Source organism: Mycobacterium sp. NGS45, assembly GCF_059812645.1.
Map to the genome: position 1 here is coordinate 1 of NZ_JCALDB010000025.1, position 55411 is coordinate 55411.

Sequence of the window (55411 nt, forward strand, 5' to 3'; positions counted from 1 at the left end):
CCCTTTCTGCAACCGTGTTCAAAGTCGAACTTGGCGTCTCCGATGTCGACCACGGTTACTACGCCGATCACACCCTGACTGTGGCCCGTCATCCCAGTGAGACCGATGAGCGGATGGTGGTGCGGTTGTTGGCGTTTGGGCTGCGCGCACACCGACTCAGCCAAGTCGACGGTGAGTTGGCGTTCGGGGCGGGCCTGTCCACTCCCGGCGTACCGGACTTGCGGCTGGCCGACTACACCGGCCGGACCCTGGAGTGGATCAACGTCGGACAGCCCGACGAACGTGTCTTGGGCAAGGCTGCCAGCCAGGCCGACCAGGTGCTGCTGTTCCCGTTCGCCGCCGGCGTGGCCACCTGGTGGCGCACCGTCGGCCCCAAAGTGGCTGGGCTGGCGAACCTATCGGTCGTGCAGATCCCGCACGCACCGGTGCAGCAACTGGCCCAGACGGTCGATCGACGGGTCTCGGCGCAGGTGATGGTGATCGAAGCTCAGGTGACAATGACCGTGGGCGGCGTCGATGTCACCTTCACCCCCGAGCCATTGCAGTGAACGTTTGAGCCCGAGGGCCCGACGACGGCGTTAGCGCCATGGATGCCGACGTCAGCATTGACGCGGTGGCCAAGCGAGCGAACATTCAAGCGCTGTCACAAATATGGCCCCCGTCGACCATCAGTGTCTGGCCCTGCAACATTGCGGATCGGCAGTCGTGTTTGTGGGGTATCGATACACTGACCGTCCAGTGTTTTGGACCCTGCCGGGCACTCGGATGCCGATAGTTCGGGAGACAGTGACGTGAAACTTTCTGTAGGCCAATACGATTAGAGGCAGAGGGAAGGTGAGCGCTATGGCAGATTCAGCAGAGGATCCCGAGATCGGACGCGCAGTCCGTCTCGACGATGCGACGGTCAACGTTCTCGAGGCGGGCTCGGGCCCTCCGGTGCTCCTGATCCACGGCTCGGGTCCCGGCGTGACGGCGTTCGCCAACTGGCGCCTCATTATCCCGCGTTTGCAGGAGCACTATCGTGTGGTCGCTCCGGACATGCCACGGCCGGCTCCATCGCCGCCAATTTCCGAATCGATTCTCGGGTGAGCGCGGTGTCAAAGTTGAACGCACAGTGCGGCACTCGGGGCGGACCCTTGCGGCCCGTCTGCGTGTCCATGGTGTAAAAGCAGTCGCTGACCGAGGCCAGCCGGTCGGACTCCCGCCACAGACCGATGAGACCAGGCGTATGCCCAGGCAGGTGAACGACCTCGAATCCGGCGATCGTGTCGCCTTCACGGAGAGTTTCCGCTATTCGCACGGGCCCGCCGTCGAACAACGCCACCAGCGGCTTGGCCATCATGCGCATCCGGGCGTCGAGCAGATGCCGATGGACATTGTGCCCGCCGCCGTCACCTTCGGCGTCAGCGACCTCGGCGGGATGGCACAACACCGGGACTGCCAAGCTCGGCGCCGCCCCCCGATGATCGAAATGCGCGTGGCCCAACGCGATCCGCGTCAGCCCGCCCAGTGAGGCGGCCGCTGCGGCAATCCCCTTGGCCATCGGCCGAATACCGGCATCGTAAGCCAGCACCCCCTGGCCGTCCCGAACGAAGTACACGTTCATGATCTTGGACGGCAGTCCCCCGCCCTAACAGCCACACGCCCTCGGCAACTTCTTCCAACTCCGAGACCCAACGCGGGCTCTTGAACCTGCGGTTCCGACGGGCAGTCATGACGTGATCCTAGATCGCGTTCTGCTCGCAGCGCCACCGACCGGGGCCAGATCCATCCGTTCCCGCCGTAGGCTCACGGCGTGCACAATGTGACTCTGGTCAGCACCGCGGAAACGGCGACGCTGACGGCGGGACTGGCGGCCTATTCAGCGTTGGTGCTCGCCGGCATCGCGCTGGCGATCCACGGCGCTCGTCGGCACCGACGACGCCAGGCAATCGCCGCCGCGGTGATGGTTGGCGTACTGACCCTGGGCGGGCTGGTGGTGGCAATTGCCAGCAGCGTCGCATGAACCATGACGCGACGCGTCGTCGAGTAAGCGAACACCGAAATCACGAATCGTCATCGTCGCCATGCCCGTCACCGGGCGTGATCGGGTCAAGCACTCCTCGCGTCTGTAGTTCCGGTGCCCAGCGTCCGACGGCAGTGCTGATTTCGCGGTTGAAGAACGACCAACGGTCTTGGCCCCCGAAGTGCTCGTGCAGGGTGGTGACGTATTCCGTCAGCGTGTCGATGTCATCGATTGCGGCCAGGTACCGGCAGGTCTTGTCGTATTCGATCAGCAGGTTGTTGTCGACTGCGTGTCGCACCAATTCCTTTGTGGTTCTTATCTGTTCCATCTCGGCTAGCACCAGTTCGAATCCGTCGCAGAGCGCGGCGGCGAACTGCCGCATGTCGGTGCGATGGTCGAACCGCACCTCGTAGGGCAGTTCGGGTACCAAGTCCTCCCAACGACTGTGCAGTAGCGAACCTTTGAGAGGGTGCCCGGAACGCTCGTATTCGGGGCACGCGAAGTCGACCTCTGTCGAACCGATCCCGACGTTGACGAAGAATCCATGCCACGACCTCGTGCCGTTGTGCCAGTCGGGCTGAAGACCGATCACGTCGTACAGCGACCCGCGCCCCCGCACGAACGTGGAGTCGGATGTGATGGCGGAGCGGGAGGTGTCGAAACCTCGTGCGCGCAGGTAGGGACCGACATCGTCGGAGACCACAGCCTGGTAGATCCGTTGCAATGAACCGTTGATTGTTCGCTCGTCCATCGGCAAAGGTTAAGGGGCGACGCCTCCTTGCGTGTACCACCATCCACAGGACCGAGGTGCTCGCCGTGAAGGCGTGTAACACACTGCCGCGCAACGGTGTTACCGCACTTGTGCACTGCAGCCCGCGGATTACTTCTCGATAAGCGGCAATGCGGCGTTGGTCTGTGTCGTGCGTTTACAGCCCGGATGGAACGACCTTGCCGTTGACCGTCACCTCGACCTGGCCGGTCTTCGTGTCATAGGCAATCTGGCCGTGGTCGAAGGTCTGCACCAGCAGATCGCCGTCGGCTTCCTCGTCGCTGGTCGGGGCGCCCAGCGGCCCCACCGAACCGTTCTCACCGAGAACCTCGGGTACACCGCTCGGATCGCGCTCGACGTTCCATGCCTCCCGGATCTTGCCCCAGGTGATGAATGCCGGCGTGCCCGCCTCGCCGTTCTTGGCGGTGATCACGCCGCCCTGGAACTGCTGGAACAACACGCCACTTTCCCGCGCTCCCGCGTTGTAGTCCCCCGTCAAGGGCTTGCCGAGCGCCCGCTTCTGCTCCTCGGTCGCGGATGCGTACTTCTCAGCGATCGGACCGGTGAGCGTCACTTCGACATCTCGCTCACCGGTGAGGGTGACTTCGGCCGGCGGCTCCGGGGCTTCGACGGTCGAGGTGGAGACCAACCCGATCTGCGGGGGCGACACCTCAGCGCTTTCGCCGTTGCTGCAGCTTGCGGTGATCAGCGCGGCAGCCGCCAAGCCGGCGACTGCGGTGCGGCGGTATGCGGTCGTCCTCATGGGTTTCCTCGCGCCTCCTGTGTTTTGGCAAGTTGCGGCTGACTACCCCACCCAGCCGGGACTATAACTGAACGACCAAGGGTGTTGCGTGCCGGAGCGGCCTTGGTAATGGGTGGGCGCGCCCACCTGCGGAGCCCGAGTATCAGGAGGATCCCCGCCGCCATGAGCCCCGCCGTCGAGTTCGACTTCGTCATCGTGGGAGCAGGCAGTGCCGGGTGTCTGCTCGCCAATCGTCTCAGCGCCAACCCCGATCACCGTGTACTTTTGGTCGAGGCCGGCGGCACGGACAACTGGTTCTGGATCAAGGTGCCGGTGGGTTATCTGTACACCATCGCCAACCCCCGCACCGACTGGTGCTTCACGACCGAGCCCGATCCGGGTCTGGCCGGCCGCAGCATCCACTACGCGCGCGGCCGGGTGATCGGCGGCTGCTCGTCGATCAACGCGATGATCCACATGCGCGGGCAGGCAAGCGATTACGACCTGTGGGCGCAAGCCACCGGGGATGACCGCTGGCTGTGGGGTGGTCCGGACAGTCCCGGCCAGACCCTGGCCCTTTACAAGGAGTTGGAAGACTACTTCGGCGGAGCCGACGAGTGGCACGGCGCCGGCGGTGAGATCCGGGTCGAGCGCCCGCGGGTGCGCTGGAAGATCTTGGACGCCTGGCAGGCCGCCGCAGCCGAGCTGGGCATCGCCCCGATCGACGAGTTCAACCGGGGCGACAACTCCGGCAGCGCCTACTTCCACGTCAACCAGAAGCGCGGCCGACGCTGGTCGATGGCCGATGCGTTCCTGCATCCGGTCGCCCACCGGCCCAATCTCACCGTCTACACCCAGACCCAGGCGTTGCGGCTGCTGATGGACGACCAGGTCCACTCGGATCAGCGCAACGGTGCCTGGACGACGGCACAGCACCGCGCCACCGGCGTACGCCTGCTCAAAGACGGACACATCGTCGACGTGGGTGCCCGTCGGGAGGTGATTCTGACCGCCGGAGCCATCGGCTCGCCGCATCTGATGCAGGTTTCCGGCCTGGGTCCGGCCGAGCTACTGACCCAGCATCAGGTGCCGATCACCGTCGACCTGCCGGGCGTAGGGGAAAACCTGCAGGACCACCTGCAGCTTCGAACGGTCTACCGGGTGCGCGGCGCCCGCACCGTCAACACGCTGTACCGCAATTGGATCACCCGGGGCGGCATGGGACTTCAGTACATGGCGCTGCGCTCAGGACCCCTGACCATGCCGCCGTCGACGCTGGGCGCCTTCGCCAAGAGCGACCCCGCCCTGCCCAGCCCCGACCTGGAATGGCATGTACAGCCCTTGTCCTTGCCCAAGTTCGGCGAACCGCTGCACCGGTTCGCCGCCATCACTCCCTCGGTTTGCAATCTGAGGCCGACTTCCCGTGGCCATGTGCGGATGGCCAGTGCAGATCCGCTGACCTACCCGAAGATCTCCTGCAATTACCTGTCCACCGACGCCGATCGCCGGATCGCGGTGCGCGGTTTGCGGATGACCCGGCAGATCATGGCCGCCCCGGCCCTGGCCCGGTACCGGCCGGCCGAGTTGCTGCCCGGCCCACAGCTGGAAAGCGACGAAGACTTGCAGCACGCGGCCGGCGAACTCGGTACCACCATCTTCCACCCGGTCGGCACCTGCGCGATGGGAGCCTTTGATACCCAAGGTCTTCCACGGTCACCGGGCGCGGTTCTCGACACCGACTGTCGCGTGTACCGCGTCGCGGGTCTTCGAGTCGCCGATGCTTCGGCGATGCCGACCATCACGTCCGGCAACACCAACGCGCCAGTCATGCTCATCGCCGAACGCGCGGCGCGGGCGATCCTAGCATGAGCGGATTCGACGCCCTGCATCAACGCCGCACGTACGCGGAGTCTGGGTCCGTTTCCCCGCGAAATCGCCTCGGTACAGTGGGAGTTTGATGCCGAAGTAAGGAGAATGATGCTTGCCCTGACTTTTTGGACCGGAGGACTTCTCGTCGCGACAGGTGTGATCGCCTATGTCGTGAGCGGCGCGGTCAGCATCACCGCTTTGATCCCCGCCTTCGTCGGTATCCTCCTGCTCATCGCAGCTCTCATCGGCCGTCGCTCCGACAACGCTCGCAAACCCGCAATGCATGCCGCCCTGGTGATTGCGTTGCTGGCCGCGTTGGGTGCGCTACGCAACGTGATCGGTCTCGGCGAGGTGTTCGCGGGGACTGCCGAGCGACCTGCCGCCGTCATCACCAGCACGATCATGTTCGTTCTGCTGGTGGTGTATCTCGTTGCCGGTGTGCGCTCATTCGTGAAAGCGCGTAGCGCGCGTGCGTAGCCCCGGAACATGACCAACCGGAAGATCCAGCAGCGGATCATCCGCGACCTGGAGGTGGTGGTCGACTTCGACGCCGCCCGCGAGACCGAACGCCGGATCCGCTTTCTCGCGGAGTATCTCCAGCACACCCGCACCCAGGGCTTGGTGCTCGGCATCTCCGGCGGCGTCGACTCCACGGTGGCGGGTCGGTTGTGCCAGTTGGCGTGCGAACGGGTGCGCGCCGACGGTGGCGACGCCGCATTCGTAGCCATCCGGTTGCCGTACGGGGTCCAGAAGGACGAGGCCGACGCGAACCAGGCCGTGGCGGCGATCGCGCCCGACGAGACATACACGGTCAACGTCAAAGCCGCGGTCGACGGCATCTGGGATGCCTGCCTGGCGGCCGGCGTCTCGATCGCCGACGACCGCGCCGACTTCGTCAAGGGCAACGTCAAGGCGCGTGAGCGGATGATCGCGCAGTACACCGTGGCCGGAGCCCGCAACATGCTCGTCGTCGGTACCGACCAGGCCGCCGAGGCCGTCGTCGGGTTCTTCACCAAGTTCGGCGACGGCGCCGCCGACCTGATGCCTCTCTACGGCCTGCCGAAGCGTCGGGTTCGTGAGATCGGCGGTCACCTCGGCCTTCCGGGGAATCTCATCGACAAGGTGCCCACCGCCGATCTCGAAGAGGACAAGCCCCTGGTGCCCGACGAGGTCGCCCTCGGTGTGCGCTACGACGTCGTCGACGACTACCTGCAAGGTGACGACGTCGATCCCGCGGACGAGGCGACGATCCTCGGCTGGTACCGGCGCACCGGACACAAGCGTGAATTGCCGGTGACCCCGTCCGGCTGGGAGGCCGTGCGCGACACGTGACGGGCAGCGCGGGCAATGCTGGGCTGAGTCCGCCGAGCCTGCGTCAGAGGGCGCGCAGTCCGCGCAGGGTTCGCTCGATCAGTTCGCGTCGTTCGTCGATCGACGTCGAACGGGCCGATGGGGCAAGCACGCGTAGCTGCCCCGCGGTCACCAGCTCGCCGACCAGAAACTTGGTCGCTCCGGTCGGCAAGGACAACTGGGCGGCGAGTTCGGCGATCGTGGGACGGGAGGCGCAACACGTCAAGATCTGGCCGCGCACGTCATTGCGCGGCCAGCGGGGCGAATTCGGACTGTCCTCGCGCACTTCGAGGGTCGCCTCGAGCGGCAGGTCGGCGCCGACGTCGGTGCCCCCAACGGTGGTTGGCGATTCGGTGAACTCGGCCGTGGCCGGCACGGCCTCGTGCGGCGGGCGCTGTTGGGCATGCTCGTGCACCTTGCGGTGCTGCAGAAACCACAGCGCCTGTGCGGCATGCACCGATGCGCGCAACTCGCTCGACACGACCTTGAGCACGGTGCGGTCGGTGTCGATGACGAATGTGGTCCGTCGGACCGGCAGCAGCCGGGCCAGCAGACCGCGGCGCCGAGCGCGCCGTCGGTGCCTGACCCTCCCCCGCCGCAGATCGGTGCGGCGCAGCCTGGCCAGCCGGCCGCGGCGCACCCCGAACAACTCGCACACCACGCCGTCGGGGTCAGAAAGCAGCGGGTAATCGAACGAGCGTTGCTGCGCGAAGTGGGCCTGCCGGTCGACCGCGTCGGTGCTGATGCCCACCCGCTGGGCGCCGACCATCGCGAACTCGTTGCTCAGGTCCCGGAAATGACACGCCTGTGCCGTACAGATCGGCGAGGACGCCAACGGGAAGAAGAACAGCACCACCGGGCCATTGGAGAGCAGCATTGACAGCGTCTGCGGCCGACCGGTGTGATCCCACAGCGTGAAATCAGGCGCCTTGTCGCCTGCGAGCATCGTCGAAGACTAACGCCGAGCGGCGCCGAGCGGTACCCATCTCGAAAGATTGCCCGGCAACTGCTCGCGTTGGCCGCGACACGGTCATCACGCCATCGCGAAGTAGAAACCCAGCAGCAGTCCGAACAGCACGATGACCCAGCCGTTTGTGAACAGCTTCAGCCACCGAGGCGCATGCCGCACCTCCATGAAGTGCCAGATCACCAGTTGGGTCTTGACTGCCGAGATGACCAGCACCACAACGGTGACAGTCGCGCTGACGTGGTGGACGTCGCCGCCGTCGCGCGCGGTCAGCCACGACACGATCGTCACCGCGGTCAGCACCGCCCACACGATGGTCAGCGGATGGCGTAGATAAGTGGTCACGACTTCACCTCATCAGGTAGAGCAGCGCGAATAACACGATCCACAGCAAGTCGACCATGTGCCAGTAGGTGGCGCCGGTCTCTACCAACTTGATCCGCGGCTGTGCGCTGCGCAGATTGCGGATCACGAAGTACAGAATCGCCAGGCCGAGGAAGACGTGGCACAGGTGCATGCCCGTCATGACGAAGTAGAACATGAAGAACAGGTTGGTGCCCGGGGTCATACCGGCCATGACTTCGGGGATGTACTCGAACGCCTTGAGTACCGGGAAGATCGCACCACAGGCCAGCGCCAGACCGAACAGCCGATAGCCGTCGCCGATCTTGCCGGAGCGGACGGCCCAGGTACCCAATGCCACGAACAGCGAACTGGTCAGCAGCACAACGGTGTTGATTGCACCGATGTCGCTGTTCAGCTTGGCCTGGCTGTCCATGAACAGCTGGTGGTTCTCGCCGCGGTAGAACATGTAGACCACGAAGTAGAACGCGAAGATCAGCAGGTCGCCGACGACGAAGAACCACATGCTCGATTCGCCGGGCAAGTGCCCCTGTTTGGGCGCCTCTTGCGTGGTGTCCAGGCCATCCACGTCGGTTGAGACCGCGGTCATGCACTCACTCCCGTCCGGCGCGCATTCAACAAGTCGATGTTGTCGAGTTCGGCCTCAGGCTGGTTCTTGATCGCGCGGTAGATGCACACGTAGACGATGAACTGCCATGGCACGTACAGCGCCATCGCGAACCAGAACGTCATCAACCCGTTCCAGGCGAACGGGCCCGATTTGGCGATCCAGACCGGGGCGGCCATCAGCTCGGTCACGTACTGCCAGACCGTGTAGTAGCCAAGCCATTTCGGCAGAATGTTGTTCTGGTCCAGGATGATGGCCATACCGAACGCCATCCACATGATGCAAAAGCAGCCCAGCGAGCCGATGAAGGCCAGGTAGCCGAAGTCGTAGAGCATCGCCAGGATCGCCGGGTCGTAGCCCGTCCGGAATGCGCCGATACCGAAGCAGAACATCGCGAAGAGCATCCCGACGATCGTTCCCGTCGTCGCCCCGGCCATCAGGCTGAAGCGCAGCACCGGACTGACCGACATCCGCCGGATCTGGTTGAGGTAACACGCATTCGAGATCGGCGCCATGCCGAACGCCAAAGTCAGGATGACGCACGCGACAAGCAGGTTGGGCGACTGCATGAACTCGACCATCTCGGCCTGCGATGCACTCGGGGAACGCGGCGGCATCATCCAACTCAGCGGGACGAAGACCAGACCGAACAGAGTGAAGAACACCGGGACCGACCAGAACGCGATCCACTGATCCAGCTTCTTGGAGTCACGCCAACGTCGTCGCGCCGGCTGCGCGGGGCCGGCGACCTCGGCCAGAGCGTCGGTCATACCAAGGCCTCCTGCTCCTGGCCTTGCCGGTTGACCACACCCAGCAGGACGACGAACATCACCACGACGTAGCAAGCAAACACGCTGAGCCGCAAGGTGAACGACAGCGCACCGTCCCAGGCCAACGGGCCGGTCTTGTTGAGGAACGAGAATGCACTCGGAATCAGCAGGACGGCCGTCACGACGTTGAAGTGCGCCACCCAGCGCGGAAAGATCGGATCCGGGCGGGCATCCAGATAGATACTGATCGCCAGGCAGAGATTGCCCACGATGATGGTGCCGACAGGGGCGATGAAGAAGAACCACGCCATGTCATTGAGCAGACTGATCAACTGCGGATCTCGCTCAGGACGGAAAGCCGCCATCCCCCAGCAATAGTCGGCCAGGATGAACGCCGTCAGGCCGACCCCGACACACAACATGTAGGCATACGTGAAGACGTTGCTCGATGTCCCGATCCGCGATATCTGCACCGCGGTCACCGCGAACAGTGGCACCAGTGAGCACGCGATCAGGTTGCACAGGATGGCTACACCCAGGATGCCGGTGGTGTTGTTGGCGAAGAATGCCGCGACTTCGTCGGGCGTCATCGTCGGCGACATCGGCGCCGAGAACGGAGGGAAAAGGAAGTAGGCCAATAGGAACAGCCCGGCCGCCGGCAGCACCGTCCACAGCATGATGCGCTGGCCTCGGGTGTTGTTCGCCGTTGTCGTCGTCATGTGGATTCTGCCTGTCTGGTCTGCTGCCACGGGCCGGGCTCTCACTGTCCCGGTGCAGTGTCAGGTCTAGCACGTTCACTGACAGATGACAACGAAATCTGATGTTGTTGGAGCCGACGCGGGCGGTTAAATAGGTTTGCCCTGCCTTTATGCAGATTCGTCGGGAGCGCGCCGAAATCCCGATCGCACCTATTTTGGCGACAATCGTCAGCGAATCGTTCTCATGCGGCACAATGGGCGTGTGTCAGAGGTGGCTACTACTCGGCGCGACGCACAGCGCGAACACACTCGTGCCCGACTGCTCGACGCCGCGATCGTGGAGTTTCAGCGTTCCGGTTCCCAGGCCGCCGACATCAACGCCATCGTCAAGGCCGCCGGGGTCGCGCGCAGCACCTTCTACTTCCATTTCCCCACCAAGGAACACGTCCTGCTCGAGCTGATCCGCCGCGACGAGGCGCAACTCGCCAACGAACTCGGCCGGTTCCTCGACACCCGCCACGACCTGCCGGCGGTGCTGACGACGATCATCGAGTTGGTGCTCGATCTGGAAAGTCGCTGGGGCTCAGCGCTGTTCCACGACGTCATCAGCCTCTACTTCTCGCCGACCCGGCCCGAGCGAGAACAGTGGGCCAACCACCCGATCTTCGTGCTGCTGGCCGCCGAGATCGAACGCGCGCGGATCCGCGGCGAACTCTACGACGACGTCGACGCCTATCACAGCGCCGCGTTCTTCCTGCTCGGTGTCTATGCGCTGCTCACCAGTTCCGGCGAGGCCACCGCGGAACGTGATGTGGCGCTGCAGAAATTCGTCACCAGCACGTTGCGGAGCTTGCAGCCCGTCGGGTAAGCCGGGCAGCACCGGGTCTTTGATCGCAGTCGGCATCACACGGCTTCGACCGTGTTCGCGGTCCAGTGGACCGCCGGGGTCTCGGCGCGGTTTTTTGTCGGTGGCTGCTGTCATGCTGGGGTCATGTCCACCGACGTCGTCGATGAAGCCCCTCGGGTGGGACCGAATGAGCGCCTCGAGGTGCTCTTCGATGAGTTGGCCGAACTCAACGGACAACGCAACGCCATCGACGCCCGCGTCGTAGAGATCATCGCCGAAATCCACCGCGACGCCATCTGGGGCAACACCGGCGTGCGCTCCCTGCCCGCTCTGGTCGCCTGGAAAACCGGCTGCTCACCGTCCAACGCGCGCACCATCACCGCCATCGCGCAACGCCTCGACGAATTCCCCCGCTGCGCCCAAGGCATGAAAGAAGGCCGCTTCTCCCTCGACCAGGTCGGTGTCATCGCCGAACGCGCCGGCACCGGATCCGACGCCCACTACGAACCGTTGGTCGGCGTCGCCACCGTCACCCAACTGCGCCACGCGGTCAAACTCGAACCCCGACCCGACCCGGACAAGCGCCCCGCCCCCGAACACGGCATCACCAAGACCACCCGCAACGACGTCGATTACTGGCGCATCACCATGAGCCACACCGACTCCGCCGCACTCGACGCCGCCCTGCACTCCCACCTCGACGCCTTGATCACCGACTGGAAACACGACCACGGCGACAGCGAAGAGGACGACGAGCCGGACGAATCCCCGGATCAGCGCCCGCCGATGCCCACCACCTTCGACGCCTTCCTACGCCTGGTCGAGACCAGCTGGGACAGCGAAACCCAACGCCGCCCACACACCCAACGCACCACCGTCATCATCCACCTCGACATCAAAGACCGCATCGCCGCACTACACCTGGGCCCGGTGCTGCCCGAATCCGAACGCCAATACCTGACCTGCGATGCCACCTGCGAAGTCTGGTTCGAACGCGACGGGGTCCCGATCGGCTCCGGCCGCACCACCCGCACCATCAGCCGCCGCCTGCGCCGCGCCCTCGAACACCGCCACCGGACCTGCGCAGTACCGGGCTGCGGCGCCACCCGCGGACTACACGCCCACCACATCACCCACTGGGAAAACGGCGGCACCACCGAACTGGACAACCTGGTCTTGGTCTGCCCCTATCACCACCGCCTGCACCACAAAGGCATCATCACCATCACCGGCCCCGCCCACCGCCTCGTCGTCACCGACAGCGAAGGCAAACGATTACACCCAGGTTCGCTGGCCCGACCACCCACCACCGGATTCCCCGACGTCCCACCATGTCCCGGACCCACCGGCGAACGCGCCATGTGGTGGTTCTACGACCCCTACCGACCACCACCACCCATCACCCTCTGACCTGCACCAGAATTTGATCGGTATCCCGGCACGCCTGAGGCGACACAGCCTCTTGAAAGTATTGCGGCCAGCTGGTTTTCAGCACAGCCAACAACGCGATGGGCAGGGCGACCGTCAGGCAGTTTCGGTTCCCATCGGGCCACGGATGCGCGACGGCCCAGCGGCTGCAGTCGGAGATCCGCAAACACTGCGCACACCACGTCGAGCCGCTCTGGAACGCCATCGAATGGCAGGACCCGCACCGCGTCGCCGGGCCGCACCACACCTCCGGTGATTACGATCGACATCACGCCGGCGAGCCGCACGGTCTTCCCGGCCGCATCTTCGTAGACGAGCCTTTTCATCAAGCTATCGCGCAGACCGTTGATCTGTGCGCAGGGATTCCGCAACCCGGTCACTTCGACGACAGCATCGTCCCCGAGTTGCAAACGGGCGCCGCGGGACAGCCTTACCCGGTACCGGAAGTATCGCCTTCGGGTTATGGTGAAAATCGAGCGAGAAATCTGAGCTAGGAAGGTGTTCAGAGATGCTGCGCCCGCACCGGCCTGAGCGTGAAGTCGACCCTGGGCCCGTCCAGATCCAGGCCCGCGACGTGCACTTCGACGTCAGCGGCGTGGGTCCGCACTGGATCCCCGGCCACCCCGCGGCCTCACACATGGCCAACCTGCTCAACGTCATCCTGCCCACCGCCGAACGCTGGTTCGTCCGGACCTTCAACGAAGCCCTGCCGTATGTGCGCGACCCGCACCTGGCCGCCGACATGCGCGGATTCATCGGGCAGGAAGCCATGCACGCCGAGGCCCACGACCGGATACTGCGCACCTACCTCGAAGACCATGGTCTGGAACCCGAACCGATCCTCGACCTCGTCGAGCACATCTTCGACACCGTGCTGGCACCGAGCACATCGACCGGTGAACGGCGACGCTTCAACCATCTGCGGGAGCGCCTGTGGCTGATCGCGGCCATCGAGCACTACACCGCCGTGCTCGGCGACTTCACGCTCAACAACAGTTGGGATGACCACGACGCCGACCCGACGTTCGCCGACCTGTTCCGTTGGCACGGCAGCGAAGAGGTGGAACACCGCACGGTTGCCCACGACGTCGCGGTCTACTTCCACGACAGCTACCTGGCCCGGATTCGCGCGATGGCGATCGTCGTGCCGATGATGTTCGGCTTCTTCCAGAAGGGCACCTGGTACTTCACCAAGAAGGACCGCACCGTCGACCTCACCTGGTGGCAGTTCAACCGCGCCCGGATGCGCGACTCCAAGCTCGGTCTGCTGCCGAAGTTCCGCAGCCTGTTCGGAACCCAGACCCTGGCCTACTTCAGTCCGCGGTACTCACCGGAACACATGGGTTCCACCGCCCAGGCCGTGGCCTACCTGGCGGCCTCCCCCGCGGCCCGGGCGGCGCTGCACTGACATGGGATTGATCCAGCGACTCCGGCAGACCCCGCCCAGCCTGTCCGGCCAATTCCGGCACGACCCGCTGATCCGGCTGGCCGACGTGGCCATCAACGGCATTTGGCGACTGTCGGGCGCGGTTGTACGGCAACCCATTTCAGCCCGCGACCAGACCTTGCTGCCACTGACCGTGGCCGCAAGGACCGTCGTCGCCCGGGACCAGGATGTGCGTGAGTTCCAGCTCGTGGCCGCCGACGGCACCTCATTGCCACGCTGGCATCCGGGTGCGCACATCGACGTGCACCTGCCCAGCGGTCGGGTCCGGCAGTACTCGCTGTGCGGTGACCCCGACGTCGACGATCACTACCGGATCGCGGTGCGGCGCATCCCTGACGGCGGCGGTGGCTCGGTCGAGATCCACGATCAGCTGCCGGTCGGTGCGACCGTCAGCACGCTGGGACCACGCAACGCGTTTCCGCTGGCGTTGCCCGGCCACGGATCGCCGGCCCGACGGCTGCGCTTCATCGCCGGCGGAATCGGCATCACCCCGATCCTGCCGATGCTCGCGCTCGCCGAACGGTTCGGCGTGGAGTGGTCGATGATCTATGTCGGGCGCAGCCGGGGCAGCCTGCCGTTCCTCGACGAGGTCGCCGCGTTCGGGGATCGGGTCCAGATCCGCACCGACGATGTGCACGGCCAACCCAGCGCGGCGGCCCTGCTCGGCGACTGCCCGAACGGCACCGCGGTCTACTGCTGCGGGCCCGCACCGATGCTGAACGGGATCCGAGCCGCGCTGGCCGGCCGCGAAGACGTCGAACTGCACTACGAACGCTTCGGCGCGGCGCCCGTGCTCGACGGGCTGCCGTTTCAGGTCACGGCCGCTGCCAGCGGGATAACTGTGCAGGTCGCGGCCGACGAAACCCTGCTGCATGCGCTCACCCGGGCCGGGGTGGCGGCGTCGTACTCCTGTCAGCAGGGTTTTTGCGGCACCTGTCGCACCCGGGTGTTGACCGGGGCGGTCGACCATCGCGACACCCTGCTCACCGAGCCCGAGCGCGCGGATCAGATGCTGGTCTGTGTGTCCCGTTCGGTGGCCGGCACCAAGCTGACGTTGGATCTGTAACCGCTGTTCAGCGCAGGAAACGACAGTCCGGCCATCCCCAGTTCGCCGACGTTTGTAGGCTGCTACACATGCCGTTCAAACCCGGTGATGTATTCGCCGGCTACACCATTGAGCGGTTGCTTGGTGCCGGCGGCATGGGCGAGGTGTATCTCGCGCAGCATCCGCGACTGCCGCGCCAAGACGCGCTCAAGATCCTGTCGGTGGACACCACCCGCGATGCCGAGTTCCGCGCCAGGTTCACCCGCGAGGCCGAGCTGACCGCGGCACTGTGGCATCCGCACATCGTCGGTGTACACGACCGCGGCGAGTTCGAAGGCCGGTTGTGGATCTCGATGAACTACGTCGAGGGCACCGACGCCGGACATCTCCTGAGCGATCAGTACCCGTCGGGCATGCCGTACGAGGACGTCATCGAGATCGTCACCGCGGTCGCCGACGCGCTCGACTTCGCGCACGAGCGACGGCTGCTGCACCGCGACGTCAAGCCGGGCAACATCCTGGTGACTCCGCCGTCGGCGAACGGCCGGCGCCGGGTGCTGCTCACCGACTTCGGTATCGCCCGGGAAGCTGACGACGTCAGCGGCATCACCGAGACCAACATGGCGATCGGGACGGTCGCCTACGTCGCTCCCGAGCAACTCACCAGCAAGGCCATCGACGGTCGGGCCGACCAATACGCCCTCGCTGCAACCGCATTCCATTTGTTGACCGGCACCCAGGTCTTCGACGAGCCCAACCGGATCGTGGTCGCCGGTCACCACCTGAACACGCCACCGCCGCCGCTGTCGGAGCGTCGTCCCGACCTCGCCCATCTCGACGCCGTGATGGCGAAGGCTCTGGCCAAACAACCCGACAAGCGCTACCCGCGGTGCCTGGACTTTGCCCGAGCCCTCAGCGGGCAGTCCCTGGACGTGAACACCGCGCCCGAGCCGGCGCCGCCGCCGGTGGCGCCCCCGAACAGCGGTGGGCACACCGCTGCATTGCAGGAGCCGGTCGAGCGCGAACGCAGGACCCCACCACCTACCAGGACACTGGGCGTGCTGACCGTGCTGGGCACCGCCGGGTCGGTGCAGAAACGACCACCCACCGCCGAGGACCCCGACGAGGTCTGGTCGTTTCGGGTAGAGCGCTACGACCCGACCGGACAACCGCATACCGTCGTGCCGGTCGAGCTGCGCGGCGACGCCATCGTCGGTGACCTCGCCGATGGGGATGTGGTCGAGGTCAGTGGTTTCTGGGACGAGCAGACCCTGTTCGGCGACACCGTCATCAACCACACTGCCGGTGCGCGAGCCAAGCGCCGACCGTCGTTCGGGACCAGGTCGGGCAAGCGCTCGGTACTGAAGTCCCGCGCGGCCCGCATCGCGATACCGCTGGCCGTGATCATCGTCGCGCTGGCGACGGCGATCTACGTCATCACCGGAGGATTCGACCTGCCCGGCACCGGCGGGCCGGGACCCGTCGTGACGCCGCAAGCTGCCACGGTGTTCTCCCCCGGCGGTTCACCCGATCATCCGGACCGAGCCAGTCTGGCCATCGACGGCAATCCGGATACCGCGTGGACCACCGACATCTACCAGGACGCGGCGCCGTTCCCGATCTTCAAGCAGGGTGTGGGACTGATCCTGCAGCTGCCGGAGCCGACCGCGATCGGCGAGGTGAGCCTCGACCTGTCGAGCACCGGAACCGAAGTGCAGATCCGTGCTGCCGACAGCCCCAATCCGAGCAGCTTGTCCGACACCGTCGAACTGACCCCGAACGTCGCCTTGCAGCCCGGCCACAACACCATCACCGTCGACGACGAAACCAAGACTTCCAATGTGTTGGTGTGGATTTCGACGCTGGGCAGCACCGGCGGGCAGAGTCGCACGTCGATCTCGGAGGTCACCGTTCGGGCTGCCGGCTGATTCGTGAATACCTCGCGCTGCGAGATGATTTCAGCGTTTCACCGCGGACAGCGAGGTAACCGACGAAAGTAGCCTCATGACGAGTGCCGCCAGCTCCGCTCCCATCATTTCCGCCGACCTGATCCTGCTCGACGTCGAGGCCGGCCCGGACAAACAAGCCGTGATCACCCGACTGGTCGACCAGTTGGCCGCCGCCGGCCGCAGTACCGACGCGGCCGGTCTGGCCGGCGCCGCGATGGCCCGCGAGGAGCAGTCAGCGACCGGCCTGCCCGGTGGAATCGCCATCCCGCACTGCCGCTCTCCTTACGTGGACGTACCGACGATCGGTTTTGCCCGGCTACGGCCCGCGGTGGACTTCGGGGCCAAGGACGGGCCCGCCGATCTGGTGTTCCTGATCGCCGCGCCGGAATCCGGTGGGCCCGAACACATGAAGCTGTTGTCCAGCTTGGCCCGGGCATTGGTGCGCAAGGATTTCGTCGCTGCGCTGCGCGAGGCCTCCGATGCCGACGAGGTGGTCGCGCTGGTCGACGGGGTCGTGGGCCCCGCGCCGGGACCGGGTTCGGCCGCAGACGCGCCGGCCGGCCGCCGGATCGTGGCGATCACGGCCTGCCCCACCGGTATCGCGCACACCTACATGGCCGCCGACGCGCTGGCGGCCGCGGCCAAGGAAGCCGGCGTCACGCTGGTGGTCGAGACCCAGGGGTCCTCGGGCAGCACCCCGCTACCGGCCGACACCATCGCCGGAGCCGAGGCCGTCATCTTCGCCACCGACGTCGGGGTCAAGGACAAGGGCCGCTTCGCCGGAAAGCCGGTGGTGGCGTCCGGGGTCAAACGCGCGATCAACGAACCGGCCAAGATGATCGCCGAAGCCGTTGCCGCAGCCGATGATCCGAACGCCGCGCGGGTGGAGGGGTCCGCGGCGAGCGGCGCCGGTGACGCACCGTCCGGCGGCGTCGGCTGGGGAACCCGCACCCGGCAGATCCTGCTGACCGGCGTGAGCTACATGATCCCGTTCGTCGCCGCGGGCGGGTTGCTGATCGCGCTCGGCTTTCTGTTCGCCGGTTACGACATCGCCGACAACGGCAACGACATCGCGCTGAACAATTCGCTGACCAACCTGCCGCCGGGCGGTTTCGTCGAATACCTGGGTGCCATTCTGTTCACGCTCGGCGGCCTGGCGTTCAGCTTCCTGGTCCCCGCACTGGCCGGCTACATTTCGTTCGCGATCGCCGACCGGCCGGGTATCGCACCGGGTTTCACCGCGGGTGCACTCGCGGTCTTCATCGGCGGCGGCTTCATCGGCGGCATCGTCGGCGGTGTGATCGCCGGGTTCGCAGCGCTGTGGATCGGCAGCTTCGACGTACCACGCTGGTTGCGCGGTTTGATGCCGGTGGTGATCGTTCCGCTGTTCGCGTCCCTGGTGGTCGGGCTGATCATGTTCTTCCTGGTGGGCCGACCGTTGACCTGGGTGAACGTCAGCCTCACCGAATGGCTCAACGGCTTGTCCGGTACCTCGGCGATCTTCCTCGGCATCATCCTCGGCCTGATGATGTGCTTCGATCTCGGTGGGCCGGTGAACAAAGCCGCCTACGCGTTCGCCACCGCCGGTCTGGCGGCCTCCACCATCGCATCTTTCGAGATAATGGCCGCGGTGATGGCCGCCGGTATGGTGCCGCCACTGGCCCTGGCGCTGGCCACCACGATCCGGCCCGGACTATTCAGTGAGCCGGAGAAGGAAAACGGCCGGGCCGCTTGGCTTCTGGGGGCGTCGTTCATCTCCGAGGGCGCGATCCCGTTCGCCGCGGCCGACCCGTTGCGGGTGATCCCGTCGATGATGTTCGGGGGCGCCGTCACCGGCGCGCTGTGCATGGCCTTCGGTGCCACCTCCCGGGCTCCCCACGGCGGCATCTTCGTGCTGTTCGCGATCGACAACAAGCTGGGATTCGTGATCGCGTTGCTCGCCGGCACCATCGTGGCCGCGTTGGCAGTGATCCTCGCCAAACAGTTCATCAAACCCGCGGCGCAGACCGGACCTGAACTCGCGGCCGTCTGAACACGGCTCAGGCGGGGCGCAGGACCAGCGGAGCGTCCGCGGTGCTATGGAGTGCTACCCTGTGCTATATGAGCCTGCCACGCCAGGTCAGCCAACGGGACCTCCGCATGCGGTCAAAAGAGATCATGGATGCCGTCGAAAGAGGCGAAGCGTTCGCGGTCACCCGTGACGGACGTCAGATTGCTGAATTGATACCACTGCGAAAGCGCCGTCGCTTCGTGTCGCGGGCCGACTTCGCCCAAGGGTCGCGAATGGCTCCGATGATCGATGTCGACGCCTTCCGGCACGATCAAGACGCCCTTCTCAACCAGGATCTGTCCGATCCCTATGCCCACTGATCCGACCCGCGGCCTGCTCGACACCAACATCGTAATCTTGCGCCGCGCAATCGATCCCGACGAACTCCCAGATGAGATCGCCATCAGCGCGATCACCTTGGCCGAGCTTTCCGCCGGCGTGCACATGGTGAAGGGCGCCGGCGCGCAGGCGATCGACGAGCGGGCCCGTCGAGCCGACGTGTTACAGCGGGTGGAGAACGAGTTCGATCCGATTCCGTTCGAGACCGAGGCTGCGCGCGCGTTCGGCCGGATCAGCGCAGCGGTTCTCGCCCGCGGCCGCGCTCCCCGGCGACGGGTGGCCGACCTCATGATCGCAGCTGTCGCTGCGGCAACGGAGTTGCCGCTCTACACCTGCAATCCCGGTGACTTCGCCGGACTTCAGGCCATCATCGACGTCGTACCGGTACGACGACCGAGAACCTGACGAAGACCCAACCCACTCCGACGACACGCAAGGACACCATGGCACGGATCGAACCGCTGAAGCCCAAGGAATTTCCAGCCCAGATGCGGGAGGCGTTGGCGGCACTGCGGCCACCCAATCCCCGGCACGAACCGCTGCCAACCGATGACCGGCCCAAGGCGCTGAACGTGTTGGGCACCATGGCGCATCACCCGGATCTGGCCCGCGCCTACTTCACCTTCAACGGGCATCTGCTGCTCGGTACGACGCTGACCGAACGACAGCGCGAGCTGCTGGTGCTGCGGGTCGCTGCGGCGCGCAACTGCGGTTATGAGTGGGCCCAGCATCTGTTCGTCGCGCGCGACGCCGGATTGACCGACGAGGAGATCGGCCGGATCGCCTACGGGCCGGATGCGCCGTTCTGGGATCCACTGGAAGCCGCGATGCTGCGCGCGGTGGACGAACTGATCGATCCGGGTGCCATCGGCGAGCCGACCTGGCAGGTCCTGGCGGCCAAGTTGGACGAGCAACAACTGCTCGACCTGATCTTCACCGTCTGCGGTTACGACACCCTGGCGCGGATGTTCAGTTCGCTGGAACTGCCACTCGACGACGACATCACCGAGCTGATGAGCCGCTACGACACGCTGTTCTGAGCAACCGGGCACGCGAGCCTGACGACTCAGGCCGGCACCGCGTGTTTACGGAGGTGGTCGGCGTCGACGCCGCTGATCGTCACCGCAGCCACCACGATGCCGACCACCATCCCGACCGCAGTGTCGAGCACCCGGTCGAGCGCGGCCGCCGGCGCCAGGCCGGCGCCAAGTCCGGTGAGCAGCAACGCCATCGGCGTCACGGCCAATGAGGTCAGCGCGTAGTTCACGGTCGAGGCGACCTCGGCCAACACCTGGAACACCACGATCGCGATGACCGCGCCCCAGTAGCCCAGCGGCAGGGCCAACAGGATCGCCGCGAGCACTGCGCCGCCGACGTTGCCGAGCAGACGTTGCACGCCGCGGTGCACCGCGACGTGGTACCCCACACCCTGCATGGTGGCCACCGCGCCCATGGTGGCCCACAGCGGGTGATCGAACCCGAAAGCGATCGCAATGGCGGCCCCGAGCGCGCCGGCCACGGTGACGCGAGCGCCACGCGCCAGCAGCGTCCGGTGCGGTGCCCGGGCCAACGTGACCCAGATCGATTCGCGTCGCACCGCAACGGGCGCCTCGGACACGCGGGCGCCGGTGACCCAGCACCACAACCGCTGCCACAGCCAGGGCGCCAGTGAGGCAACCGCGCCGATCACCGCTCCCCCGGCCGTCACAGCCAGAGCCAGCAGCACGTCGCCGACGTCGTGCGCGTAGACCTGAGCGCCGGCCGCACCGAATACGAACACCACCGCGCCCGGTCCGACGATGTGCAGCGCCCACATCAGATACGCCGCAGCGCCGGCGAGTAATGAAACCACCGCCGTCACGACCAGCACATCGCTGCCCGCCACGCCCAACACCGCGCCGATGCCGATCGAAGCGGTGACGCCCGACCCCAGGACGGCCAACCGACCGGCGCGCACCGGATAGGGGTCCGGCCGGCAGAACGCCGAGATCAGAGCGCCGAGCGCGGCGAAGCCTGCGACCGCGTGCTGGCCGGTCAGTCCCCCGATGATGAACACCAGCAGAACCGCAGCCCCCACGCGGAACGGCACCGCGTAGCCGACTCTGCCCAAGTCGATGTGCAGGACACCGCGCAGGCCGCGCGGGGTGACCGCGTGGGTCAGCGCGGTGCGACCGTGGTCGAGGTGTCGAGTCAAGGACGTGGCCAGCATGCGAGATACTTTACCCCTATTTTACTAGTAAAGTAAATAGGGCTATGCTGGTCGCATGCCCAGCAACGCCGCCCGTCCTGCCGACGAGGCATCTGCCGACACCGTCGACGTGGTTCGCCGGGAGTGGGCGGCCAGCCGCCCGCACCTGGACACCTCGCCGATCGACATCTTGGGCCGGGTCCAGCGCATCGCCTCGATCGCCAATCACCGCCTGGATCTCAACCTCGAACGGCACGGCCTGACCCGGTCGGAATTCACGGTGCTCAGCGCTTTGGGCCGCACCGACCGGCCGTTGCGAGCCAGCGAGGTGGTGTCCACCACGATGCTCTCCGGTGCCTCGATCACCAAGATCGCCGACAGCTTGGTTCGGCGCGGATTACTCGAGCGGCTGAAAGCCGAGCGGGACGGTCGCGTCGTGTTGTTGGCGTTGACCGATGCCGGTCGCGAAGTGGTCGATGAGCAGCTACCCCGCCGGCTTGCCGATGACGAGCAGATGATTGGGGGCCTGAGCCCGGACGAACGGGAGACGCTGGCCGCGCTGTTGCGCAAGGTATGCGCCACCCTGGGTGATTGATCGCCGTATTCGGTCATGGTTCAGTACCAACGATGACCGCACAATTGACTCGCCGACAGGCTTTGGCTGGACTGGCCGCCGTCGCGGCCCTGACCGGAGCACCCCGCGCGGCCGCCGACCCGCTCCCCCAGCAGGGTGTGGATCTGGCCTCGATCCAGGACCGGTACGGCGCGCGCATCGGCATGTACGCCATCGATTTGGGCTCCGGGCGAGAGCTCGCACATCAGGCCGACGACCGATTCGCGATGTGTTCGACGTTCAAGACCTATGCGGCCGCGCGGGTGCTGCAGCTGACCGAACAGGGCGAACTGAGTCTCGATACCGCGGTCCCGATCCAGGACTCGGACATCGTGACGCACTCCCCGGTGGTCGGCACCCGGGTTGGCGCCACGATGACGCTGGCCGAGCTGTGCGCGGCCGCCCTGCAACAGTCCGACAACGCCGCCGGAAACCTGTTGCTGCGCAGCATCGGCGGCCCGCCGGCCATCACCTCGTTCGCCCGCAGCGTCGGTGATGACCAGACCCGGCTGGACCGCTGGGAGACCGAACTCAACGAAGCGCTGCCCGGCGATCCCCGCGACACCACCACGCCGGCAGCGCTCGCCCGTGGTTACCGGCAGGTGCTGACCGGCAGCGCGCTGTCAGAGGATTCCCGGGAACTGCTGGTGAACTGGATGCTCGCGAACACCACGTCAGGGCAACGCTTTCGGGCCGGGCTGCCGACCGGGTGGACCAGCGCCGACAAGACCGGCGGCGGCGACTACGGCTCCACCAACGATGCCGGACTGCTGATCGGACCCGATGGGCAGCGCGTCATCCTGGTGGTCCTCACCCGCTCGGCGAGCGACCAGCCGACGGCCGCACCGTTCAACGAGGCGATCGCCGAAACGGTCCGGTCGGCCCTCGACGCGCTGGGCCACCGGTAGCCGGCGGCCTCAGTCCAGGTCGAACCGGTCGTTGTTCATCACCTTGACCCAGGCTGCGACGAAGTCCTCGACGAACTTGCCCTGGTTGTCGTCCTGGGCGTACAGCTCGGCCAGCGCCCGCAACTGCGAATGCGATCCGAACACCAGATCGTTGGCCGTCGCGGTCCACTTGGACTTTCCACTCGCCCGGTCGACACCTTCATAGACGTGCTCGGCGGCCGATCCCTTCCACTCGGTGCGCATGTCGAGCAGGTTGACGAAGAAGTCGTTGGTCAGTACCCCCGGCCGCTCGGTGAACACACCGTGGCTGGTGCCACCGAAGTTGGCGCCCAGCACCCGTAGCCCGCCGATCAGCACGGTCAGTTCGGGCGCGGTCAGGTCCAGCAGATACGCCCGGTCCACCAGAAGTCGCTCGACCTGCGTCTTCTCGTCCGTCCGGATGTAGTTGCGGAACCCGTCGGCGCGTGGCTCGAGCACCGCGAACGACTCGACATCGGTTTGCTCCTGGGCGGCGTCGGTGCGCCCGGGCGCAAAGTGCACGTCGATCTGGTACCCGGCGTCCCGGGCCGCCTTCTCCACCGCGGCCGTCCCGGCCAGCACGATCAAATCCGCCAACGAGATCTTCTTGCCGCTACCGGCCGAAGCGTTGAATTCCTGCTGGATCTGCTCGAGCACCGGCAGCACCTCGGCCAGTTCGGCGGGCTCGTTGACCTCCCAATTGCGTTGCGGCTCCAGCCGAATCCGGGCACCATTGGCACCGCCGCGCTTGTCGGTGCCGCGGAAGCTGGCCGCCGACGCCCACGCAGTCTTGACCAGCTGCGGCACCGAAAGCTCGGAATCGAGCACCTTGGCCTTGAGTTCGGCGACGTCGTTGCCGTCGACCAACGGATGGTCGACGGCCGGCACCGGATCCTGCCAAACGTAGCTCTCCTGCGGAACCCACGGACCGACATAGCGGGACACCGGACCCATGTCGCGGTGCAGCAGCTTGAACCAGGCCTTGGCGAAGGCGTCGGCCAACTCCTCGGGGTGGTCGAGCCAACGGCGGGTGATCTCGCCGTAGATCGGGTCAAACCGCAGCGACAGGTCTGTGGTCAGCATCGAGGGATGGGTCTTGGCCTTACCGAACGGTTCGGGCACCGAGTTGGCCCAACCGTTGTCCTTGGGCCGCCACTGGTTGGCCCCGGCCGGGCTTTGGAACAGCTCCCACTCGTTGCTGTACAGGATCTCCAGGAAGCTGTTGTCCCACTTGGTCGGGGTGTGCGTCCAGATCACCTCCAAACCACTGGTGATGGTGTCCGGTCCCTTACCCGAGCCGTAGGCACTCTTCCAGCCCAGGCCCTGCTGCTCGATCGGCGCGGCCTCGGGCTCGGGGCCGATCAGGTCAGCATCGCCGGCCCCGTGGGTCTTGCCGAAGGTGTGCCCGCCGCAGATCAGCGCGGCGGTCTCCTCGTCGTTCATGGCCATCCGGCCGAACGTCTCGCGGATGTCGTGGGCGGCCGCCATGAAGTCCGGCTTCCCCTCCGGCCCTTCTGGATTGACGTAGATCAGGCCCATCGTGGTGGCACCGTAGGGCTCGTCGAGCTGACGTTCGGATTCGTTGGTGCCGCCGTAGCGCTTGTCGGTACCGAGCCAGGTGTCCTCGAAACCCCACAAGGTTTCCTCGGGCTCCCAAATGTCCTCGCGACCGAACGCGAAGCCGGCGGTCTTGAAACCCATCGATTCCAGAGCAACATTGCCTGCCAACACGATCAGGTCCGCCCAGGACAGCTTGTTGCCGTACTTCTGCTTGACCGGCCACAACAGCCGGCGCGCCTTGTCCAGGCTGACGTTGTCCGGCCAGCTGTTGATCGGCGCGAACCGCTGGGCCCCCTGTCCCCCGCCGCCGCGACCGTCGTGGATGCGGTAGGTACCGGCGGCATGCCAACTCATCCGGATGAACAGGCCGCCGTAATGGCCCCAGTCGGCCGGCCACCAGTCCTGCGAGGTGGTCATCAGCTCGATCAGGTCACGTTTGAGCGCTTCGGCGTCCAGCGTCGCCACGGCTTCGCGGTAGTTGAAGTCCGCGCCGTACGGATTGGTCTTCTCGCTTTGCGCGTGCAGCACCGAAACGTCGACCTGGTTCGGCCACCAATCCTGATTACGCAGGGGCGCATGCGATTTCGGCTTCGGCGACGGGATGACGGGGTTTTCGCTCTCGCTGACGCTGGCGGTCTTGGCGTCGGACTGCGGCGGGCGGGCGTCAGAGGTGTCAGACACGGTCTTGCCTTTCGTGGGTGGGTGATTGGGCTGTGATCACGGGGTCCCCGGGGCTTCGTTCCGCACTTCCTGCGGCCGCACAGTCCGGGCAGCGGCCCCAGTAGATGACCTCGGCTTCGTCGATCTCGAAACCGGCCAGCGAGCCGTCGTCGAACGGGGTCAGGCACGGAGCCGCACCGACCGCGCAGTCGACGTCGAGAATGGCCCCGCAGTTCCGGCACACCACGTGGTGGTGGTTGTCGCCGACCCGGGACTCGTAGCGGGCCAGCGAGCCACTGGGTTGGATGCGTCGCAGCAACCCGACCGCGGTCAATGCGTTGAGGGCGTCGTACACGGTCTGGTGCGACACGTCGGGCAACTGTTCGCGGGTGGCCCGGATGACGGTCTCGGTTTCCGCGTGCGGGTGCTCGCCCACGGCGGTCAGCACCGCGAGCCGGGGACGGGTGACCCGCAGGCCGGCCGTCCGCATGAGAGTCGAGTAGTCGAGGCCGTCAGCCATCACCTCGAAGTGTGACGCGCGATCTGGAAGGTATCAAGGTTTTTCTGGAAAACTTTGATACCCAACAGATTACGTAGAGCAAACCCGGCATGAAATGTGGGTTTGAAATCCGCGCGATGGGGTACCTGCGGGTCAGCTGCGGCCCAGCACGTGCCGCAGCGCCGGCTCCAGGTGCGGCCAGCGGAAGTGCTGCCCGAGAGCTTCCAGCCGGGCCGGCAGCACGCGTTGATTCGCGCTGGCCAGTTCCCGGGCGCCCTCCTTTCCGAGCAGCACGCGCGGGCCGACTTCCGGTACCGGCAACACTGCGGGTCGGTGCAGCACACCGGCCAGGGTTTGGGTGTACTCGCTGTTGCGCACCGGGTTCGGCGCCACCGCATTGACCGGACCGTCCAAATCGGCGTCCCACAGCGCGCGGTGATAGATGTCCACCAGGTCATCGATGCCGATCCACGGCAACCACTGTCGGCCGTCGCCGATCCGTCCACCGAGGCCCGCCGAGAACAGCGGACGCAGGAGTTTCAGGGTGCCGCCGGCGGGCGACTGCACGATGCCGGTGCGCACCCGCACCACCCGCGCCCCGGACGCCGCCGCCGTCAGCGCAGCGGTTTCCCACTCCTCGACCAGGTCGGCCAGGAACCCGTCGCCGCGGGCGCTGTCCTCGGTCAGGGTTTCCTCGCCCCGGTCGAAGCCGTAGTACCCGACCGCCGAGGCGCACACCAGCACCGACGGGCCGCGCTCGGCGCGGGCGATCAGCTCGCCGAGTTTGCGGGTGGGGCCGATCCGGCTGTCCCGGATGGCGCGGCGATGCGCGTCGGTGAACCGCCCCGCGATCGAGGCGCCGGCCAGGTGGATCAGCGCGTCGACGCCGTCGAGCAGTGCCGGGTCCGGATCGTCGGGGCGCCACTGGCGTTCGTCGGGACCGGACGGCGGCGAACGCACCAGCCTGATGACCCGGTGGCCACCGGTGCTCAGGAACGCCGTCAACGCCGAGCCCACCAGACCCGATGCGCCGGCGATCGCCACCGTGGACGGTTTCAGGCCGTGCGCGGCCGCACGTTGGTGGGCGGCCAGATCGTCGGCGAGCTGACGGTGCCGGTAGACGAACATCGGGCGCAGAAAGCGCCCCGGCACCGGAGTCTCGACCCGGTCGATCACCCGGGTGCGACCGTCGTCGACCTCCTCGAAGTCATGGGTGTGCCGCCACCGCATCAGCAACCGCACCGGCAGCGACGAGAAGCCGGTACTGCTGAGCTCGTCGACGAATCGGTGCGGCGGGTCGTAAAGCTCGGCGCGATGTTGCGCGATCCAACGCAAACCGCCGGGCAGCACCAACTCGGCGCGGCCGTCGCGCAGCGACTGCGCTTCGGCGGCCAGGCGCATCGGCTGCCCTGGCGGACTCAACCGCGCGAAGGCGCCCGGACGTTGGTGCCAGGCGAACACCGTCTCGAGCGGTGCATCGACCACGCTGGCGAAGTTCAAGCTCATTCACCTTCTTCTACGGCACCGCGGCAGCTACGGCAAGTAGGCGGCCGTCCGCGGCGCGTCGCCGCCGGACTCGGCCATCATGGAGGGATGGAATCGACCCGGGTGGATCGCTGGTTGTGGGCGGTGCGACTGACCAAGACCCGACCCGATGCTGCGGCGGCCTGCCGGGGCGGGCACGTGCGGGTGAACAACCGGCCGGCCAAGCCGTCGACGACCGTGGTGCCCGGCGACGAAGTCCGGGCGAAGCTGGGTGATCGCACCCGAATCGTCGATGTGGTCCGGGTGATCCAGAAGCGGGTGGGCGCCGCCGACGCGGTGACCTGCTATCTGGACCGCACACTTGCCCCGGAGCCGACGACCGTCATCCCGGTGGCGGTCCGGGACCGCGGTGCGGGCCGACCCACCAAGCGCGACCGGCGAGCCTTGGAGAAGTGGCGGGCCAGTCAGCGCTGAACTGCGCGCGAGCGGGGTTCAGGTCTCGTCGACCGCGTCGTCGGACCGCGGGTCTGGTTCGCCGTCGGGCTCAGGTTCGGGTTCTCGCGCGGGAGTGGGTTCCAGGGCCACGCTGTGCCGGCGGTACTTACGGTTCTTGTTCGGCGCCGCTTTCTCGGTCGGCCTCAGTCGCACCACCCGGCCCATGGCGCGGCGCAGCCCCGGTGGCCCCTCGGTGCGCAGGAAGTCTCCGGTCCGGCCGGCGCCGTAACGCAGTGGTGAGCCGAGCAATTCACCCATCACGACACCCGCGCCCAACGCCAACGCGGTGGCCGCGGCGGCCAGCATCTGGGCCAGACCGTCGTTGAACCGGTCCTCCACCGCGAAGTAGAACACCGCGCGAAAGACCGCCAACCCGGGCAACATCGGCGTGATACCGGCCGTCGACGTCACGATCGCCGGTGCCCGCCGTCGGATCGAGATCAGGGTCGCCAGGAACCCGACGCCGATCGCGGCGATCCCGGTCGCCACGATCTGCCCGAATCCGATGGCGCGCAAACCGATGAACACCGCCTCGGCCAGCCCGGCCACCAGCCCCGCCGTCACCACCGACCGCAGCCGGGCATAGGAGGCCAGCGTCAGACACATCGCGGCCAACGTGGCACCGAGAATGGCCAGCGTGATCGGCAACGGACGCAGCGGGGTGATGAACGATTCGGTCATGTCCACCCGCAACTGGATGTGGATCCCGGCCACGGTGGCGGCCTGCAGCACCGCCAGGATTCCGACCACGATGCCGGCGGTCAGGAACACCGCGTCGGTGAGTCGGGCCACCGCGGTGATCATGTAGCCGGTCAACGCATCCTGCATCGAACCGACCAGGGTCAGCCCAGACAGCAGCATCACGATTCCGGTGGCCACCAACGCCGCGACACCTTCGCCGGTGAGCCGATAGGCAGCGACGGCCACCAACGTCGCGATGGCCGCGCCGATGGCGTTCTGGAAGAAGAACGGGGTGCCGGCCCGGTTCAGCCACCGACCCGCGCGGTCGATGACGGCCGAGGTGATCGCGGCCAACAAACAGGTCAGCCAGCTGCCGCCCATCATCATCGCGATACCGAGCGCAAAACCGGCCCAGCCGGCGGTGGCCAACCAACGCGGATAGGGATGCGGTTGCTCGGCGATCTGGTCCATGGCCGCGTAGGCCTCATCGACCGAGACACCACCGGAGGTGATCTGACCGACCAACTCGTCGACGTCAGCGAGCCGGGTGTAATCGGTGGAGCGGGTCCGCACCGAACGCACGATGGTCACCGGCGGGCTGTCGGCGGTCGGCAGCGCCGAGACCAGGATGGTGGTGAAGGTGATGTCGACGACGATGTCGGTCAGCTGGTAGGCCTGCGCGACGTCGTGGGCGGTCTCGACGACGTCGGCGGTGCCGGAACCGGACGACAACATCACTTCGGCCAGCCGGATCGTCAGGTCCAGCACCTTGCGGGCGTACAACTCACTGATACCGGCCGTGTGTCGGTTGCGCTGCCCCGCACCGGGCGCCGGATCACGTCGGCCGCGCAGGGCAACACGCAACCCGCTACGTAGCGGTGCCCGTCGGGCGGATTGATCGCGCGCCATCACCCATGGAGGGTACTGATCTCGGCATCCGCCGGCCTGATCGTCCGGTCAGTTCTGGGGTACGGGTGAGCGCGACCGGGGTCGTCTGTAGCGTGACCGCCATGAACTCCTCCCGCGTGTCCTCCTCCGTCGCACTGGCCGCCTGCGCGGCCGCCGTCGCACTGACCGTCGCCGCGTGCGGCTCCGACACCGAAACGACCGCGTCGCCGACCAGCACGCCGTCGGTGCAGACCGTGTCGACCACCACCGTCGACGCGCCGACCAGCGCGTGCCCGAGCGCGGCCCCCGCCGCCGACGTCGCACCCGAATGGACCCTGGACGGCGCGACCGGCAGCATCGAGGTCGCTGGTTCGACCGATACTGCGGCCCCGGCGGTGAACGTCAGCGCACCGTTCAGCGTGACCGAGACCCAGGTGCAGACGCTGGTGGCCGGGGACGGACCCGTCGTCGCCGACACCGCAACCGTGTCGGTCTGCTACCACGGTGTCAACGGCCGGGACGGATCGGTGTTCGACAGCGCCTACCAGCGCGGCACACCCGCAGAGTTCCCGCTGACCGGCGTCATCCCCGGCTTCCAGAAGGCGATCGCCGGCCAGAACGTGGGCTCCACCGTCGCCGTCGCGGTGACCTCGGAAGACGGCTACCCGAACGGCACCCCGGACGGCGCAATCCAGCCGGGTGACACCATCATCTTCGCGATCAAGATCCTCGACGTCGTCGGCTGAACGCCCTTGCCTAGATGATCTCGACCCGGCCGGTTTCCAGGTTGTAGTAGCCGGCCAGGACCTCGAGCTTGCCCTCGTCGATCGGGCCGGACAGCTGATCTGAGGCGCTCACCAGGTCACGGGAGCGCAGCGCGTTGGCGCGGATGGTGTTGTTGACCAGGTCGCCGGGTTCGGTGACGGCCGCGGCGACCGCCGGTTTGATCGCAGCCACCGGGGCGGCGACGTCACCGTGCGGCTCGTCGTGCGTCTCCAGCGCATCGATGGTGGCCTTCACCGCACCGCAACTCTCGTGGCCGAGCACCACGATCAGCGGTGTGTGCAGGTGCCCGACGGCGTATTCGATGCTGCCCAACCCGGCCGGATCGACGATGTTGCCCGCGACCCGCACCACGAACAGATCGCCCAGGCCCTGGTCGAAGATCAGCTCGGGCGGCAGCCGCGAGTCCGAGCAGCTGAGTACCACCGCAAACGGCGCCTGTCCCTCGGCCAACGCCAGCCGGCGAGCCGGGTCCTGATCCGGATGCTGCATCCGCGCAGTCGCGAACCGTTCGTTGCCGGCCTGCAGCTCGGCCAGCGCCGCATCGGGATCGGCGATCGACGGGCGTGCTGATTCCGGAACGACGTCGGGATGCGGGGGCAGTTCGATCTCGGCGGGTTGAGAGGTTTTGCTGCAACCGGCCGCAGCCAACGTCGCAGCCGCGGCCGCGGTGATCCCGAACATGCTGCGCCGTGACAGGTCTTGACCACCGTTGGTTCCCCGATCAGTTGTGAATGTCGTCTTTGCGACAATGCTCGCATGGTGGAGCAGAGCATCTGGATGCAAAAGGTCGCAATCGATCCCGGACATTCGGAGTGGTACATCGAACGATTCCGGGCCATGGCGCGCGCAGGTGAGGACCTGGCCGGCGAGGCGCGGCTGATCGACGCGATGGTGCCGCGCGGTTCGCGCATCCTGGACGCCGGTTGCGGTCCCGGCCGGGTGGGCGGATATCTCGGCGCGGCCGGTCACGACGTCGTGGGCGTCGACGTCGACCCCGCGCTGATCGAGGCGGCCGAACAGGACCATCCCGGCCCACGCTGGCTGGTCGGCGACCTCGCCGAACTCGATCTGCCCGCGCGCGGCATCACCGAACCGTTCGACCTCATCGTCTCGGCCGGCAACGTGATGACGTTCTTGGCGCCGAGCACCCGGGCGCAGGTGTTGGGTCGGCTGCGTGCGCACCTGGCCGCCGACGGCCGGGCCGTGATCGGCTTCGGCGCCGGCCGTGACTACGCGTTCAGTCAGTTCTTCGCCGACGTACAGGCCGCCGGATTGGTCCCGGACCTGCTGCTGTCCACCTGGGATGTGCGGCCGTTCACCGACCAGTCCGACTTCCTGGTCGCGATCCTGCGGGCGGCCTGACCGCTACGGAGTTTGGGCAGTGGCCGGCGGTGTGCCGGCCGGCAGGTACTCATAACCCGGCGGCGGTGGGCCGTCGATCGGGTAGTAACCCTCCGGCAGCGCCGGTCCCCCGGCTTCCGGCCCGGTGTTGGGTTCGGCTGCGGTAGAGACGGTTTCGGAGCCGGGTGCGTTCAACGACACGTAGCCCGGCGGCAGCGCGGGCGCGGGACCGGCACCCGGCGGCGGTGCCGACGCCCCGGTCTGCGCCGGATCTTGCAGCATGCTGGGATTGCGGGCCTGGTGCCACAGGTCCTTGAGCGTGCCCAGCGGACCCGATCCCGAGCCGTAGTTCGGGTTGGCCACCTCGGGCACCACCGGCGTGGGGTTCGGCGCGGCGGGTTCGTGCGGCACCACGATCGACTGGTCTTCGGCCAGCACCGTCGGATCGGTCGGAGCTGGTTCGGAAGCACCGGGATCCGCAATCGCCGGTGCTGCACCGGCCAGCGCCAAACCAGCGAGGGCCAAGCCCACGACGGCACGACGGGCCGCGGCGTGGCTGTGCTGGCCTGCGGTCATCAAGCGGTTCCTCTCGGGTGCGGCACGGAATCGGGCCGAATCAGCATCGTCGCACAGTTCGCCGCCGTGCGCGCCGGCACCACCGACCCGGATCCGTCCGCAGGGGCGACGTCAGGCCTCCAGCCTGGCTCGGATGACCGCGAGTCGGTCCCGAAGTTCGTCCTCGTCGATGACGCCCCGGGCGATCAACGAATGCGCCAACGCCACCAACTGGTTCTCCGGGTACGGCAGCTCCCGGTACCGCGTCGCCGCGAGGGCATCTTCCTCGTCGCGGCGCTGCTGGAACGTCAGCGCCGGCGTCTGCTCGGCGCACGCGACGCTGTCCAGCGCGTCGGTGAGTCCGTCCAAACTGGTCTTCCACGGCGGAAGATCGTTCTGCACACCGTATTTGGCTGCCAGCACCGGCCAAGTCTGCTGCGAGGCCGCGATCTGTTCGAGCGTGTCGATCGGGTGCTCGGCCAGCGCGGGGACCGAAGCCGTGTCTTCGCGGCTCATATCGGATTGGCTGCCGGTCGGGTGGCGGTGATGACGTTGGTGGTCACGCCCGGCTTGGGCAGTGCGACGCCGATCAGCGAGTCACGGGTGATGATCTCGGCGAGCTGATCCTCGGTCCAGCCGTCGGTGCCCTCCGGACGCATCGGTAGCACCATGAACCGGTGCTTCTGGTTGGAGTCCTCCACGCGCACCTCGACGCCATCGGGCAACTGCAGGCCGAACTCGGAGAGCACCTGTCGGGGCCAGCGCACGATCCGGCGCCGGTAGTTCGGGGTGCGGTACCACTCCGGTGAGTTGCCAAGCAGCGGCCGCGGGTAGCAGGAGCACAGCGCGCAGACGATGACGTGATGCACCTCGTCGGTGTCCTCGAGGATCTTCAGCGCGACGAAGTCGCTGGGGGTGCCGAATCCGGTGGGAGCCAGCCAGTCGACCCCGACCTCTTTGCACGCGGCGATCGGGTCGGTCAGCGCGAGGGTCTTGAACTCCGGGTCGAGCCAGGCCTTGGCGACCAGCCGGGCTGCCGGGGTGGGCCCGATGTTTTCGGCGAACTCGGTGAAGTGCCGGTGCTGTTCCGCGGTGAACAGGCCTTTTTCGATGCAGAGTTCGCGCAGCGCGATTTCGAGCACCTCGAACTCGGTGATCTCGTCCACCATCGGTTTGACGGTGCGATCGTGGTCGTGGTCGTGGTCGTGGTCGTGGGACATCGAATTCCCTTGCGGTGGGTGCGGGTTCGGTGCAGCTGCTGAAGTGTGGTCAGCCGGCCGGGGCCAGCCACCGCTCGGGAATCTCGGTCTGCAGGGTGTCGTTCGGCGGGCCGGTGTAGGTGTCACCCCACAGTTCGGTCTGTTTGAACCGGACGATGTAGAACCACTCGGGTTTGGCGTCCTCGCGGTCCCAGGTCTCGTCTTCGGGGGCGGGGCTCTCGTAGGCCAGGTCCGCGATCACCCCGGCCGCGCCCCGCACGTATTCCGGTGTGCGGGTGTAGAACATCGCCGGCAGGTCCCGCACGATCACCGGATCGCCGACCGCGAACTTGGCCTGGCCGGCCTGACCGGCGAACACCTGTGGATCGCCGATGCCCTGGGCGCGGAGGTGGTGCTGGTTGCGCTCGACGCCGGAGCCGTCGCCCTCGAACTTGGGCTGGGCAGCCAGATGGGTTCCCGGCGGCACCTCGGCGTAGCGTTGCTGCACTTCGGCCAGCCGATCGGTCAGCTCACCCCAACTGATGTGTTTCTTCTCGATCAGCAGCCGGCCGACCGACCACAGCCAGCGGCTGTAGTAGGGCCAACCCAGGTAGATCGAGCGACCGATATCCACGTTCGCCAGCCGCCGGCGCTCTTCGGACACCCAGATGCCTTGCCAGCCAAGGACTTCGCAGAGCACGTAGGTCATCAGCTCCCAGTGCTCCTCCTCCTTGTTGGCATAGACCGCGGGCACGTCCAACTCCCCGCCGACATCGTGGGCGTTCTTCAGATAGGCCCAGAAGTGCTCGCTGCTGAGCTGGTCGGCGAACGGCCATTCCGGGTCTTCCGGAAATGTGCTGGCCAACCTGGAGTTCAGAGCGAGTCGTCGTAGTCGTTCATCGACTGGTGGCATCGAGTACTCCCCCGAGTGCGCCGCGCGCCGAAGGTCGCGGACTGTGTGGCGTCAGAATAACCAGACCGTGGGCTGTTTTCCTGGCAACCGGCACAGAATCCGAGTCACGCATCCGATCGGTCGGTGGCGGCTTCGGCTGAGCGTCTCGCACCTGGCCGCACCGCGACGGTAAGCAGATAGCTAAGCTAAGGGGCGTCCACGACCGCTATCGACATGCTGAGGTGCCCGATGACCTTCTTCAAGACAGCTCTGGCGGCCGTGGCAGTCGCTGGCACCATGGCCGGTGCCGCACTGGGCTTCGGCGCCGCGGTGGCCAGTGCCGATCCGGTGGCCCCGCCGAACGCGCCGCGCAAACCCACCGAGGTGTGGTTGGGCCAGCCCGTGGTGTGGGCCTGGCTGCCGGCCGGCGGCCATTGGGGCATCTGGATCAACGGTGACTTCCTGCCGCTGACCTGACCTGGCGCGCCCTCAGGCGTCCAGCCGGTCGTCGTGGGTCCAGGTGTAGCGCTGCTGCGGCGCGGCTTCGCTGCCCAGCATGAACGCGCGTTGATGCCGTCGAGGCCGCGCGATGGTGGTCAACCAGGTGGCCACGGTGCTGACCCGGTTGCGCAGCCCGGTCAGGAAGGCGATGTGGATGAAACCCCACCCCAGCCAGCCCGGCGCACCGGTCAACTTCACCGGACCAGCCTGCAACAGCGCGTGCCCGCGGCTGATGTAGGCCGCCGACCCGAGATCGCGATACCGGTAGGCCCGCCGCGGTTTGCCCTTCAGTTGCCGTTTGATGCAGCGGGCCACGTGCCAGCCGCCCTGCATGGCGTTCTCGGCCACCCCGGGTAGCCCGTCCCGGCCGACCAGGTCGCCGATCACGAACACCTCGGGATGTCCGGGCACCGACAGGTCGGCGTCGACCTGGATCCGGCCGCTGCGGTCGGTCTGCGCACCGAGTACCTCGGCGGCGTGCCGGGCGAACGGCACCGCCTCAACGCCGGCGGTCCACAGCACCGTGCGGGTCCGGTACTCCTCGTCGGGTCCGCCGTCCTTGGGGCTGACGGTCACGCCGTCGCGGCGCACATCGGTGACGTGCACACCGAGCCGGATCTGCACGCCGAGATGCTCGAGCACCTGGGTGGCGCGCCCGGACAGCTCCGGCGCGAAGCTCTTCAGGACCCGCTCGCCGCCGTCGAACAGCAGCACCCGGGCCTCCTCGGGCTCGATGCTGTGGAACTCGTTGGCCAACGTCAGGGTGGCGACCTCGCGGATCTGCCCGGCCAGTTCGACCCCGGTGGGGCCGCCACCGGCCACCGCGAACGTCAACCATTCGTCGCGTTCCGGTCCGGGCTCGAGGGTCTCGGCCATCTCGAACGCAGTGAACAGCCGCTGCCGGATGCTCAGCGCGTCGTCGAGGGTCTTCATCCCCGGTGCCCATTGCGCGAACTGCTCATTGCCCAGGTAGGACTGACGCATCCCGGCCGCGATCACCAGCACGTCATAGTGGACGGTGAACCGGGTTTCATCCGGACGCAGCGCGGTGACCTGCCGGTTGTCCGGGTCCAGTTCGATGGCTTCGCCCAGCAGTGTCTTGACGTTCGGGTAGCGGGCGAACTCTTCGCGCAGCGGCCGGCTGATCTGCCCGATGCTCAACGTCCCGGTCGCGCATTGGTAGAGCAGCGGTTGGAACAGGTGACCGGCGGTGCGGTCCAGCACGGTGACGTCCACGTCGGCGCGGCCCAACCGCCGGGCACAGAACAGGCCGCCGAATCCGCCACCGATGATCAACACTCGCAAACGATCACTAGCCATCACCCGACCCTAGTGCAGCCGACGTCTTGCCAACCGGCGCCCGAGTGGCATAAGAGAGGTGCATGAGTCTGGTCACCTACGAATGCTCCGGCCACGTCGCCACCATCACGCTCAATCGGCCCGAGGCGCGCAATGCCATCAACGGCGCCATGCGCACCGATTTGAACGCCGCCTGGGACCGGTTCCGCGACGACGAAGACGCCTGGGTTGGGATCTTGACCGCGAACGGTGAAGTGTATTGCGCCGGAGGCGATCTCAAAGACGGCGAGGGATCGGTCGGTAGCTTCGGTGGAACGTTCTGGGAGAAACCGACAATCAACAGCTTCGAATCCGGGATGGAGCTCTTCAAGCCCACCATCGCCGCCGTGCACGGGCCGTGCATCGGTTACGGGTTGACCGGAGTTCTGTTCTGCGACTTCGTGATCGCCAGCACCGAGGCGACATTTTCGTTTCCCGAGGTGCGGATCGGGGTGCCGACCATCGTCGGCGCGATCCGGCTGCCGCAACGGGTCGGCTGGGCCAACGCGATGGAACTGCTGTTGACCGGCAAGCCGATCAGTGCGCAGCGGGCCAAGGAGATCGGCCTGGTGTGGCGGCTGGTCGAACCCGACGAACTGCAAGACGCCGCCCGGCAATGGGCGCAGACGCTCACCGAGGCCGCGCCGCTGGCGCAGCGCGCCACCAAGGAGGTGGCCTGGCGGACCGCTGACATGGGCTGGGTGGAATCGGTGCGGTTCGGTGAGGTGATGCGCAAGGTGGCCGGCGCCACCGACGACGTCGGCGAAGGGCTGCGGGCCTGGCAGGACAAGCGCAAACCCGAATGGCGGGGCCGGTGAGCGGTTCGGCAGGATCGGCATCGTGACTGAACTGCGACCGACCATCCCCGACCTGCTCCAACGCGCTGTCGCAGAGTTCGGCTCCCGCGATTATCTGGTCACATCCGAAGGCCGGCTCAGCTACGCGCACGCCGATGCCGAGTCGGCGCGGCGAGCGCGCTGGCTGCTGAGCCGCGGGGTGGGCAAGGGCACCCGGGTCGGGTTGTTCTTTCCCAACGGCGTCGACTGGGCGCTGTGGTGGCTGGCGGCATCTCGGGTCGGTGCGGTAGTGGTGCCGTTGAGCACCATGTACCGGCCGGCCGAGATCGCCAAGGTGCTCCGGTTGGCCGACATCGCGGTGCTGATCGCGCCGCCGCGGGTGCTCGACGTCGACGTGGCCGCGGCGCTTGAGGCCGCGCTGCCCGAGTTGGGCGCCGGCCAGCAGGCTGATCGGTTGGCGCTGTCGGCTGCGCCGTACCTGCGCTCGGTGGTGTTCAGCACCGCGGTCGAACGCAGTTGGGCCAGCCGCTTCGACCCCGACGAGCCGGGTGTTCCGGACGCCGTGCTGGCCGCCGCGCAGGCCGAGGTCTTCCCTGCCGACCTGGCGATCATGGTGCACACGTCGGGTTCCACCGCCGACCCCAAGGGCGTCCTGCACACGCACGGCACGCTGGTGCGGCAGACCTCGACCTGGCCCGCGGCGATCCGCGCGGTCACCGGTTGCGACGGCCCGGCCATCATCTTGTGTGCCATGCCGTTCTTCTGGATCGGTGGCGTGCTGGCGGCCATGGGTGCGCTGCACGAGCCGATCACGTTGTTGGTGCTACCGAAGTTGGACGCCGGTACCGCTTTGGACCTGATCGAACGCGAGCGCGCCACCGGGGTGATCGGCTGGCCCGCGTTCACGCAGCGGCTACGCGAGCATCCCAGCTTCGCCGAGCGTGACCTGTCCAGTGTGCCCAGTCTGCGTAGCGGGCCGTTGGACATCGCGATGACCGATGTGCCCGACGGTTATCCGGTGCACCGCACCATGACCGAGACCGCCGGCGGCTTCGTGCACACCGAGCTCGCGATAGTCGACGACGGCGGCCGGCCGGTGCCCGACGGCACGGTGGGCGAGCTGCTGGTGCGGGGTATCGGTTCGATGGCCGGCTACAACAAGCGCGAGCGATCCGAGACCTTCGATGCCGATGGCTGGTATCACACCGGTGACCGGGTGTACCGGCGCGCCGGCGATCCGCGGCTGTTCTACGTGGGTCGCACCAGCGAGCTGATCAAAGCCGCCGGGGCGAACGTGTCGCCACTCGAGGTGGAGGCCGTCATCGAGCAGGTCGCTGCCGTCGCGCAGTGCGTGGTGGTGGGCGTCGAGCATCCCGACCGGGGCGAGGAGGTGTGCGCCGTGCTGGTGCCCGGGGCCGAGCCGGTGGACACCGGGGTGCTGCGGGCGCGGGTGGCCGAGCAGTTGTCGTCGTACAAGGTGCCGACCCGATGGGTGATCACCAGCAGTGACCGGATCCCGACCCTGCCCAGCGGCAAGTTGGATCGAAAGGGTTTGCGCGCGTTGGTGGTTGACGGTGCTTTCGACGGCGTTCGCTGACCATGCGCTCGATCAGGTGAGGGCACCGGCCAGGTATTCGGCGCGGCAGGCGCGCCGGGCCAGCTTGCCGCTGGTGGTGCGTGGGATCGCCCCGGCCGGCAGCAGCCGCAGATCAGCCACTTTGAGCCCGTGCCGGGCTGCGACCGCCGCACCCACGGCCTGGGCCACCTGTCCTGGATCTGCGCCCCGGGTGCCGGCCGCGCGTTCGGCGACGATCACCAGCTCACCGTCGGCGTCGGTGGTGGCGACCACGTAGCCGCGCCGGATCACCGCAGACGACTCGGCGACGGTGTCTTCCAGGTCATGCGGATAGTGCACGGCACCGTCGATCACCACCAGGTCGGCCAGCCGGCCGGTGACGTGCAGTTCACCGTCCAGGTACATCCCGACGTCGGTGCTGCGTAGCCAGCCGCTGTCCGCAGCGCCGTCGGCGTGGCTGCCGTCGGCCAGCCGGCGCGCCAGCGTGGCACCGAACACCTCGGCGGTTTCCGCCGGGCGATCCCAGTAGCCACGCCCGATGTTGTTGCCCTGCAACCAGATTTCACCGACCCGCGCGTCCGGTAGCTCCTCGCCGGTTTCCGGGTCGACGATCACCACCCACAGACTGCGGGCCACCTGACCGCAGGACACGCTGGGCAGCGCTTCGGGCGCATCGGCACCGCATTCGACGGCCCGGCCGCGGGTCAGTTCGGTGCGGTCCAAATAGGCCACCTCGGCCTGCTCCTCGGGCGCGATGGTCGACACGAACAGGGTTGCCTCGGCGATCCCGTAGGACGGTTTCATCGCGGTCGCGGGCAGACCGTGGGGCGCGAACGCCTCGTTCATGGCCGCGATCGCGTACGGACTGACCGGCTCGGAACCGATGATCAGCACCGCCGTGCTCAGGTCGATGTCCTCGCCCGGATCGGGTCGACCGCGCGCCGCGGCCCACTCGTAGGCGAAGTTGGGTGCGGCCGTGACCACCCGGCCGATCCGGCACCCGTCGGACAGCGCACGGATCCAGCGCTGCGGGCGGCGGATGAAGGCGGCCGGCGACATCAAGGTGGAATGTCCGCCGTAGACCGCCGGGAAGCCGATCATCGACAGTCCCATGTCGTGGTAGAGCGGCAGCCAGCTGACGCCGTGCGTGGTGCGGTCCAGCAGGTCGATCGACAAGATCATCTGCAGCAGGTTGGTGCCGACCGCCAGGTGCGTGAGCTCCACTCCGACCGGCGGCCGGGTCGCCCCCGAGGTGTACTGCAGATGGCAGACGTCATGCACGTCGAGGTGCACGTCGGTGAACGTTGCACCGGCCGAATCCGGGATGTCGTCGAGCACCAAGAGTTCCGGTGTCAGCTGCTCGGGCAGGGTGGCCAGGAATGCGCGCACTTCCTCGACCGCTGCCGAGGTGGTCAGCACCACCGACGGTCGCGCGTCGCGCAGTGCGACGTCCAAACGTTCGGCGTGCCCGGGCAGTTCGGGTGCGAACAGCGGCACCGCGATGGCACCGGCCTTGATGGCGCCGAAGAACCCGGCGATGTAGTCCAGACCTTGCGGCGCCAGAATCGCCACCCGATCGCCACGGTCGGCGTGCTGCTGCACCCGAGCCGCGATGGCGTGCAGCCGCGCCCCGAGCTGCGCCCAGGTCAGCTCGTGCACGATCGGGTCCTCGCCGCGGGAGAAGTCCAGGAACCGGTAAGCGATGGTGTCGCCGACATTGGCGACGTTGCGGTCGATCAGCGAAATCAGCGTGGTCCCGGGCGGCAGTACCACGCCGCCGTCGTCGTCCAGGCAGTCCTCGATGCGCAACAGCCCCGGCGGGGCCTGATACCTATCCTCGGATCCGGACATGACCACGAGTCTAAGTGCCGGTTCGTCGAGGTCCAGATCGCAACGGGTCCGGCCGCGAGGACTTAGGTCACCAATGTGGCTGCGCCGCTGGCTCAGTCGCGTTCGCGCAGTTTGTAGGACGACGGCCAGGACAGCCGGGACTCGTCGCCGACCAGCGGGATACCCTTGGCACCGACGGTCACGTCGACGACTTCCCAACCGGGTCCGGCCTCCCGCAGCGCGTGCTCGCGGGCCAGGTAGTAGAGCTCGTCGATGGCGGCCTCACTGTAGGCCACGAACGTGGTCTTGCGAACCACGTCGTTGGGTAGCTTCATCCGGTCCGGCAGGATCCGGGACACCAGCGCCCCGATACCCAGCAGCGCGAACGGGATGACCCAGTAGCAGACGAACGACAGCGGCGTCTTGGTGTCCAGGATAGTGGCCTCGCCATACACGATCGGCGGGATGGCCGAAGAGATCGTCATACCCGCGAACAGCGCGACCCAGATCCAGGTCAGCCGGGTCGTGATGGCGGCGAACAGGTCGGATTCGATGACCTCGGGCGGCTGACTGACTTCGGCGAACTCCCGCACGAACGGTCTGCCGGCCGCCGCGCCGACCAGCGTGACCAGGAAGATGCCCAGGTTGCTCAGCGGCTGGATCCACTGCTCCATGAAGGTCTGGCTGACCGTGAAGGTCAGGACGGCGAGCGCCCCGAAGGTGGCGATGCCGCCGATCTGCAGGGTGCGTCCCGGTGCGTCCTTGAGTCGGCCCAACGCGAATGCGCCGAGCGCGATCGCCAGTGCGATCAGTACCGCCGTACCAAACGGCACATTGCCGACCAGGATCCAGTAGACGATCCACGGCGCGAATCCGAAGAAGATGCCCATGGACGGTCAGTGTATTGGTCGCCGTTTCAAGCTCACTCGATGAAGCGCCCCAAATAGGGCGTCATGTTGGAAGTCCGCACCTGTGAAACCGTGACGGCCGGGGTGGTGGCTTCCAGCATCATGCCGTTGCCCAGGAACAGTGCGACGCTCTGGTCACCGTTGGGTCCGTAGAAGATCAAGTCGCCGGGCAGGGCCATCGCCGGCGCCACCTTGCGGGCCGCCGCATACTGCTGGCCCGAGGAACGCGGCAGCTTCAACCCGACGCCGGCAAAGGCGTACACGATCAACCCGGAGGCGTCGAAGCCGACGACGTCGGCGCTGGGGTCCACCGCGGGCACCGGGGCCACCGCAGGGTTCGGTGTGACGGCCGCATCCGGGGTCAGCGCCGGCGCGGTCACGCTCTGGCCGGGCGCGAGCGGACCGGTCTGGGCCAGACCCAGGCCGGGCACCAAATCCGACGGGGCGACCGGTTCCGGGGTCACCGCGCGGCGCACACCCTTGCTGGGTCCGTTGGCGTCGCCGCCGCCGTAGGTGTACGGCACACCGCGCTGCGACATCGCGCGGGCGATGACGTAGTCGATGGCTTGCTGGTTGCGCGTCGGCAGCGCGGGGTACGCGACCGCCGGGGCGACGGGCAGGACAACGGCCAGCACGAGACCGGCCACCAGCACGGTGTAGAGGCGCTTCATCGTCTACGTCCACTCTCTCGGCCCCGGTTGCGTCGGGCCGTCCGCCATGGCGGCACACGCCGCCCATTCGGTTGTACCTGCGTGCGGCGGGCATGCCCAATCACAAGGCGGCTCAAGGCCAATGAGTTGTCAGAACGTGACCAGTCGGTGACCGGGCGGGGCCTGAAAGCACTCGAGGGTGGGTATGCGCGGAGTCGCGCGTACCCACCCTCGAGGACAGAAGTCGCCGGTGCTCAGCCGGCCAGCGCCGCCAAGGCGGCGTCGTAGTCCGGTTCCTGGGCGATCTCGGGTACCAACTCGGTGTAGGCGACGTTGCCGTCGGCGCCGATCACCACGACCGCGCGGCCCAGCAGACCGGCCATCGGGCCGTCGGCCAGGGCGATGCCGTAGTCCTCACCGAAGCTGCTGCGGAACGCCGAACCGCTCACCACGTTCTCGATGTTCTCGGCGCCGCAGAACCGCTTCTGGGCGAACGGCAGATCCTTGGAGACGCACACGACGGTGGCGCCGCCGGCCGCGGCGCGCTCGTTGAAGGTCCGGACGCTGGTCGCGCACACCGGGGTGTCGACCGACGGAAAGATGTTCAGCAGAACCGGCTTACCGCTGAACTGGCTGCTCTCGACGGAGCCGAGGTCGGTGCCGGTCAGGGTGAACGACGGCGCCGGCGAACCGACGGCGGGCAATTCGCCCACGGTGTTGATCTGATTTCCGCGCAAGGTTATCTGTGCCATGGACCCCATCCTGCCAACTCGGGCAACCGCTCGGTGGCCCAGGGGTGGAAACCGGTGCGGAAGTCGGCGGGGATCGGCGGGCAGCACGCCGGGTCGGGCCGAATACGCCCGGCCGGGCCGGTGCACGACTTAGTGTAGGGCATGACCACCATCGATGCGGATGACAAGGCACTGGCCTCGTCCGACCAGGCGTTCAGCGCCGACGTCGAGGCCACCCAGAAGTACTTCGACAGTCCCCGATTCGAGGGCATCACCCGGCTCTACTCGGCCCGCCAGGTCGCCGAGCAGCGCGGCACCATTCCCGCCGACTACACCGTGGCGCGGGTAGCAGCCGAAGAGTTCTACCCGCACCTACGTGCGCTGTTCGCCGCCAAGAAGAGCATCACCACCTTCGGGCCGTACTCCCCCGGCCAGGCCGTGGCGATGAAGCGGATCGGTATCGAAGGCATCTATCTCGGCGGCTGGGCCACCTCGGCCAAGGGCTCGATCAGCGAGGATCCCGGACCCGACCTGGCCAGCTACCCGCTGTCCCAGGTGCCCGACGAAGCCGCCGGACTGGTCCGCGCCCTGCTCACCGCCGACCGCAACCAGCAGTACCTGCGGCTGCAGATGACCCCCGAACAACGCGCCACCAGCCCGGTGATCGACTACCGGCCGTTCATCATCGCCGACGCCGACACCGGCCACGGCGGAGATCCGCACGTCCGCAACCTGATCCGGCGGTTCGTCGAAGCCGGCGTGCCGGGCTACCACATCGAGGACCAGCGTCCCGGCACCAAGAAATGCGGCCATCAGGGCGGCAAGGTGCTGGTGCCCTCCGATGAGCAGATCAAACGCCTCAACACCGCGCGGTTCCAACTCGACATCATGCGGGTGCCGGGCATCATCGTGGCGCGCACCGACGCCGAGGCGGCCAACCTGATCGACAGCCGCGGCGACGAGCGGGACCAACCGTTCCTGCTCGGCGCCACCAACCTGCGGGTACCGCCGTACAAGGCCTGCTATCTGGCGATGGTCCGGCGCTTCCACGAGTCCGGCCTGACCGACCTGCGCGGTCACCTGCTCTACGCGCTGCCCGAAGGCGAGTACCAGGCCGGCACGGCCTGGTTGGAACGCCACAACCTGCTGGAGGTGATCGACGAGGCCGCCGCAACCTGGCAGCAAGACCCCACCAGTTCGGTCGACGAGTTGTTCGACGCCGTGGAGTCGAAGTTCGTCGACGCCTGGCAGGACGACGCCGGGCTGAACACCTACGGCGATGCGGTGGCCGAGCTGCTGGAGTTCCGCACCCAGGAAGGTGAGTCGCCGGCCATGAGCGCTGCCGAGTGGCGCGCGTTCGCCGGCCGCGCGTCGCTGTACGCGGCCCGGGAGAAGGCCCGCGAGTTGGGCGCCGACACCGCCTGGGACGCCGAGCGCGCCCGCACGCCAGAGGGTTATTACCAAGTGCGGGGCGGGATTCCGTATGCCATCGCCAAGTCGCTGGCCGCCGCACCGTTCGCCGACATTCTGTGGATGGAGACCAAGACCGCAGATCTGGCCGACGCCAAGGAGTTCGCCGACGCCGTGCACGCGGTGTACCCGGATCAGATGCTCGCCTACAACCTCTCGCCGTCGTTCAACTGGGACACCACCGGTATGACCGACGAGGAAATGCGGGCCTTCCCCGAGGAACTGGCCAAGATGGGGTTCGTCTTCAACTTCATCACCTACGGCGGTCACCAGGTCGACGGGGTGGCCTCCGAGGAGTTCGCCACCGCGCTCAAACAGGACGGCATGCTGGCGCTGGCGCGGCTGCAACGCAAGATGCGGTTGGTCGAATCCCCTTACCGCACACCGCAAACGCTGGTGGGTGGGCCGCGCAGCGATGCCGCGTTGGCGGCGTCGTCGGGACGCACCGCCACCACCAAGGCGATGGGCAAGGGCTCCACCCAGCATCAGCATCTGGTGCAGACCGAGGTGCCCAAGAAGCTGCTCGAAGAGTGGTTGGCGTTGTGGAGCGAGCACTACCAGCTCGGCGAGACGCTGCGGGTGCAACTCCGGCCCCGGCGGGCCGGCTCCGACGTGCTTGACCTCGGCATCTACGGCGACGGCGAGGAACCGCTGGCCAATGCCGTCGTCGACCCGATCAAGGACCGGCACGGCCGCAACATCTTGACCGTGCGCGACCAGAACACGTTCGCCGAGAAGATGCGCAAGAAGCGCCTGATGGACGTGATCCACCTGTGGCTGATCCACCGGTTCAAACCCGAGATCGTGTACTACGTGACGCCGACCGAGGACAACATCTACCAAACCGAGAAGATGAAGTCGCACGGCATCTTCAGCAACGTCTATCAGGAGGTCGGCGAAATCATCGTCGCCGACGTCAACCAGGCCCGCATCGACGAGCTGCTGGCACCGGACCGGGAGGCGTTGGGCCGGCTGATCCGCAAGGAGGACTGACCCAGCACCTCGAGCTAGACCAGCGCAGAACGTAACCGGTTGCGCCAGAGCTCGATTCGCTGCGGGTCGGTGATCGCATACCGTGCGATCAGGTCCGGGTCCGGCGCCGGCGGCATGGGTGAGACCGGCAGGTACCCGTCGACCGGAAGCAACGCACGCGATGCGCTCACCACGTCGCCACCGAGCAGCCGCGGCCCCAGCACGGTTACCGCGAACGGCAGTTGGGGCAGCGCCCCGGCCAGTGCCAGCGCGCCGGCCGCCCCGACGCTGGTCGCCGGACCGGACGCCGGCACGCACGGCAGCCCGAGCGTCTCGGCGATCCGCAGGGCACGACGCACGCCGCCCAGCGGCGCGCAGTGCAACACCGCGATGTCGGCGGCCTCGCCCAGCTGCACTGCCGACGGCTCGGCGGCGCCACGCAGCGACTGATCGACCGCGATCGGCACGTCGATCCGGCGGCGCAACTCGGCCAACTCGCCCAGCTCGGCACACGGCTGCTCGACGTACTCGAGGTCGCCGGCGGCGCGGCGCAGTGCCGCGATGGCGGTGACTGCGACATCCAGGTTCCATCGACCGTTGGCGTCGATCCGGATGGCACCGGCGGCGCCGAGCGCGTCGCGCACCGCTTCGATGCGGGCGACGTCCTCGGCGAGGGAATCCGGGTGCGCGCCGACGACGACGTCGGCGCTGCGGCAGCCGGAGGCGGCGACCAGCGCGTGGGCGCGGTGCGGGTCGGTCGGCGGAACCGGCACCGCAACCGGAACCCGGCCCCGCACCGGATCGGGCCAGCCGACCGTGCCGGGCTCGGTGGCCGCGGTGACCCAACGCGCCAGTGCGGCGGAATCGAATTCGCCAATTGGGCTGAATTCGCCCCAACCCTGCGGGCCTTCGACCAGAATGCCTTCAAGCGGCCGGCCCACCTCGCCGGCCGGAATGCCGAACACGGGGGCAGCGTCGAAATCGAACAGCGTCTGCACGGCTCGACGCTAGCCGACCCGGACACCGCGGCTGGGAAAACCACCCGACACCTCACGAACCATCTCTTGACTGATTCCAGAAAAGGGGGTAGGCATGTGTCATGCCCTCGGACTCGGATCTAGTGGGGCGACTGCGTGGCGCGGACCTACGCGTTACCCGGCCCCGAATCGCGGTGCTGCACGCCGTGCACCATCTGCCGCACGCAGATACCGAATCACTGTTCGGCGCCGTGCGGAACGAACTGCCGGACGTCTCCCGGCAGACCGTCTACGACGTCCTCAACGCACTGACCGCGGTCGGCTTGGTGCGCCGGATCCAACCTTCGGGTTCGGTGGCGCGCTACGAGGCCCGGGTCGGCGACAACCACCACCACATCGTGTGCCGCGCCTGCGGACAGATCGCCGATGTGGACTGCGCCGTCGGCGACACGCCCTGTCTGACTGCAGCCGACGACCTCGGCTACACCATCGACGAAGCCGAGGTCATCTATTGGGGCTGGTGCCCGCAATGCGCGGCCGCCCAGGTTTGACGACCACGACCGTGGTCGCAGCCCAATTCACCACTCCCGAAAGGAAATGCAGTGCCTGAGGCAACTGAAACCCCACCGATCGGCGAGGCTCAGACCGAGCCGGCAGCAGAGAAGACCACTGGTTGTCCGGTGATCCGGCGTCCGGTCGAGGGCGGCAGCAACCGTGACTGGTGGCCCGAGGCGGTGAATCTGAAGATCCTGCAGAAGAATCCGCCCGCCATCGACCCCAACGACCCGGATTTCGACTACCGGGAAGCCGTGCAGACCCTCGACTTCGCCCAGTTCGAGCGCGATTTCGACGAGCTGATGACCACCGCGCAAGACTGGTGGCCGGCCGACTTCGGCCATTACGGCCCGTTGTTCGTCCGGATGTCCTGGCATGCGGCCGGGACCTACCGGGTGCAGGACGGCCGCGGCGGCGGTGGTCGAGGCCAGCAGCGTTTCGCGCCGACCAACAGCTGGCCGGACAACGTCGGTCTGGACAATGCCCGCCGACTGCTGTGGCCGCTGAAGAAGAAGTACGGCAAGAAGGTGTCCTGGTCAGACCTGATCGTCTACGCCGGCAACCGTGCGCAGGAGCAGATGGGCTTCAAGTCCGCGGGCTTCTCGTTCGGCCGGCCGGATTACTGGGAGCCCGAGGAGGACATCTACTGGGGTGCGGAGGCCGAGTGGCTGGGCACCCGCGAGCGTTACGCCGATTCCGACGGTGACCGACGCCGGCTGGAGAATCCGCTGGCCGCCTCCACCATGGGTCTGATCTACGTCAACCCGGAAGGCCCCGAGGGCAATCCGGATCCGCTGGCCGCGGCCATCGACATCCGGGAAACCTTCGGCCGGATGGCTATGAACGACGTCGAGACCGCCGCCCTGATCTGCGGCGGCCACACCTTCGGCAAGACCCACGGCAACGGCGACGCCGACGCGCTCGGACCGGAACCCGAAGCCGCCCCGCTGGAGACCATGGGTCTGGGTTGGCGCAACCCGCACGACACCGGCAACCCCAACGACAAGGTGGCCAGCGGGCTGGAGGTGACCTGGACGCACACCCCGACCAAGTGGGACAACAGCTTCCTGGAAATCCTCTACAGCAACGAGTGGGAGCTGTTCAAGAGCCCCGCCGGTGCCAACCAGTGGCGGCCCAAGGACAACGGCTGGGCCAACTCGGTGCCGACCGCGGACCTCAAGGGCCGCACCCACCCGTCGATGCTGACCACCGACCTGTCGATGCGGTTCGATCCGATCTACGGCGAGATCACCCGCCGTTGGCTGGACAATCCGGAGGAGCTGCGCGAGGAGTACGCCAAGGCCTGGTTCAAGCTGCTGCACCGCGACCTGGGTCCGGTCAGCCGCTACCTCGGGCCGCACGTGCCCAAGGAGACCTGGCTGTGGCAGGACATCGTTCCGGCCGGCAAGCCGCTGTCCGACGCCGACGTCGCAACCTTGAAGGGTGCCATCGCCGGCTCGGATCTGACGGTGCCGCAACTGGTTTCGACCGCATGGAAGGCCGCGGCATCGTTCCGCGGCACGGACATGCGCGGCGGGGCCAACGGCGGCCGGATCCGGCTGCAACCACAGCTGGGCTGGGAGTCCAACGAGCCCGACGAGCTGGCCCAGGTGATCCGCAAGCTCGAGGAGATCCAGGCAGCGGTCGGCATCGACGTGTCGTTTGCCGACCTGGTGGTGCTGGCCGGCAACGTCGGCGTCGAGAAGGCAGCCAAGGCAGCCGGACACGACATCGAGGTGCCGTTCAGCTCGGGCCGCGGCGATGCCACCCAGGAGCAGACCGACGTCGAGTCGTTCTCCTACCTGGAGCTGCGGGCCGACGGCTTCCGCAACTACCTCGGCAAGGGACTCGAAGTTCCGGCCGAGTACCAGCTCATCGACCGGGCCAACACGCTGAACCTGTCGGCGCCGGAGATGACGGTCCTGGTGGGTGGTTTGCGGGCGCTGGACGCCAACTACGGCGGCAGCAAGCTCGGGGTGCTCACCGACCGGCCCGGGCAGTTGACGAACGACTACTTCGTCAACCTCACCGATATGGGTATCAAGTGGGAGCCGTCCTCGGCCGATGACGGCACCTACGTCGGCAAGGATCTGCTCAGCGGTGAGCAGAAGTTCACTGCCAGCCGGGTCGACCTGCTGTTCGGTTCGAACTCGCAACTGCGGGCGCTGACCGAGTTCTACGCCGAGGACGATTCCACCGACAAGTTCGTCAAGGACTTCGTCGCGGCCTGGGTCAAGGTGATGGACGCCGACCGGTTCGACCTCGACCAAAAGTAAGAAAGCTGGAACCGGAAACCCCCGCAAACCTGCTGGTTTGCGGGGGTTTTTGGGTTCTAGGGCGCGGCCGGGGGCATTCTTACCGAAGTATCAGACCTCGCACCCAGGTGCCTTAAGAAGCGTGGATAGCTTCGACATCAAGGCCAGAGCAGCACCCCACCTACGGAAATGAGGCTGTCATGACCACGATGAACGCACCGACTTCTGCACATGTCGTCCAGCGCTATGGCGATCCCGTCGTGGTTTGCGGCAATGCCCGCATTCGAGCCTATTCCCGTCGACTGGCCACCGTGGTGACGGTGACCGGCAGCATCGACGACGACAACGTCTACGAGGTGCGGGACCGGATCCGTCGATTCGTGTTGGCGGAGAAGCACTTCGTGCTGGATCTGGCCGGCGTGGATGCCATGTCACTGGCCGGAACCCTGCTGCTCGACGCGATCGATCACGACTGCGCCGCCGAAGACGTGACCTGGGTGCTGGTGTCCAGCCCGGCCGTCGAGGTCGTCTTGGACGACGACGTCGACTGCACCATCGCCGGATCGGTGCCCGAAGCCCTGGCGCATTTCGCCGACATCGAAACCTGGCGTCGTCGCGCCCTGCTGCCATTGCTGACCAAATCCGCCTAGTGTCAATGCGGTGGCGATACCGCACGAAACCGATCCGACGACCTCTGCCGGGTTACTGGCCAGCCGGGATCCGCTGACCGGCCCCGCCCTGGTGCTGTTGATCGAGGATGATCGCGAAGACGCGATCATCGTCGAAGAACTGATCGTCGACGGGATGCCCGGAACCGCGGTGCGCTGGAAACCGTCGCTGGCCGAGGCCGAACACGAACTGCGCCAGATGCGGCCGGACTGCGTGTTGTTGGACATGAATTTGCCCGACGCCGAGGGGCTGGCCGCGCTGGAACGCATCGCCGGTGCCGATGTCACGCTGCCGATTGTGGTGTTGACCGGGTTGGTCGACGAGCACTTCGGGATCGCCGCGGTGGCCTGCGGCGCCCAGGACTATCTGGTCAAGGGCCGGGTCGAACCGGACATGCTGCGTCGCTCCGTGCTGTATGCCATCGAGCGCAAGCGGGCCGAGACCGCCGCGGTGGACCTGCAGGCCCGGGCCCGCGAGATTGCGCGGTTGGAACGCGGGCTGCTGCCTTCTCCCCTGCTGATGGACGACCCGGGCGTCGACATCGTCGCGCGATATCGACCGAGCCGGGAGAACGCCCTGCTCGGCGGTGACTTCTACGACTTTGTGCAGACCCCGGACCGCACCGTGCACGTGATGATCGGCGACGTCGCCGGGCACGGACCCGACGAAGCCGCGCTCGGTGTCGCGCTGCGCATCGCCTGGCGGGCGTTGACGTTCGCCGGTCTGCGGGGCACCGACCGGATGCGTGAACTGCATCGCATCATGCAGGTGGAACGTGCCGGCACCGGGATCTTCGCCACCGTGCTGAGCCTGGCGATCCCGCCCACCGGACTCGCGATCGCCGCGGTGCGCGCCGGCCATCCCGGCATGCTGTTGCACATCGACGGCAAGGTGCAGTGGGTGCAGCCGCCGGGAGCGCCGGCCCTCGGGCTGCACGGCGGTGACTGGCCCACCGATCACGTCGATGTTCCGCTCGGCGCGGGTCTGGTGCTGGTCACCGACGGGCTGTTCGAGGGCCACGCCGGCCCGGGCAACGAACGCCTGGGCGAAGAGGGGCTGTTGGAGCTGGCGCAATCGTTGGCGCACCTGCCGGGAGCGACGTTCGTCGACGCGTTGATCAACGGTGTCGAGGAACTCGCCGCACCGTACGGCGGCATCAACGACGACATCGCGGTGATCCGAGTGGAGCGGACCAGGGTGTGAGGCGCCTCCCGCAGCTGAGCGTGCAGGGCTGGTTGCTCGTGGTGCTCTCGGTGATGGGCTTGCTGGTGGCACTCGGCAGTGTGGCCGCGGCCATCCAGTTGCATCGCACCGACACCGTCTCCTCGGACCTGGCCAACAACATCCAGCCCGCGCGGGTGGCGGCCTATCAGCTGCAGGCCGCGATCCGTGACCAGGAGACCGCGGTGCGCGGCTATCTGATCAGCGCCGATCCTCGGTTCTTGGCGCCGTATGCCAGTGGGCAGGCCGCCGAACTGGAAGCCGCCGCGGCGTTGCGCGAGCGGGTCGGCGACCGACCGGATCTGGTCGGCGACCTGGAAACCATCGAGCAGGCGGCAGCGGCGTGGCGCACCGAATACGCCGCACCCCAGATCGCCACCGTGACACCGGGCTTCCCCGAACTGGTCACCACGCAGAGCTCCCAGCGCGGCCGGGCCCAATTCGACGAACTCCGGCTGCTGTTCGAGATCCAGAACGAGCATCTGATGCAGGCCCGCGAAACCAGGTTGGACCAGCTGGCCGATGCCCAGGCTTGGCGCAACGGCGTGCTGATCGGTCTGCTCGGTGCGTTCGCGGTCACCGCCGTGCTGCTCGCGATCCTGATGCGCCGTGCGGTCACCCGTCCGCTGGAGGCGCTGGCGGAGTCCTGCCGGCGGATCACCGCGGGCAATTTCGGCCAGCACATCGTGGTGGCCGGACCCACCGACATCCGCGCCATCGCGGCCGACGTCGACGACATGCGCCAACGCATCGCCGATGAACTCGACGCCGCGCGCGAGGCGCGCGAGCAGGTGGCCGGGCAGGCCCGCGAACTCGACGCGCAGGCCACCGAGTTGCGCCGCTCCAACGCCGAACTCGAGCAGTTCGCCTACGTCGCCTCGCATGACCTGCAGGAGCCGCTGCGCAAGGTGGCGTCGTTTTGCCAGTTGCTGGAACGTCGGTACGGCGTCGGCGAGCCGCTCGACGAGCGGGGACTCGAGTACCTGGGCTACGCCGTCGACGGCGCCAAGCGCATGCAGGTGCTGATCGACGATCTGTTGACGCTGTCCCGGGTGGGCCGGATGGGGACCAAACATGTTCCGGTCGCGCTGGACCGGGCGGTGGGCGCGGCGCTCGGCAATCTTGCCGTCGCGATCGACGAGACCGAAGCCGAGATCGTCGTACCCGAATTGCCGGTGGTGCGCGGTGACCCGACGCTGTTGACCATGTTGTGGCAGAACCTGATCGGCAATGCGTTGAAGTTCCATCGGCCGGGCAACCCGCCGCGGATCGAGATCAGCGCGGCATCCGCCGACGAGACGCACTGGGCGTTCGACGTCACCGACCGCGGCATCGGGATCGCCGACGAGAACCGGGACAAGGTGTTCGTGATCTTCCAGCGGCTGCACGGCAGGGTCGAGTACGAAGGCACCGGAATCGGTCTGGCACTGTGTAAGAAGATCGTCGCGCACCACGGCGGTGCGATCTGGATAGACCCCGAGTACTCGGAGGGAACCCGCTTCCGATTCACGCTGCCCAAGACCGCGCCGCAAACGACTGCCTGAACCGTCCGGTGACCGGGCCGCGACCGATGGTGGCGCGCCGCCCGCACCGCAAGCCAGCCAGATACCAGTCAAGGAGGCCGAAGCGTGACGCACATCCTGGTCATAGCATTGGCCCTGGCGGCCGCGCTGTGTATGGGCGTCGGCATCGTGGTGCGCCAGCTGGCCACCCGCGACGTTCCGCCGGACCAGGGCATGAGCCCGGCCATCGTGACCACGTTGCTGCGCCAGCCGCTGTGGTGGGCCGGCACCGCGACCGCCGTGCTCGGTTACGGCTTCCAGGCCCTGGCGTTGGCGCGCGGGTCGTTGATCGTGGTGCAACCGCTGCTGGTGTCCTCGCTGCTGTTCGCGTTGCCGCTGTCGGCGCGGATCGCCGGGCAGCGGGTGACCCGCGCCGAATGGGCCTGGGCCGCGCTGCTGACCTGCGGGCTGGCTGCGTTCGTCCTGGTGGCTCATCCCAAGGAGGGTTTGACCACACCGTCGATGCAGACCTGGCTGCTGGTCGCGGTGGTGTGCGGGGCGCTGGTGCTGCTCAGCATCACCGGTGCGGCCCGCACCAACGGCAATCGGCGCGCCATGCTGTTGGCGGTGGCCGTCGGCATCATGTTCGGTCTGATCGCGGTGCTGACCAAGATGTGCACGCACCACTTCGGCGCCGGCGGCTGGTCGGCGCTGCTGACCAGCCCGGCGTTGTACGTCCTGGCCGCGGTGGGTGTGTTCGCAACCGTGGTGCAGCAGTCGGCGTTTCATGCCGGCGCGCTGCAGACCTCGGTGCCGGCCATGTTGGTGCTGGAACCGATGGTGGCGGTCGCGCTGGGCGCGTTGGTGCTCGGTGAGCAGTTGGTGCTCGGCATGCCCTCGGTTCTGGTGTTGCCGATCGCGGTGGCCGCGATGACCGCCGCCACCATCGCACTGGGCCGCGAATCCGGCGCCATCGAGGAGCAACTCGCGACCGGGGCAGTGGCCCAACACACCGACTCCGCCCACTAGGGTGATGCGCCATGGGAACTGTCCGGTCGGTGAATGTTGCCACCGCACGGGCCAATCCGGATGCCCGCGGCGCGTCGTCGCTGACCGGGATCGACAAGGTACCCACCACGGCAGCCGTCGCGGTGCGCGCCCCCGGCCCGTTGCGCACCGGGCTGGGCAGCGGCCTGGTCGGCGACTTCGTGGGCGATCGCCGCTCGCACGGCGGTGACGACCAGGCGGTCTACGCGTATGCCCGCGAGGATCTCGACTACTGGGAAGCCCGGTTGCAGCGGCCGCTGGCCGACGGCAACTTCGGCGAGAACCTGACCACCGTCGGCGTCGAGGTGACCGACGCGGTGATCGGCGAGCGCTGGCGGGTCGGCGCGGGCGGACTGCTGTTGCAGGTTTCCGCACCCCGTATCCCGTGCCGAACCTTCGTCGAGTTCCTCGGCATCAAGGGCTGGCTCAAGACCTTCACCGCGGCCGCCATGCCCGGCGCCTACCTGCGGGTGCTGACCCCTGGCGAGGTGGCCGCCGGCGACCGGATCGAGGTGCTGGACCGGCCCGAGCACGGCGTCACCGTCGGTGTGGTGTTCCGCGCGGTCACCGCCGAGCCCGAACTGTTGCCGCTGCTGCCCGACGTGGAAGCGCTGTCGGCGGAGAAACGCGAATTCGCCCGCCGCCGAGTCGCGACCCGCTGACGGTGCGGTGAGCTGGTCCGCCGTCGTCGTCGGGCATCCTCTACCCTGCCAACGTGATCCTGCTGTTGCCACCGTCGGAAACCAAACATGCCGGCGGTGACGGACCGCCGCTGAAGCTCGAGACCTTGAGCGTGCCGCAGCTCAACGGGCTGCGCGCCGAACTGGTCGACGAACTGGTGGAGCTGGCCACCGACGCGCCGGCCACCCGCCGCGCGCTGGGCCTGTCGGCCGGCCAAGACGGCGAGATCCAGCGGAACCTGACGCTCTGGGAGGCGGCCACCATGCCGGCTATCGAGCGCTACACCGGCGTGCTCTACGACGCGTTGGACATCCGATCACTCAGTGCGGCAACGGCTTCCCGTGCACGCACCCGGCTGTACGTCGGGTCGGCGCTGTTCGGCCTGCTGGCCGCCGGCGATCAGATCCCGGCGTATCGGCTGTCGGCCGGCTCCAAGCTGCCCGGCCGCCCCACGCTGGCCGCGCGCTGGCGTCCGGTGCTCGAACCGGCGCTGGCCGAACTGGCCGAACGCGAGCTGGTGGTGGATCTGCGCTCGGGCTCCTACGCCGGGCTGGGCCGGCTGCCCGGTGCGGTCGGCGTCGAGGTGCTCGCCGAGCGCGCCGACGGGCAGCGCAAGGTGGTCAGTCACTTCAACAAGGCGCACAAGGGTCGGCTGGCCCGGGTGCTGGCTGCCAGCCGCGCCGAACCCGACGACGCCGCCAAGGTGGCCGCCGTCGCGCGGCGTGCCGGCATGACCGTGGAACGCGAGGGCAACGACCTGACCGTCGTCATCCCGGCGTGATTTCGGTGCGTTTGGGGGCGCTGAGCGCCCCCAAACGCACCGAAATCGCTTGCTAGGACTGGGCGAACTGCTGCTTTTCGTTGTACAGCCTGGCCCATTCGGCACGCGGCCGGATCGAGGTGTCGACGTCGGTGGCCTGCGCACGCAACGCACCCACGGTGGCCTGATCGCGCGGGGTCAGCGCGAACGGATCCCAGCCGAAGAAGCGCGCCGAGTTCTGCCAGGTGATCTTGTTGATGTCGGAATCGTCGGCGCCGGCCGCATTCAACTCGGCGAGCACCTGCTCGGGGGCATCCGGCCAGAAGCAGTCCGAGTGCGGGTAGTCGCACTCCCAGGCGATGATGTCGATGCCGATCTCGTGGCGCAGCTTCAGCGACGTCTTGTCGGTCACGTAGCAGGCCAATGAATGCTCGCGGAACACATCCGAGGGCAGCTTGTCGCCGAAGTCGCGGCGCAGCCACTTCTGGTTGGTGTAGTGCCGATCCGAGCGGTCCAGGTAGAACGGGATCCAGCCGATGCCGCCCTCGGAGAACGCGAACTTCAGGTCCGGGTAGTTGCGCATGGCCGGACCCCACAGCAGGTCCTGGGCGCACATCGCCGAGACCTGGGTGGCCAGGATGATCAGGTTGTCGATCGGGGCGTCCTTGGCCATCGAGATGGCGCCGAAGCCGGTGCCGATGTGCAGGCACATCACCACGTTCTCCTCGGACAGGGTACGGAACACCGGACCCCAGTAGTCCTCGTCGAAGTAGCTGGGCAGACCCTCGAGGTGCGGCAGCTCGGGCATGGTCACCGCGCGGCAGCCCTTGGCGGCCACCCGGCGGATCTCGTTGCACATGCCCTCGGGGCTCCAGGTCGGCAGGATCGCGATCGGGATGAAGCGCCCGGGCGCCGAGCCGGCCCACTCGTCGATGTGCCAGTCGTTGTAGGCCGACAC

At 67.3% G+C, this 55411-nt stretch carries 57 protein-coding genes and 2 pseudogenes (1 of these 59 cut by a window edge); 32 read left to right on the forward strand and 27 right to left on the reverse strand.

Translation table 11 applies throughout. The annotated features are described in order from the left end of the window. Both AC5Y3P_RS19355 and AC5Y3P_RS19360 read left to right on the forward strand, forming a co-directional pair. Positions 1-548: YaeQ family protein (locus AC5Y3P_RS19355; RefSeq protein ID WP_500047555.1), on the forward strand; the 548-nt coding region annotated here is incomplete at its 5' end. A gap of 295 nt (positions 549-843) precedes the next feature. Next, positions 844-1041, forward strand: a pseudogene (locus AC5Y3P_RS19360) (alpha/beta fold hydrolase); the annotation flags it as partial. On the opposite strand, the gene AC5Y3P_RS19365 reads toward AC5Y3P_RS19360, so the two are convergent. Then, entirely contained in the window at positions 995-1606 is a 612-nt protein-coding gene (locus AC5Y3P_RS19365) for an MBL fold metallo-hydrolase (RefSeq protein ID WP_500047556.1), read from the reverse strand. The pseudogene AC5Y3P_RS19360 and the gene AC5Y3P_RS19365 sit on opposite strands and share 47 nt — an antisense overlap. A gap of 189 nt (positions 1607-1795) precedes the next feature. On the opposite strand from AC5Y3P_RS19365, the gene AC5Y3P_RS19370 reads away from it, so the two are divergent. Further along, positions 1796-2005 carry a hypothetical protein gene (locus AC5Y3P_RS19370; RefSeq protein ID WP_500047557.1) on the forward strand — a complete coding sequence of 70 codons (210 nt, stop codon included), beginning with the start codon at positions 1796-1798 and terminating at the stop codon, positions 2003-2005. Between the two features lie 40 nt (positions 2006-2045). Here AC5Y3P_RS19370 and AC5Y3P_RS19375 read toward each other — a convergent pair whose 3' ends face one another. Further along, the gene (locus AC5Y3P_RS19375; RefSeq protein ID WP_500047618.1) at positions 2046-2756 is read right to left on the reverse strand and encodes a DUF4304 domain-containing protein; all 711 of its coding nucleotides are present in this window, start codon (positions 2754-2756) and stop codon (positions 2046-2048) included. Between the two features lie 175 nt (positions 2757-2931). Continuing rightward, positions 2932-3537 carry an LGFP repeat-containing protein gene (locus AC5Y3P_RS19380; protein WP_500047558.1) on the reverse strand — a complete coding sequence of 202 codons (606 nt, stop codon included), beginning with the start codon at positions 3535-3537 and terminating at the stop codon, positions 2932-2934. A 162-nt stretch (positions 3538-3699) separates the two neighbouring features. Here AC5Y3P_RS19380 and AC5Y3P_RS19385 point away from each other — a divergent pair, with 162 nt between their 5' ends. From AC5Y3P_RS19385 to nadE, 3 genes are all read left to right on the forward strand, one after another. Further along, on the forward strand, positions 3700-5385 hold the full coding sequence (locus AC5Y3P_RS19385; RefSeq protein WP_500047559.1) for a GMC family oxidoreductase: 1686 nt from the start codon (positions 3700-3702) through the stop codon (positions 5383-5385). 108 nt (positions 5386-5493) lie between these two features. Next, entirely contained in the window at positions 5494-5862 is a 369-nt protein-coding gene (locus AC5Y3P_RS19390) for a hypothetical protein (RefSeq protein ID WP_500047560.1), read from the forward strand. Positions 5863-5871: 9 nt separating this feature from the next. Then, positions 5872-6717 carry an NAD(+) synthase gene (nadE, locus tag AC5Y3P_RS19395; RefSeq protein WP_500047561.1) on the forward strand — a complete coding sequence of 282 codons (846 nt, stop codon included), beginning with the start codon at positions 5872-5874 and terminating at the stop codon, positions 6715-6717. 43 nt (positions 6718-6760) lie between these two features. On the opposite strand, the gene AC5Y3P_RS19400 is transcribed toward nadE, so the two are convergent. From AC5Y3P_RS19400 to AC5Y3P_RS19425, 6 genes and pseudogenes are all read right to left on the reverse strand, one after another. Beyond that, entirely contained in the window at positions 6761-7150 is a 390-nt protein-coding gene (locus tag AC5Y3P_RS19400; protein ID WP_500047619.1) for a DUF742 domain-containing protein, read from the reverse strand. After that, positions 7151-7681 (reverse strand): annotated as a pseudogene (locus AC5Y3P_RS19405) (peroxiredoxin); the annotation flags it as partial. Positions 7682-7768: 87 nt separating this feature from the next. Further along, positions 7769-8047 (reverse strand): cytochrome C oxidase subunit IV family protein, encoded by a 279-nt coding sequence (locus AC5Y3P_RS19410; protein WP_500047562.1) that lies wholly within the window; start codon positions 8045-8047, stop codon positions 7769-7771. Between the two features lie 4 nt (positions 8048-8051). Then, positions 8052-8654 carry a cytochrome c oxidase subunit 3 gene (locus AC5Y3P_RS19415; protein WP_500047563.1) on the reverse strand — a complete coding sequence of 201 codons (603 nt, stop codon included), beginning with the start codon at positions 8652-8654 and terminating at the stop codon, positions 8052-8054. Beyond that, on the reverse strand, positions 8651-9442 hold the full coding sequence (locus tag AC5Y3P_RS19420; protein ID WP_500047564.1) for a hypothetical protein: 792 nt from the start codon (positions 9440-9442) through the stop codon (positions 8651-8653). The genes AC5Y3P_RS19415 and AC5Y3P_RS19420 overlap by 4 nt, the downstream gene beginning before the upstream one ends. Continuing rightward, positions 9439-10161, reverse strand: a complete 723-nt coding sequence (locus AC5Y3P_RS19425) for a hypothetical protein (protein WP_500047565.1) — start codon at positions 10159-10161, stop codon at positions 9439-9441. The genes AC5Y3P_RS19420 and AC5Y3P_RS19425 overlap by 4 nt, the downstream gene beginning before the upstream one ends. A gap of 223 nt (positions 10162-10384) precedes the next feature. Here AC5Y3P_RS19425 and AC5Y3P_RS19430 point away from each other — a divergent pair, with 223 nt between their 5' ends. Next, positions 10385-11008: a TetR/AcrR family transcriptional regulator gene (locus AC5Y3P_RS19430; protein WP_500047566.1), complete on the forward strand. Its 624-nt coding sequence runs from the start codon at positions 10385-10387 to the stop codon at positions 11006-11008. A gap of 123 nt (positions 11009-11131) precedes the next feature. Then, a complete protein-coding gene (locus tag AC5Y3P_RS19435) occupies positions 11132-12397 on the forward strand; it encodes an HNH endonuclease signature motif containing protein (protein ID WP_500047567.1) in 1266 nt (421 codons plus the stop codon). Here the strand turns inward: AC5Y3P_RS19435 and AC5Y3P_RS19440 are convergent. After that, positions 12367-12795 (reverse strand): hypothetical protein, encoded by a 429-nt coding sequence (locus tag AC5Y3P_RS19440; RefSeq protein WP_500047568.1) that lies wholly within the window; start codon positions 12793-12795, stop codon positions 12367-12369. The genes AC5Y3P_RS19435 and AC5Y3P_RS19440 overlap by 31 nt on opposite strands. Before the next feature lie 128 nt (positions 12796-12923). On the opposite strand from AC5Y3P_RS19440, the gene AC5Y3P_RS19445 reads away from it, so the two are divergent. From AC5Y3P_RS19445 to AC5Y3P_RS19475, 7 genes are all read left to right on the forward strand, one after another. After that, complete coding sequence (locus tag AC5Y3P_RS19445) at positions 12924-13823, forward strand: metal-dependent hydrolase (RefSeq protein WP_500047569.1); 900 nt, start codon at positions 12924-12926, stop codon at positions 13821-13823. A gap of 1 nt (position 13824) precedes the next feature. Continuing rightward, positions 13825-14928 (forward strand): PDR/VanB family oxidoreductase, encoded by a 1104-nt coding sequence (locus tag AC5Y3P_RS19450; RefSeq protein WP_500047570.1) that lies wholly within the window; start codon positions 13825-13827, stop codon positions 14926-14928. A gap of 68 nt (positions 14929-14996) precedes the next feature. Continuing rightward, positions 14997-16835 carry a serine/threonine-protein kinase gene (locus tag AC5Y3P_RS19455; RefSeq protein ID WP_500047571.1) on the forward strand — a complete coding sequence of 613 codons (1839 nt, stop codon included), beginning with the start codon at positions 14997-14999 and terminating at the stop codon, positions 16833-16835. Between the two features lie 76 nt (positions 16836-16911). Then, entirely contained in the window at positions 16912-18888 is a 1977-nt protein-coding gene (locus tag AC5Y3P_RS19460) for a PTS fructose transporter subunit IIABC (protein WP_500047572.1), read from the forward strand. A 68-nt stretch (positions 18889-18956) separates the two neighbouring features. Beyond that, positions 18957-19226 carry a type II toxin-antitoxin system Phd/YefM family antitoxin gene (locus tag AC5Y3P_RS19465; RefSeq protein ID WP_500047573.1) on the forward strand — a complete coding sequence of 90 codons (270 nt, stop codon included), beginning with the start codon at positions 18957-18959 and terminating at the stop codon, positions 19224-19226. Beyond that, a complete protein-coding gene (locus AC5Y3P_RS19470; protein ID WP_500047574.1) occupies positions 19216-19650 on the forward strand; it encodes a type II toxin-antitoxin system VapC family toxin in 435 nt (144 codons plus the stop codon). The genes AC5Y3P_RS19465 and AC5Y3P_RS19470 overlap by 11 nt, the downstream gene beginning before the upstream one ends. Before the next feature lie 38 nt (positions 19651-19688). Next, the gene (locus AC5Y3P_RS19475; protein WP_500047575.1) at positions 19689-20285 is read left to right on the forward strand and encodes a carboxymuconolactone decarboxylase family protein; all 597 of its coding nucleotides are present in this window, start codon (positions 19689-19691) and stop codon (positions 20283-20285) included. Between the two features lie 26 nt (positions 20286-20311). Here the strand turns inward: AC5Y3P_RS19475 and AC5Y3P_RS19480 are convergent, their stop codons facing one another. After that, positions 20312-21454, reverse strand: coding sequence for an FUSC family protein (locus AC5Y3P_RS19480; protein ID WP_500047576.1), 1143 nt, complete (start codon positions 21452-21454; stop codon positions 20312-20314). Positions 21455-21509: 55 nt separating this feature from the next. Between AC5Y3P_RS19480 and AC5Y3P_RS19485 the strand changes: the two genes are divergently transcribed. Both AC5Y3P_RS19485 and bla read left to right on the forward strand, forming a co-directional pair. Further along, a complete protein-coding gene (locus tag AC5Y3P_RS19485) occupies positions 21510-22028 on the forward strand; it encodes a MarR family winged helix-turn-helix transcriptional regulator (protein ID WP_500047577.1) in 519 nt (172 codons plus the stop codon). Between the two features lie 32 nt (positions 22029-22060). Beyond that, complete coding sequence (gene bla, locus AC5Y3P_RS19490) at positions 22061-22954, forward strand: class A beta-lactamase (RefSeq protein ID WP_500047578.1); 894 nt, start codon at positions 22061-22063, stop codon at positions 22952-22954. 9 nt (positions 22955-22963) lie between these two features. Here the strand turns inward: bla and katG (AC5Y3P_RS19495) are convergent, their stop codons facing one another. From katG (AC5Y3P_RS19495) to AC5Y3P_RS19505, 3 genes are all read right to left on the reverse strand, one after another. Next, positions 22964-25213, reverse strand: coding sequence for a catalase/peroxidase HPI (gene katG / locus AC5Y3P_RS19495; protein WP_500047579.1), 2250 nt, complete (start codon positions 25211-25213; stop codon positions 22964-22966). After that, positions 25206-25712 carry a Fur family transcriptional regulator gene (locus AC5Y3P_RS19500; RefSeq protein ID WP_500047580.1) on the reverse strand — a complete coding sequence of 169 codons (507 nt, stop codon included), beginning with the start codon at positions 25710-25712 and terminating at the stop codon, positions 25206-25208. Before AC5Y3P_RS19500 ends, katG (AC5Y3P_RS19495) begins: the two co-directional genes overlap by 8 nt. 132 nt (positions 25713-25844) lie before the next feature. Beyond that, positions 25845-27197: a TIGR01777 family oxidoreductase gene (locus AC5Y3P_RS19505; RefSeq protein ID WP_500047581.1), complete on the reverse strand. Its 1353-nt coding sequence runs from the start codon at positions 27195-27197 to the stop codon at positions 25845-25847. An 87-nt stretch (positions 27198-27284) separates the two neighbouring features. Between AC5Y3P_RS19505 and AC5Y3P_RS19510 the strand changes: the two genes are divergently transcribed. Then, on the forward strand, positions 27285-27650 hold the full coding sequence (locus AC5Y3P_RS19510; RefSeq protein ID WP_500047582.1) for an RNA-binding S4 domain-containing protein: 366 nt from the start codon (positions 27285-27287) through the stop codon (positions 27648-27650). A gap of 18 nt (positions 27651-27668) precedes the next feature. Here AC5Y3P_RS19510 and AC5Y3P_RS19515 read toward each other — a convergent pair whose 3' ends face one another. Next, positions 27669-29261, reverse strand: a complete 1593-nt coding sequence (locus tag AC5Y3P_RS19515) for a threonine/serine exporter family protein (RefSeq protein ID WP_500047620.1) — start codon at positions 29259-29261, stop codon at positions 27669-27671. A 101-nt stretch (positions 29262-29362) separates the two neighbouring features. On the opposite strand from AC5Y3P_RS19515, the gene AC5Y3P_RS19520 reads away from it, so the two are divergent. Beyond that, positions 29363-29986 carry an FKBP-type peptidyl-prolyl cis-trans isomerase gene (locus tag AC5Y3P_RS19520; RefSeq protein WP_500047583.1) on the forward strand — a complete coding sequence of 208 codons (624 nt, stop codon included), beginning with the start codon at positions 29363-29365 and terminating at the stop codon, positions 29984-29986. Between the two features lie 10 nt (positions 29987-29996). Here the strand turns inward: AC5Y3P_RS19520 and AC5Y3P_RS19525 are convergent, their stop codons facing one another. Continuing rightward, positions 29997-30707, reverse strand: a complete 711-nt coding sequence (locus tag AC5Y3P_RS19525; RefSeq protein ID WP_500047584.1) for a carbonic anhydrase — start codon at positions 30705-30707, stop codon at positions 29997-29999. 75 nt (positions 30708-30782) lie between these two features. Between AC5Y3P_RS19525 and AC5Y3P_RS19530 the strand changes: the two genes are divergently transcribed. Continuing rightward, positions 30783-31388, forward strand: a complete 606-nt coding sequence (locus AC5Y3P_RS19530; protein ID WP_500047585.1) for a class I SAM-dependent methyltransferase — start codon at positions 30783-30785, stop codon at positions 31386-31388. A 3-nt stretch (positions 31389-31391) separates the two neighbouring features. On the opposite strand, the gene AC5Y3P_RS19535 is transcribed toward AC5Y3P_RS19530, so the two are convergent. The 4 genes from AC5Y3P_RS19535 to AC5Y3P_RS19550 all read right to left on the reverse strand — a co-directional run bounded on the left by AC5Y3P_RS19535 (position 31392) and on the right by AC5Y3P_RS19550 (position 34034). Next, entirely contained in the window at positions 31392-31943 is a 552-nt protein-coding gene (locus AC5Y3P_RS19535) for a hypothetical protein (protein WP_500047586.1), read from the reverse strand. A 111-nt stretch (positions 31944-32054) separates the two neighbouring features. Further along, the gene (locus tag AC5Y3P_RS19540) at positions 32055-32438 is read right to left on the reverse strand and encodes a thiocyanate hydrolase (protein ID WP_500047587.1); all 384 of its coding nucleotides are present in this window, start codon (positions 32436-32438) and stop codon (positions 32055-32057) included. After that, the gene (scnC, locus tag AC5Y3P_RS19545; RefSeq protein ID WP_500047588.1) at positions 32435-33142 is read right to left on the reverse strand and encodes a thiocyanate hydrolase subunit gamma; all 708 of its coding nucleotides are present in this window, start codon (positions 33140-33142) and stop codon (positions 32435-32437) included. Before scnC ends, AC5Y3P_RS19540 begins: the two co-directional genes overlap by 4 nt. A gap of 49 nt (positions 33143-33191) precedes the next feature. After that, positions 33192-34034, reverse strand: coding sequence for an SH3-like domain-containing protein (locus AC5Y3P_RS19550; RefSeq protein ID WP_500047589.1), 843 nt, complete (start codon positions 34032-34034; stop codon positions 33192-33194). A 228-nt stretch (positions 34035-34262) separates the two neighbouring features. On the opposite strand from AC5Y3P_RS19550, the gene AC5Y3P_RS19555 reads away from it, so the two are divergent. Beyond that, the gene (locus AC5Y3P_RS19555; protein ID WP_500047590.1) at positions 34263-34490 is read left to right on the forward strand and encodes a hypothetical protein; all 228 of its coding nucleotides are present in this window, start codon (positions 34263-34265) and stop codon (positions 34488-34490) included. 12 nt (positions 34491-34502) lie between these two features. Here the strand turns inward: AC5Y3P_RS19555 and AC5Y3P_RS19560 are convergent, their stop codons facing one another. Next, the gene (locus AC5Y3P_RS19560; protein ID WP_500047591.1) at positions 34503-35834 is read right to left on the reverse strand and encodes an NAD(P)/FAD-dependent oxidoreductase; all 1332 of its coding nucleotides are present in this window, start codon (positions 35832-35834) and stop codon (positions 34503-34505) included. Between the two features lie 62 nt (positions 35835-35896). Here AC5Y3P_RS19560 and AC5Y3P_RS19565 point away from each other — a divergent pair, with 62 nt between their 5' ends. Both AC5Y3P_RS19565 and AC5Y3P_RS19570 read left to right on the forward strand, forming a co-directional pair. After that, the gene (locus AC5Y3P_RS19565) at positions 35897-36670 is read left to right on the forward strand and encodes an enoyl-CoA hydratase/isomerase family protein (protein ID WP_500047592.1); all 774 of its coding nucleotides are present in this window, start codon (positions 35897-35899) and stop codon (positions 36668-36670) included. A 22-nt stretch (positions 36671-36692) separates the two neighbouring features. Continuing rightward, positions 36693-38246, forward strand: coding sequence for a class I adenylate-forming enzyme family protein (locus tag AC5Y3P_RS19570; RefSeq protein WP_500047593.1), 1554 nt, complete (start codon positions 36693-36695; stop codon positions 38244-38246). 12 nt (positions 38247-38258) lie between these two features. On the opposite strand, the gene AC5Y3P_RS19575 is transcribed toward AC5Y3P_RS19570, so the two are convergent. From AC5Y3P_RS19575 to tpx, 4 genes are all read right to left on the reverse strand, one after another. Continuing rightward, complete coding sequence (locus tag AC5Y3P_RS19575) at positions 38259-40076, reverse strand: fatty acyl-AMP ligase (RefSeq protein WP_500047594.1); 1818 nt, start codon at positions 40074-40076, stop codon at positions 38259-38261. Between the two features lie 92 nt (positions 40077-40168). Continuing rightward, positions 40169-40945 carry a hypothetical protein gene (locus tag AC5Y3P_RS19580; protein ID WP_500047595.1) on the reverse strand — a complete coding sequence of 259 codons (777 nt, stop codon included), beginning with the start codon at positions 40943-40945 and terminating at the stop codon, positions 40169-40171. A 32-nt stretch (positions 40946-40977) separates the two neighbouring features. Then, on the reverse strand, positions 40978-41634 hold the full coding sequence (ripD, locus tag AC5Y3P_RS19585; protein ID WP_500047597.1) for an NlpC/P60 family peptidoglycan-binding protein RipD: 657 nt from the start codon (positions 41632-41634) through the stop codon (positions 40978-40980). A gap of 233 nt (positions 41635-41867) precedes the next feature. Then, positions 41868-42365, reverse strand: coding sequence for a thiol peroxidase (gene tpx, locus AC5Y3P_RS19590; protein ID WP_500047598.1), 498 nt, complete (start codon positions 42363-42365; stop codon positions 41868-41870). Positions 42366-42506: 141 nt separating this feature from the next. Between tpx and aceA the strand changes: the two genes are divergently transcribed. Then, the gene (gene aceA / locus AC5Y3P_RS19595; RefSeq protein WP_500047599.1) at positions 42507-44807 is read left to right on the forward strand and encodes an isocitrate lyase ICL2; all 2301 of its coding nucleotides are present in this window, start codon (positions 42507-42509) and stop codon (positions 44805-44807) included. 14 nt (positions 44808-44821) lie between these two features. Here aceA and AC5Y3P_RS19600 read toward each other — a convergent pair whose 3' ends face one another. Continuing rightward, positions 44822-45784 (reverse strand): o-succinylbenzoate synthase, encoded by a 963-nt coding sequence (locus AC5Y3P_RS19600; protein ID WP_500047600.1) that lies wholly within the window; start codon positions 45782-45784, stop codon positions 44822-44824. A gap of 101 nt (positions 45785-45885) precedes the next feature. Between AC5Y3P_RS19600 and AC5Y3P_RS19605 the strand changes: the two genes are divergently transcribed. The 8 genes from AC5Y3P_RS19605 (at position 45886) to yaaA (ending at position 54474) form a co-directional block, all read left to right on the forward strand. Next, entirely contained in the window at positions 45886-46314 is a 429-nt protein-coding gene (locus AC5Y3P_RS19605) for a Fur family transcriptional regulator (protein WP_500047601.1), read from the forward strand. A 51-nt stretch (positions 46315-46365) separates the two neighbouring features. Continuing rightward, a complete protein-coding gene (katG, locus tag AC5Y3P_RS19610; RefSeq protein ID WP_500047602.1) occupies positions 46366-48594 on the forward strand; it encodes a catalase/peroxidase HPI in 2229 nt (742 codons plus the stop codon). A gap of 179 nt (positions 48595-48773) precedes the next feature. Continuing rightward, complete coding sequence (locus AC5Y3P_RS19615) at positions 48774-49223, forward strand: STAS domain-containing protein (RefSeq protein ID WP_500047603.1); 450 nt, start codon at positions 48774-48776, stop codon at positions 49221-49223. Between the two features lie 10 nt (positions 49224-49233). Beyond that, positions 49234-50445 (forward strand): PP2C family protein-serine/threonine phosphatase, encoded by a 1212-nt coding sequence (locus AC5Y3P_RS19620; RefSeq protein ID WP_500047604.1) that lies wholly within the window; start codon positions 49234-49236, stop codon positions 50443-50445. Between the two features lie 53 nt (positions 50446-50498). Continuing rightward, a complete protein-coding gene (locus AC5Y3P_RS19625) occupies positions 50499-52007 on the forward strand; it encodes a sensor histidine kinase (protein ID WP_500047621.1) in 1509 nt (502 codons plus the stop codon). Between the two features lie 84 nt (positions 52008-52091). Beyond that, positions 52092-52994: a DMT family transporter gene (locus tag AC5Y3P_RS19630; RefSeq protein ID WP_500047605.1), complete on the forward strand. Its 903-nt coding sequence runs from the start codon at positions 52092-52094 to the stop codon at positions 52992-52994. 11 nt (positions 52995-53005) lie between these two features. Next, on the forward strand, positions 53006-53674 hold the full coding sequence (locus tag AC5Y3P_RS19635; protein ID WP_500047606.1) for an MOSC domain-containing protein: 669 nt from the start codon (positions 53006-53008) through the stop codon (positions 53672-53674). Between the two features lie 53 nt (positions 53675-53727). Then, entirely contained in the window at positions 53728-54474 is a 747-nt protein-coding gene (gene yaaA, locus AC5Y3P_RS19640; RefSeq protein ID WP_500047607.1) for a peroxide stress protein YaaA, read from the forward strand. Positions 54475-54526: 52 nt separating this feature from the next. Here the strand turns inward: yaaA and AC5Y3P_RS19645 are convergent, their stop codons facing one another. Continuing rightward, positions 54527-55411, reverse strand: partial view of an amidohydrolase family protein gene (locus tag AC5Y3P_RS19645; protein ID WP_500047608.1) — the 3' portion only. Its footprint extends 381 nt past the window's final position; 885 of the gene's 1266 nt are visible here — the last part of the coding sequence; its start codon lies off the right edge, out of view; it ends in the stop codon at positions 54527-54529.

Excerpts from the sequence above, each read along its gene's own strand:
- AC5Y3P_RS19485 (WP_500047577.1), top strand. The coding sequence starts at position 21,510 with ATGCCCAGCAACGCCGCCCGTCCTGCCGACGAGGCATCTGCCGACACC.
- AC5Y3P_RS19625 (WP_500047621.1), top strand. The coding sequence starts at position 50,499 with ATGGGCTTGCTGGTGGCACTCGGCAGTGTGGCCGCGGCCATCCAGTTG.
- AC5Y3P_RS19635 (WP_500047606.1), top strand. The coding sequence starts at position 53,006 with ATGGGAACTGTCCGGTCGGTGAATGTTGCCACCGCACGGGCCAATCCG.
- AC5Y3P_RS19390 (WP_500047560.1), top strand. The coding sequence starts at position 5,494 with ATGCTTGCCCTGACTTTTTGGACCGGAGGACTTCTCGTCGCGACAGGT.
- AC5Y3P_RS19445 (WP_500047569.1), top strand. The coding sequence starts at position 12,924 with ATGCTGCGCCCGCACCGGCCTGAGCGTGAAGTCGACCCTGGGCCCGTC.
- AC5Y3P_RS19455 (WP_500047571.1), top strand. The coding sequence starts at position 14,997 with ATGCCGTTCAAACCCGGTGATGTATTCGCCGGCTACACCATTGAGCGG.
- AC5Y3P_RS19465 (WP_500047573.1), top strand. The coding sequence starts at position 18,957 with ATGAGCCTGCCACGCCAGGTCAGCCAACGGGACCTCCGCATGCGGTCA.
- AC5Y3P_RS19425 (WP_500047565.1), bottom strand. The coding sequence starts at position 10,161 with ATGACGACGACAACGGCGAACAACACCCGAGGCCAGCGCATCATGCTG.
- tpx (WP_500047598.1), bottom strand. The coding sequence starts at position 42,365 with ATGGCACAGATAACCTTGCGCGGAAATCAGATCAACACCGTGGGCGAA.
- AC5Y3P_RS19565 (WP_500047592.1), top strand. The coding sequence starts at position 35,897 with ATGAGTCTGGTCACCTACGAATGCTCCGGCCACGTCGCCACCATCACG.
- AC5Y3P_RS19520 (WP_500047583.1), top strand. The coding sequence starts at position 29,363 with ATGAACTCCTCCCGCGTGTCCTCCTCCGTCGCACTGGCCGCCTGCGCG.
- AC5Y3P_RS19550 (WP_500047589.1), bottom strand. The coding sequence starts at position 34,034 with ATGCCACCAGTCGATGAACGACTACGACGACTCGCTCTGAACTCCAGG.
- AC5Y3P_RS19515 (WP_500047620.1), bottom strand. The coding sequence starts at position 29,261 with ATGGCGCGCGATCAATCCGCCCGACGGGCACCGCTACGTAGCGGGTTG.
- ripD (WP_500047597.1), bottom strand. The coding sequence starts at position 41,634 with ATGAAGCGCCTCTACACCGTGCTGGTGGCCGGTCTCGTGCTGGCCGTT.
- AC5Y3P_RS19575 (WP_500047594.1), bottom strand. The coding sequence starts at position 40,076 with ATGTCCGGATCCGAGGATAGGTATCAGGCCCCGCCGGGGCTGTTGCGC.
- AC5Y3P_RS19535 (WP_500047586.1), bottom strand. The coding sequence starts at position 31,943 with ATGACCGCAGGCCAGCACAGCCACGCCGCGGCCCGTCGTGCCGTCGTG.
- AC5Y3P_RS19615 (WP_500047603.1), top strand. The coding sequence starts at position 48,774 with ATGACCACGATGAACGCACCGACTTCTGCACATGTCGTCCAGCGCTAT.
- AC5Y3P_RS19375 (WP_500047618.1), bottom strand. The coding sequence starts at position 2,756 with ATGGACGAGCGAACAATCAACGGTTCATTGCAACGGATCTACCAGGCT.
- AC5Y3P_RS19510 (WP_500047582.1), top strand. The coding sequence starts at position 27,285 with ATGGAATCGACCCGGGTGGATCGCTGGTTGTGGGCGGTGCGACTGACC.
- bla (WP_500047578.1), top strand. The coding sequence starts at position 22,061 with ATGACCGCACAATTGACTCGCCGACAGGCTTTGGCTGGACTGGCCGCC.
- AC5Y3P_RS19365 (WP_500047556.1), bottom strand. The coding sequence starts at position 1,606 with ATGAACGTGTACTTCGTTCGGGACGGCCAGGGGGTGCTGGCTTACGAT.
- AC5Y3P_RS19380 (WP_500047558.1), bottom strand. The coding sequence starts at position 3,537 with ATGAGGACGACCGCATACCGCCGCACCGCAGTCGCCGGCTTGGCGGCT.
- AC5Y3P_RS19530 (WP_500047585.1), top strand. The coding sequence starts at position 30,783 with ATGGTGGAGCAGAGCATCTGGATGCAAAAGGTCGCAATCGATCCCGGA.
- AC5Y3P_RS19580 (WP_500047595.1), bottom strand. The coding sequence starts at position 40,945 with ATGGGCATCTTCTTCGGATTCGCGCCGTGGATCGTCTACTGGATCCTG.
- scnC (WP_500047588.1), bottom strand. The coding sequence starts at position 33,142 with ATGTCCCACGACCACGACCACGACCACGACCACGATCGCACCGTCAAA.
- AC5Y3P_RS19420 (WP_500047564.1), bottom strand. The coding sequence starts at position 9,442 with ATGACCGACGCTCTGGCCGAGGTCGCCGGCCCCGCGCAGCCGGCGCGA.
- AC5Y3P_RS19475 (WP_500047575.1), top strand. The coding sequence starts at position 19,689 with ATGGCACGGATCGAACCGCTGAAGCCCAAGGAATTTCCAGCCCAGATG.
- AC5Y3P_RS19385 (WP_500047559.1), top strand. The coding sequence starts at position 3,700 with ATGAGCCCCGCCGTCGAGTTCGACTTCGTCATCGTGGGAGCAGGCAGT.
- AC5Y3P_RS19555 (WP_500047590.1), top strand. The coding sequence starts at position 34,263 with ATGACCTTCTTCAAGACAGCTCTGGCGGCCGTGGCAGTCGCTGGCACC.
- AC5Y3P_RS19435 (WP_500047567.1), top strand. The coding sequence starts at position 11,132 with ATGTCCACCGACGTCGTCGATGAAGCCCCTCGGGTGGGACCGAATGAG.
- AC5Y3P_RS19480 (WP_500047576.1), bottom strand. The coding sequence starts at position 21,454 with ATGCTGGCCACGTCCTTGACTCGACACCTCGACCACGGTCGCACCGCG.
- AC5Y3P_RS19505 (WP_500047581.1), bottom strand. The coding sequence starts at position 27,197 with ATGAGCTTGAACTTCGCCAGCGTGGTCGATGCACCGCTCGAGACGGTG.
- nadE (WP_500047561.1), top strand. The coding sequence starts at position 5,872 with ATGACCAACCGGAAGATCCAGCAGCGGATCATCCGCGACCTGGAGGTG.
- AC5Y3P_RS19560 (WP_500047591.1), bottom strand. The coding sequence starts at position 35,834 with ATGGCTAGTGATCGTTTGCGAGTGTTGATCATCGGTGGCGGATTCGGC.
- AC5Y3P_RS19605 (WP_500047601.1), top strand. The coding sequence starts at position 45,886 with ATGCCCTCGGACTCGGATCTAGTGGGGCGACTGCGTGGCGCGGACCTA.
- AC5Y3P_RS19415 (WP_500047563.1), bottom strand. The coding sequence starts at position 8,654 with ATGACCGCGGTCTCAACCGACGTGGATGGCCTGGACACCACGCAAGAG.
- AC5Y3P_RS19460 (WP_500047572.1), top strand. The coding sequence starts at position 16,912 with ATGACGAGTGCCGCCAGCTCCGCTCCCATCATTTCCGCCGACCTGATC.
- AC5Y3P_RS19540 (WP_500047587.1), bottom strand. The coding sequence starts at position 32,438 with ATGAGCCGCGAAGACACGGCTTCGGTCCCCGCGCTGGCCGAGCACCCG.
- AC5Y3P_RS19430 (WP_500047566.1), top strand. The coding sequence starts at position 10,385 with ATGCGGCACAATGGGCGTGTGTCAGAGGTGGCTACTACTCGGCGCGAC.
- aceA (WP_500047599.1), top strand. The coding sequence starts at position 42,507 with ATGACCACCATCGATGCGGATGACAAGGCACTGGCCTCGTCCGACCAG.
- AC5Y3P_RS19525 (WP_500047584.1), bottom strand. The coding sequence starts at position 30,707 with ATGTTCGGGATCACCGCGGCCGCGGCTGCGACGTTGGCTGCGGCCGGT.
- AC5Y3P_RS19500 (WP_500047580.1), bottom strand. The coding sequence starts at position 25,712 with ATGGCTGACGGCCTCGACTACTCGACTCTCATGCGGACGGCCGGCCTG.
- AC5Y3P_RS19450 (WP_500047570.1), top strand. The coding sequence starts at position 13,825 with ATGGGATTGATCCAGCGACTCCGGCAGACCCCGCCCAGCCTGTCCGGC.
- AC5Y3P_RS19470 (WP_500047574.1), top strand. The coding sequence starts at position 19,216 with ATGCCCACTGATCCGACCCGCGGCCTGCTCGACACCAACATCGTAATC.